Genomic DNA, 57,671 nt, shown 5'->3' on the forward strand with positions numbered 1-57,671 from the left:
GAAGGGGTGGTGGAAAAAAGAGGCCGGGAAATGGCCGACCTGCTCTCCCGGGGGCTTGAATTTCATGGTTTTGTCATGGTTCTGGCTCCGGAGCGTTACGATGGGCGACAGGATGCGGACTGGAAAGGTCTCGGGGTGGATTATGTGATAACCGGGCGCTATGAACCCAGCGGTGAGGGCTTGCTGGTTGAGGCAATGCTCATGGACGTAGCGGAAAACAAGATGCTCACCGGTCGCCGTTATCGGGGTGGTGCGGCCCGGCAAGACGATATGGTGCTGAGGCTTTGCGATGCCCTGGTCGAGGAGTTTACCGGAGAACCCGGTATCAGCCGGACTTCCATTGCTTTTGTCTCAGACGCCACCGGACGCAAGGAAGTTTACGTGGCCGATGTTCTCGGGCGGAAGATCCGCCAGATCACCCGCCATCGGCACCTCACCGTCTCACCCCGTTTTTCCCCGGATGGCCGCTACCTGGCATATTCCTCCTATCACCGTGGCAATCAGAACCTCTATATCACCGATCTGCGCCAGAACAAGGTCACCCGGGCTATTTCCCGCCGCAAGGGTATGAACCTGGCGCCGGCCTTTGCGCCGGACGGCAAAACCATGGTGGTGACCTTGAGCAAGGATGGTACCCCTGATCTGTATCTTATGACTGTCCAGGGCAGGATACTCAAGCGGCTCACTGCCAGGACCGGGATCAATGTCTCGCCCTCCTTTTCACCCGACGGCCGGCACCTGGCCTTTGTCTCTGACCGCAGCGGCCGGCCGCAGATCTACATCATGGACATGAAGACAATGCGGACCAGGCGGCTCACCTTTGACGGGGTTGAGAACAGCGAGCCGGCCTGGTCACCCAGGGGTGACCTGATTGCCTATACGTCCATAAAAGATGGTCGGTACCATATCTTTACCATCTCGCCCAGGGGCGGCGAGACTCCGGTCCAGGTCACGTCCGGTCCGGGAGATTTTGAATCACCCACCTGGTCGCCGGATGGCAAGCAGATTTCTTTTTCCCGTAAACTGGACGGGCGGTCGCGTATATGGGCCGTGTTCAAGAACGGCAAGGGTATGCGGTTGTTGTTTGACCTTAAGGGCAATCAGTCCTATCCCCAGTGGTCCAGCCGGCCCAAATGAGCAGCGTTATCAGTCCCGAGAAACCGAACCTGCAAGGTTCAGGATATTATTGATACCCGAGAGAGGCCCTGATGAAAAAAATACGTTCTCTGGCTGTTGCCGGCAGCTGTCTGTTTCTGCTCTGTCAATGTGCGTCCCAGGATGAGATCCGGGATTTGAGTTATCAGATCCGGGTGGTCAATCAAAAAGTGGAAGAGGTCAAGAGTTCCACTGTCAACCAGTTGCAAAAACGCCAGGCCAGCTCGGTCAGTCGTCTTGACGAGGTGAGTGAAGAGGTTCTGCAGCTCAAATCCCAGTTGGAAGAAAACGCCCACTTGGCCACCAGGTTCCGGGAGCAAACCAAGGAAAACATAGCCAACATCCAGGGGATGATCGGTCAGCTGCGGACGGAAAACAGTGGCAGGATTGCCGAGTTGGAAGCGCGGCTCGATCAGATCGAGGCCCGGGTGAATCAGCTGGCCGCAAGCCTTGAGCAGATGCGCAAGGCTCGGATCCAGGCTGCGGAGGAGAGGGCCCGCGAGGCAGCCAGGCGGGCCGAGGAGGCCAGGAAACGGACAGTAGTGGCAGCTTCGGCCGGTACGGATGGAAGCAGTTTTGTCCGGGTCCTGGCCGATCGCAGAAAACGCAAAATCGGCAGGGACCAGGTGGTGGTGGCTCAGTCGGAAGCCGCACCGCAGCAGAAAAAAACTCCGGCAGTGCAGAAGGCCGGAGGGGGGGGAGCCACGGCGACCACCCGGCCTGCTCCGGCAGGGGATCTTTTCAGCCAGGGTATGGCAGAATTCAAGGCTGGCAAGTACAAGGATGCCTACCGGATTTTCGAGCAGGTGCTGGCTGAAAATCCCGGTGGTAAAAAGATAGCCAGAACTCTCTTTTACATGGCAGAGTGCCTGTTTGCCCAGGGCGAGTATGATCTGGCGATTCTCGATTACCAGAAGGTGATATCCAATCACGCCCGGGATCCCCATACTCCCATGGCACTTTTAAAGCAGGGTATCTCCTTTGAAAAACTGACCGACAACGAAACCGCCAAAATTATCTATAAAAAACTGATCAAGGACTATCCCGATACTCCTGAAGCTGAAAAGGCCCGTAAACGGCTGGAGAAGCTGTAGGATACCCTCCGGTACCCCACCAGGCAAAGGGTATGGTAAAGAAGGCGAAGCACTCTTTGGCCGGAAAAATACGCCTGGATGAACTCCTGGTGGTACGGGGCCTGGCCACGGACCTGGACGAGGCCAGACGACTGATCGGAGCGGGACAGGTGGTGATTCGGGACGGGAGGTCTGGTCTCAAGGCCGGGACCATGGTGCCCGGGGACCTCCGGCTTGGCCTTAAGGAACGCCGCCGCTTTGTCAGTCGTGGCGGGGAAAAGCTGGAAAGTGGTCTGGAGGGACTTGGGGTGGATGTGCGTTCTCTGGTCTGTGCCGATATCGGCTGTTCCACCGGTGGGTTTACGGACTGTCTTTTGCAGCGTGGCGCGGCCAGGGTGTATGCAGTGGATGTGGGCTACGGTGTGCTTGACTGGAAATTGCGCCAGGACCCCCGGGTGGTGGTCCTGGAACGTACCAACGCCCGTTTTCTCAGCCGGCGGCAGATTCCAGAACCATTGGATTTTGCGGTTCTTGACGCTTCGTTTATTTCCCTGGAGCTGTTGCTGAAGCCACTTGGTGAGCTCTTCGGGGAAGTGGTGCGGATCATGGCCCTGGTCAAACCGCAGTTTGAGCTGCCCCGTGACCTGGTAGCCAGCGGTGGCGTCATCCGCGATCCGGATCTGCACAGGCAGGCCCTGTCCAAGGTTCTTCGTTGTGGTCACAGGATGGGTCTGTTCTGTCAGGGTATTGTCGCCTCGGCGATCACCGGGGCCAGGGGCAATCAGGAATTTTTGATGTATTTAACCTCGGAGCAAGGTTCAGCGGGCGACGTTTTATCTGTCCTGAATTGAGCGTTTCATCCATCTGCAAGCAGAAAAAAGATAACTGATTATTTTTGTTTTTTCAAGGTGTTTCAGGTAGTTATGCGGCGAAGACCGCATGACGGGCGAATTTCAGTACTGGCCGGTACTGTCCAGCCACAGCAAATGATGAAAATCATCCTGGTAACACTGCAAACCAGGGTGATTTTCCGCTAAACGATCATGCCCGGGGACCCGGGCATGCCAACAAGGGAAAACCAGGGCGGAACTGCCCGGGATGCCACCATCCGGCAGAGTTCGGACCGGGAATTCGATTCTGACTGCTGGTTTTCCGATACAGGAGAATTCGATGAAGTTGAAACTGCAGTATGGTCTTTTGTTGATTGTTGCCTGTGTGGTGCTGTTTGGTGTTGCCTCCGGTTCTGCCTTGGCTGCCGAGTATGTCAGCGTGGTCAAGGACGGGGTGAACATGCGTTCCGGTCCGGATACCAAGTATGAGGTTCTCTACGAGCTTCCGGCCGGCTATCCTCTCAAAGTGCTCGGGCGAAAGGGCAAGTGGCTCAAGGTGGTGGACTTTGAAGGGGCCAGGGGCTGGATCTACTCCTCCCTGGTTGACAAGACACCCCATGTGATCGTCTCGGTGAAGACAGAGGCCAATGTACGCTCCGGTCCCGGGACCAGGTATAAGAAAATCGGCTCGGTGGCCCGGGAGGTCATTTTGAAAAAGGTCGACCAGAAGGGCGACTGGGTCAAGGTGTCCCATCCGCAACTGACCGGCTGGATTTACAAGAAGCTCATCTGGCCCTGATCGGACGTATTCATTCCGGCCCGATGTTTCCCCCCTGGCCAGGATGCTGGTGGGCGCCGGGCGTTGAGCCGTCGGTCAAGGGGCCGGAATATCCTTGACGAGCCGGTGGATCGTGTTTTCGAATTGTACCGGCAGGCGCACGACCTGGCCACCCTTGTTTCGAAAAAGCAGGTAGCGCTGTTGTAACCCGAACAGAAACAGATTCCTGGTTATTTCCACATCCTTCTGGCAGTACCTGGTCAGGATCTCCATTCTGCCCTGTCTGAACCATTCAAGGGCCTGCAATCCATTTCCGCTCTTTTGGATTCCCAGGGTGTTCTCCGCCAGCCGGTCAAGGCTGAGGCGATAGCCGAGCTGGGCGGAGATCTCTTCCAGGATGTCAAAAGATGGCAGGCTGGACAGCTTTTTTCGGGTGTAGTAGGAGAGCACCCGGTTGTCAAAGCGTTTGTTGTTGAACCCTACCACCAGGTCGAGGGAAAAGAGGTGGTCGATGAGTTCGTCGATCCGTTCCTCGGTAAAATGCAGATAACGATCCTTTCGGCTGTCGTAGAGCACGGCCACCGAGATGCGCATCAGGTGGGCCCGGTGCCAACCTCCTACCTCCTGGGCCGAGAGCCGGGTTTCCACATCGAAAACACCCCATCGTTCCGGCAGGATTTTTTGTATTTTTTGTATATCTTGTGTGTTTTGTGTGTCTGGCCTCTTTTTCTCCGGGTGGTGGCCTGAGGAGACGGCAGGCCGGTTCTGTTTTGCCGAGGCTCTCTCCAGGGTCTGTGCAGGCCGGGGAAGTGTGTCCGGTCGTCGGGTGTTTTGCTCATCCTTCCGTTCCGGACCCAGGAGCAGGTTCAGGAGATGGAGGCAGGCGTGCTTGTCGATGGGTCGGTTGCCGGAACCGCACTTGGGTGAATGCACACATGAGGGACATCCCCGGTCGCAACCGCAGCAACTGACCGTTTTGCAGGCCTGTTCAAGCAGGGTCTGAATGCCGGAAAATCCTTTTTCGCTCAGGCCGATTCCGCCGGCATGGCCGTCATAGATGAAGACGGCCGGTCCACCTGCCTGCTCATGGAAAGGGTGGGCAATGCCGCCGATGTCGTTACGGTCGCAGAGGACCATCAGCGGCATGACTCCTATGACAGCATGTTCCAGGGCATGGATTGCGCCCATGAAGTGCATCTGCTGTTTTTCCAGCCGACGCTGGATCCAGGTCGGGATATCGATCCACAGTCCCCGGGTCTCAAAGATCTGCGGTGGCAGATCCAGGGGATAACGGCCTGTCATCTTCTGGGAACCGACCAGGTACCGGGCGTAGCCGGTGATGGTCTCCGTGACCCGGAGGACGCCGTAGTGGACCCGGGTGGCCCCGCAGGCAGCAGTGTCCAGCACCTTTATTATTTCAGTGATTTTGCTGGTGGTGGGTCTGGTAAAGTAGGATACAGATACCGGCCTGACCAGAACTTCCCTCCCTTCCAGGTCCAGGCTGTCCACGTGCCAGGTTCTGGCCATGTGCAGGTAGATTGCGCCTGGATGGCACTCCTTTAAGGCCCGCAATCCATCCAGTTCTCCCAGGGGTTCACGGTTGTTCTGCCTGAAAATATGAAAACGGGCACCGCTGCCCCGCAGGTCCACTTCCCGTTGCGGATATTTTCTGGCTGCAAACCAGGTTGTCCCGTCGGCAGATCGCAAAAGCGCGCCCTGACCGGTGAGTTTGTCGAGCAGGGCAGAAAAATGTTCCGTATTAAGGTGGGGTTCATAGGTTGTCAGGGGCAGCTCGGCCGCGGCGCAGACCAGGTGTTGTCCGGCTATGATACGGTTGTCCGGATTAAGGGTGACCGGCTCCACTTCACGCTGGAAAAAATCATCGGGATGGCGCATGAAGTGCTGGTCCAGGGCATCTTCCTGGCCGATGAGGACGACCAGGGATTCCTGTCCTGCCCTGCCTACCCGGCCGGCCCTTTGCCAGGTGGCCATTATGGAGCCGGGATAGCCTGCCAGGATACAGATGTCCAGGTTGCCGATATTGATCCCCAGTTCCAGGGCCGAGGTGGAAATCACGCCCAGAAGCTGTCCGCTGGCCAGTTTTTCTTCTATTGCCCGCCGATCTTCAGGGAGAAATCCGGCCCGGTAGGACGCGATTTTCTGCTCCTGTTGCCGTTTTTGGAGACGCCGGGAGGACCACATGGTAATAAGTTCGGTCATCTTTCGGGACTGGGTATAGACAATGGTGCGCAGCTTGCGGTGCAGGGCTGCATCCAGGAGCATGGTTGCGCTGCCGGCGGCCGAGTCGTGCGGTTGCAGGAGGATGACGTGCCGGGTGCCCCGCGGTGCTCCGGAGCGGGTCACTGCCTGAACATGCCGGCCCAGCAGTTTGCGGCCAAGCTCTGTCGGGTTGCCCACCGTGGCCGAGGAGAGAACAAAGACCGGATCTGCACCATAGAGACGGCAGATCCGCTGCAGCCGTCGGAGCACCCAGGCCATGTGCGAGCCGAAGACTCCCCGATAGGTATGGACCTCGTCGATGATCACATGGGTGAGGTTGGCAAAGAGGTGTCCCCATATCTCGTGGTAGGCAAGAAGGGAAAGGTGGAGCATGTCCGGGTTGGTGATCAGAATGGAGGGTAGTGACTCCCTGATTTTTTTGCGTTGATGTGAGGTGGTGTCTCCGTCATAGATGCTGCATATGGCCTGGGGGAACACTGTCTTTACGGACAAATGCTCTGCCAGGGAGGTTATGGTCCGTGCCTGGTCCTGGGCCAGGGCCTTGAGCGGAAAGAGGTAGAGAGCCCTGGCCTGCGAATCTTTCAGCAGAGCGGCAAAGACCGGCAGATTGTATATCAGGCTCTTGCCGCTGGCCGTGGGTGTGGATACGAGGACGTCATTTCCCTGCTGGATCAATTCGATGGCCTCGGCCTGGTGGGAATAGAGGGCGGGTATGCCCATGGCCTCCAGCAGGCTGGTCAGGGGTCCGGGCAAAACTCTGGTATTTTTCGCGGTCCCGGCATCGATGGCTGGAAAAATCCTGTGGGCCACGACCTGGGGACCGAACCGGTCCGAGTTTTTCAGGGCGTTGACATATTCTCCAACTGGAGAAGGTTTTTCAGGCACTGGAATAATTTTTTAAGTTTTATGTTTTTTGTTTTAAATGTTAAGTTTACTTTTCGTTCCCGCATTATGTCCGGTAGCGCTGCCGGCGGAGAGCCTGAACCCTGTGCATCAGGGAGTGGGTGTCCGCGCATCTGTTCTCAGGACAAGTGATAACCAAACATCTTGAAATCTCTGTATCATGCTGACTGTAGCCACTCTCGGACCTGAACACTGCCATGCCTGGCAGGCCGCCAAAATGTATGCTCCCGGTGCCGGGATACGGCTTTATCCCCACACCACCGGGCTGATCGAAGCCTTTGCCGCCGGCGAGGTGCAATTGGCCATCGTGCCCATCTATAATACCAGGGAAGGGGAGAACAAGCAGTATTTCCGTCTGTTTGAAAAAATAAGAGATGGCTACTGGATCGACAATATCCTCCTGCCGGCCCATTTGTCGCTGGGCGTTTTCGATCCGGCCATCTCCAAAGAGGATCTGCAGGTCCTGGTGGGTAAGCGTCCTGTTCTTGGTCAGAGCGAGGAGTATATCACCAGCAATTTCCCCGACATCACCTTGATGAGTGTCACAGACCTGGACCGGGCTGTCCATGAAATCCGGGAACTGGGTCTGCCGGGACGCGGGGTTATTGATACAGAAGAGATGCTTGTCGCCCGCGGGCTGCATATTCTTGAACGGGAAGTGGCGCCCCATAACAGGACCAGGTATGCAGTGCTGGGGCCGGAGTTGGCTGTGCCCACCGGATATGACGCCACCGCCTTTATCACCCGGCCCCTGGAAGACCGGCTCGGTATGCTTGTGGATATTCTTGGTGAGTTTTCCAGGCGTGGGATCAATATCCTGGACATGCGGGCTGAAAACGATGTCAAAACGCAGAAACTGCAGATCTATATCGAGGCTGAAGGGCATATCCAGGATCCGGTAATGGCCGATGCCATTGTCCATGTGGAAAACCGGGTGATTCAGGTGCCGGGTTCCATTCGTCTGCTCGGCTCTTTCCCCCGGCTGGATATGCGGGTGAAATACATCCGTTCGTTTGGCTTCATCGGTACCGGCGACATGAGCAAATGGTTTGCTGACCGGTTGCAGCACGAGGGATATGAGGTGCTTATGAGTGGCCGTTCCACCACCCTGCGGCCCGAGGAGATGATAAACCAGGTGGATGTGGTGGTGGTCTGCGTACCCATCTCCGCCACAGTGGAAACCATCCGCCGGTATGGTCCGCACATCCAGGACGGTAAGGCTCTCATCCTGCTGGCCGGAGAGTCGGAGACCACCCTGGATGCCGCCCTCGAGGTGACCGGGTCCGGGGTCGAGGTCATGCTGGTGCATAACCTCTGGGGTCCGCAGGCCGCAACCATGAAAGATAAGAACGCCATCGTCGTCCGTACGCCGCGCAGTGGACGGCTGTGCACCGAGTTCGAGGCTTTTCTCTACAAACATGGGGCCGATATTTTTCATGATTCACCCGGTAAGCACGATCTGCTGATGGGGGTTGGCCAGAAACTGCCCACCGTCATATCGGTTGCCCTGGCCATGACCCTGGAAGCAAACGCGATAACCAGCGAGGATATCGCCAGTCATTGTACCCTGACTTCGCTCTATCCCATTCTGGCCATGGCCAGGGTCCACTCGCAGAACCCGCGCACCTATGCTGAGATCATGTCCACCAGTGGGGAAAGCCGTAAGATTGTCCATGATTTCATCAACAACCTCGCCCGGGTTTCGGCCATGGCGGATCAAGCCCAAATCAGCGAGCTTTGCAGGCTTATCGACCACAATTCCGCCTATCTCACTCCGGAATTCCTTCAGGCCCGCATGGCCCAGGCCAAGGCTGTGGACCAGGTGCTTGGGCGGATGGTTCAGGGATCCGGGGTCCGGTTGCCAGCGGAAGAAAATGACAAGCAGGGCCCTTGATTTCAGGGTGTTGTGGTACGGATGGCTGAAAAACCGGCCCGTCCGGCGCTGCAACAATCGTATGAGTTGACCCTGTGGATTGGAATGAGTACCATTGCTGGCTGTGAGAAGGCCCCGTCCTTGTCCGTGACAGGGAATCCATCGATGGTCTTTCCTGTACGGGCCTTTGTCGTGTGGTAAGGACAAGTGAAACGAGATTATAAAAAGAAATTTTCCCCCAACACATTTCTGATCATTCTTTTCATTGGCTGGTGTCTGTTCCTCTTTGTCCGTTCCATGGGGGACGGTGGAGGAATGAGCTGACAACCCTTTCCTGTTCCACAGGATGGTGGAACCAACTGTGCACTGCCTCTAAAGAAGGATACTGTCAGATAAAGAAAGGAGACACGAAGTCATGCTGGAACTTGCACTGAAATTTCTTGAAGAAAAACATGCCTGCCCCCATTGCAACGAGGAACTCACCCTCTGCCATGCGCCGCCGATCCATGTCGGAGACGGTCTTGGCTGGGGCTCCGAGTACCTGTTCATCTGCCTGAACAACGATTGCCCTCTGTTTGTGAACGGATGGGAGTATATCGAAACCCAGTTTGGGCACTCGGGTTCCTATCGGTTCATGCGCATACCCAATTCCGATGAAAGCTACAACATGATGGTGGGCGGCAAGGACGCTTTCACCGGCTCCGTGGTCGATATCGAGGCCCTCAAACGGCAGAATGTCCGGTACCAGAAGGAGAAAGAGGCTACCGCCGCCCTGGACACCTGCGTGGCGGAGAAAAATCTTGAACCGGTTCTCTACCTTCTGCTGGACAATGCAGCCACCCTCAGTGTCCGTAAGCGGGCTGCGGAGCTTTTGGCACCGATCAATGACCTGGCCTGTATCGAACCGTTGCGTAACCATAAATTCTCCAACTCCCACCTGGAGCAGGATATCAATATGGCAATCTCCACTATCCTTAAAGCCCATTATCTGAAGGAATGTCCCTACTGCGCCGAGCTGATCAAGGAGAGGGCGAAATACTGTAAACACTGCCACAAGGATCTGGATTGATTGGATCGTTTTCTACTTGCCAAAGCTTTTTCTTACGTGTATAAGAGCGAAGCACATGGTGAGCGTAGCTCAGTTGGTTAGAGCACTTGGTTGTGGCCCAAGAGGCCGTGGGTTCGAGTCCCATCGCTCACCCCACAGAGAATGAAAAAGGTGTTGCGGTCTGAAAGGACGGCAACACCTTTTTTTGTTTCTAGGTTTGCATGGTGCTCCCTGAAGCCGGATTTTTTCAGCGGGACGGCTTTGTCGGTCCGGTGTGATCTGGCCCGGCTGTCAGGCTTCTTTCTTTTCTTGCCCGGTGGCGTTGTCGATATCAATGCCCTGGTTCTGGTATTTTTTCAGTTTGCGCCACAGCGACACCCGGTCGATACCAAGGATGGCGGCAGCCCGGGTTTTGTTGCCATCCACCGATCTGAGTACCTCAAGGATGTAGCGCCGTTCGTTCTCCTCCAGGGTCAGGCTGGGAACTGTTTCAGCAACGGCCGGATCGTTTGTCTCGTCGGAGTTTGACTGGGCGACGTTGATTGTCCCCGAACCGGTGATCTCGCGCGGCAGGTGGTAGATTTTTATCTCCGGTTCGTTGCACATGGCCAGTGAGCGTTCGATGATGTTTTCCAGCTCGCGCACATTGCCCGGGTAGTCATGGCGCTGGAGGGCGGACATGGCTTCTGGCGAGATTGATTTGATATGATCGTTCGGGTCCGGGTATTTGGCGAGAAAATGGTGCACCAGCAAAGGGATGTCGTCCTTGCGCTCGCGCAGCGGCGGGATGTGCAGGGAGACAACATTGAGTCGATAGAAAAGATCCTGGCGGAAACGCCCCGCCATGGCTTCTTCCTGCAGGTTGCGGTTGGTGGCGGCCAGGATTCGGATATCCACCGGAATCTCCCGCGTCCCCCCGACACGGATAATTTTGCGCTCCTGAAGTACTCTGAGCAGCTTTACCTGCATGGTCATTGGCATCTCGCCTATTTCATCAAACAGCACTACCCCGCCATTGGCTGATTCCAGTAATCCTTTTCGCCATTTTGAGGCACCGGTGAAGGCTTCTTTCTCGTGGCCGAAAAGCTCGTTGAGCATCAGTTCCTCGGTGAGCGCACCGCAGTTGATGGGCAGAAACCGGTTGTTGGCCCGCGGACTCAACTCGTAAATGGTCCGGGCGACAAGCTCCTTGCCGGTGCCGGTATCGCCGGTTATCAGCACATTGCAGTCCATCTGTGCCACCTGGGCGATGTCATCCTTGAGCCGCAAAATGGCATGGTTCTGGCCGATGAACTGGGTTACGCCTCCCTTGGTGTTTATCTGCCGACGCAGGTTGAGAACCTCACGGCGGAGCATGGTTTTTTCCAGGGCCCTTGAGACCAGATCACGCAATTTGTCTATGCTGAAAGGTTTGGGCAGGTAGTAAAAGGCTCCCCTGTCCATGGCCTCCACCGCCGAGTTGACAGACGCATAGCCGGTGATGATGATAACCTCGGCGTCCGGGGCCATCTCCTTGACAGCGGTCATCACCTGCAGTCCGTCCACCTGTGCCATCTTCATGTCGGTGATGACGAGGTCGAAACGGTGAGATTTCAGTTTTTGCAACGCCTCTTCACCACTGGCCGCTTTCAGGACTGAATAGCCCTCTTTTTCCAGTACATGGGAGATGTTTTCGCGGTTTACCAGGTCGTCATCGACCACCAGTATGTGTGTGTCAGTCATGGTGTGTAAGGTTTGGGGTGTCCTGAATATACAAGTTTTCCGGTGTGCTCACTATTGATGTCGTACCGGGTCGATGGAGATGGCCGTATCCGCTGCAACGCGTAGATCGGACTTTTTGCGACGCCCTCAACGGTGTGGTCTTTCAAATCGGGGTCTTTTGCTCGGGCAAGGGCAGGATAATGATAAACATGGTCCCCATACCCTCTTCACTTTCCACCGAGATCGAGCCTCCGTGTTTGTTGATAATGCCATAGACCACTGCCAGACCCAGGCCCGAACCCTCTCCTTCGTTCTTGGTGGTGAAAAAAGGGTCGAATATCCTTCCAATATGTTCGGGAGCTATTCCGCAACCGGTGTCACGTACCCGAAGAACAACCCGGCTCCGCTCCGGTTGACTGGCAGCGGAAAAAGAGATGGTTCCCGGGCTGTCGCCAATGGCCTGGATCCCGTTCAAAAGCAGGTTCAAGATAACCTCGGTCATCTTGTGACGATCCAGGCGCAGAACGATGTCCTCGGGAATAGCGATTTCCAGCTGGATCGTTTCGGGAATCTCGTTGGCAGCCAGCTTGACCGCCTGTTCTACCACATCGGTCAGGGCGACCAGGCGGGGAAAAAACGTATGTTCTCTGGAGAAATCGAGCAGGCTGGAGACTATTCTGCCGGCACGCATGGCCTCATTATGGATGGTCTCCAGCATCTGCGAGGTTATTTCCGGGTCTCCGCTCTCCAGCTCGGACAGGCCGATCTGGCTGGATGTGGCGATATTATTGAGCGGATTGTTGAGCTGGTGGGCCGCGCCGGCGGCCAGGGTGCCCAGGGAGGAGAGCTTGTGGAACTCGATGAGTCGTTTCTGATCTTCTTCCAGCTCCCTGACCATGTGATTGAAAGCCTTGAAAACAGCCTGGGTTTCGTTAGCACCCTTCGGATCCGTGACAATGGTCTGGAAGTTGCCGTTGGCGATATCAAGAGCAGCCTGTTCCAGTTTTTTGAGTGGCTGAAATACACCGCGCCAGACGTAAAGAGAGATCAAGATGGAAACAATCGCAGACAGGGCCACAATGATGAGCAACTGTTGTTTGAAACGATCCACCATGTCTCTCTGCCTGGTCTGGCTTTTCAGGAGAAGTTGACGGCTGAAGGATTGCAGCCGGTCTCCACTGTGGCGGATATCTCTTATCAGCGGTTCAGGCCAACCCTGTATGGCCGCGGTTTTTTCCAGTTTGTTCAAGAGCCGCCCATACCTGTTCAGTTCCTGGATGGGGTCTTTCCCGGAAAGATCGGGGTCGTTTGTCAGGGGTAGATTTTTCAGTTCCTGGTTCAGTTGACGGGTCAGGTCCCGGTTTTTTTCAAGGTCATGTTCGCTTTGGTACAGAAGATAGCTTTCTTCGCTCTGCCGGAGCAGCTCCACCAGCACGTTAAGCCGACTGTAGCGTTCCATGGTTTCGAGTCCGGTGTCGAACTGCCTGAAATCGTGGAACGGAATCACGCAGAGGATACCCAGGATAAGAAAATGGGTGATGCAGCTCAAAATGAGCCTGTTTCGCTGGTTAATGCGCATATTTCAATCAGAGGGGTCCGGGTTCCATGATCAAAAAACAGTCTGAACTCAGTCTGCCCTGTGTCATATCGCAACATGTTGCCAATTGCAACACTTCTCTTGTTTGCGGCAGACAGTCTCGGCTGCTCATTCTCGTTCCCTTGTTGCACTTTGTAACACCAGGAGGTCTAGATCTGTTTCAGAGTGCAACGAAAAGGTGCGTTTTAATGGATTGGCTGGATCTGTGTTCTTATTTTTTCTGTATAATATATTGAAATAAATAAAAAATATTCTCTTGGTCTTTTGTGGCATAAAAAGTGCTAAGTATCATGTTTGATACGCAACGTCCATGTGTGAAGGGCTGTTTGCAGGGTATTCCTGAACCTTATTTCTGCTGAAAAGAACCAGCGATGGCTGCACAAAGTGATGTTCCGAAAATTCTTGTTGTCGGCGGAGAGAGATTCTCCGATTCACTGACAGCCTATGCGCTCAAAATGGCACAGAAGCTCGACCTGGAAATCATTGCTCTGAATGTGGATGAAAAGATTCTCGATCTTTCCGCAGACGAGCAGGCTGCCGCAAGGGCGGCCTTTTTCGAGACAGCCGAGCAGAGCGCGGCTGATCTGGCCGAAAAGGCAGAGGCCATGGATATCAATTTTACCTCGATGGTGGTGGTGAACAGGATTCAAACCACCATCGAGAATATCCTGAATCAGGAGTCCGGGGTCCGTTACATCCTGTCGGAACCGGCACCCGACAGATCAGAGCACCACCGTGACCGGGTACAGAACCCGGTTCTTCAGCTGGTTGGTCCTGAAACCCATCATATCAATCCAGTATCTGTTAGAGACGAAAAAGAGAAGTGAGGGAGTATGAAGGCCCGGAGGCCGAGACCATCGGGTTGTTATCCTGTGATCCGGTGGAGAGACCAGGGTATATGCCAAGCCAGGTTAATTGAGATTTTGCAATACAAAGGAGACGTACAAAAATGGCTGTCATAACAATTTTCAGTGCAGATTTTTGTCGGGAAGAAGAGGTGGTACAGGAGCTGGTCACCAAAACCAGTTTCCGACTCAAAACTACGGACGAGATCGTTGCCGAGGCTGCGGTTCTCGCCAAAATGGAAGAGAGCAAGGTGCGCCGGGCCCTTACCTTGAAAACCTCGGTTTTTGAGAAGTTTACCCACGAGAAACAGCACGCCCTGGCCTATATCAAGCTTGTTCTTTCGAAGATACTCATGGTGTCCGCCGGACGCGATCTTATCCTCACCGGTTATGCAAGCCAGATGATTCCCCGGGAGATAACCCATTTTTTCCGGGTCGGCCTCATTGCCGATAAGGAGTTCCGCATCAAGGTTCTGCAGGAAAAGCAGGGCGGTTCAACCCGGGATGCCGAGAAGCTGATCAAGAAGCTTGATGAGGAGCGTGCCCTGTGGCTGAAAAAGTACTGTGGAATCGAAAAACCTTTTGATCCGGCCGATTACGACCTGATCATCCCCATGAACAAGGAAACAGTGACCGAAGCGGCTTCACTGATTATCGGCCATCTCGACGACGAGATCTTCAAACCCACCGCCAGTTCGGAGCAGGCGGTGGAGGATTTCAATCTCCAGGCAAAGGTCGAGGTCGCCCTGGCCAGGAAGGGGCATGGCGTTCAGGTCCAGGTGGTCAACGGGAAGGTTATCCTGACAATCAACAAGAATGTCAGCCGGCTCAACCGTCTCAAGGAAGAGCTCAAAACCATTGCCCAGCAGGTGGATGGCGTGGAATCGGTCGATGTGGTCCTGGGTAAGGACTTCCATCAGACCGATGTCTACCGCAAACATGATTTCAATATGCCGTCAAGGGTTCTTCTGGTGGATGACGAGCAGGAGTTTGTCGAGACCCTCTCTGAACGTCTTGCCCTCAGAAACATGGGATCGGCCGTGGTTCATGACGGTGAATCCGCCTTGAGCCTGATTGAACAGGATAAGCCCGAGGTGATGGTCCTGGACCTGAAAATGCCGGGGGTCGACGGGATCGAGGTCCTGAAAAAGGTCCGGAAGACGAATCCCGAGATTCAGGTCATTATCCTCACCGGTCACGGGTCTGAGGAGGATCGAAAGAAATGCATGGATCTTGGAGCATTTGCCTATCTCAGAAAACCTGTTGATATAAAGGCGCTGAGCAAGGTGATCAAGGAAGCCCACGAAAAGGTTCGGGCCGCGGCCAAATAGAGACCCTGGTTGTCAGCGGAAATGTCACTCTTTGAGTACATAAAACCCGAATTCTGGAGCCATCGGGAGCGCGTTGCCGGTAAAAGCGGCGAGCAGTATATCTTTCGTCGTAAATGGCAGTTCCTGGTGGCGGTAGTGATGCCGCTGATCCTTGTTCCGATTATCTTTGCCACCGGGTATTTCTATCATCTGAGCCGTAACCGCGCCTTGATGCAGGTGGAGGAAGAAACCGCCGTCCTGGCCAAGAATGCCTCTATCGATATCGAGCTGTTCTTCAGCCAGTACAAGTCCACCTTGCGGTTCATTGCCCTGACGTTCGGGATCGATAATCTCCGCGATCCAGGGGTTATGGGCAGGGTATTTGCCAACCTGAAGAAAACATGCGGCGGTTTCCTTGCCCTGGACATGTTCGACCTGGATGGGAATCTGGAGGCCTGCGTAGGGTACGAGGAGCCCTGCAAAAACATTGAATCAATGCAGTGGTTCGATGAGGTTCGTGAGCAGGGGCTCTTGATCGGTGTCACCACGCTTTATCCGGAACAGACGCCGCTGGTCTTTATCGGGATCAAGGTATATGGCGCGGATGGCACTCCGTATATAATCCGGGGGATATTTGACAACCTTGTGCTCAACGAGCTGCTGTCCAAAATCCGCCTCGACGAGATCCAGGACGTCTTTCTGGCCACTGCCTCCGGGAGATTGCTTTCTCCGTCCAAGTATTGTGGTGATCCTGGCGAGTACGCTTGCCTGCCGTTGGAAAAGGAACTTCCCGCTGCCACCCTGATGGAAAATCTCTCGACTTATGGAGGAGTGACCGAGACGATATTTGTTGGTGCCGCACCTGTGAACAATACCGACCTCATTTTGGGGCTGATCGTGCCGGAGGACGTGGTGGAACGGCTCATGGCCACTACCCGGCGTCTTATTCTCGCGGTCCTTGTTCCTGCGCTCTTAGGTTTGGGGGTGGTGGCCCTGTGTTTGGTTACGTACGTGGTTCAGGGGCTTTACCGGGCTGATATGCGGCGGCGTGAATATTTGCAGCAGGTGGAACGGAACGACAAGCTCGCTTCCATCGGGCGGCTGGCTGCCGGGGTGGCCCATGAGGTCAACAATCCCCTGGCCATTATTAACGAAAAGGCAGGCCTGCTCAAAGATCTGTTCACTTATACGGATACGTACAAGGGAGATGACAGGCTCCTCAGTACGGTGGATTCCATCATCAATGCGGTGGAAAGGGCCGGATCCATTACCCATCGACTGCTTGGGTTTGCCCGCAAGCTCGAGGTCTCGGTGGCAAAGATCAATGTGGAGCACTTGATTCGCGAGACCCTGGGTTTTCTCCGAAAAGAGGCAGAGTACAAGAACATCCGCATCAATGTGGATGTGCCTGAAAATGTGCCGGACATTGTGACCGACCGCGGAAAGCTGCAGCAGATTATCCTGAACCTTGTCAACAACGCCTTTGCCGCCATGGACGATGGCGGCCAACTCGACATCATTGTCCGCCGTATTCCCGGACAGAAAGCCATATCCATAGCTGTTCGTGACAATGGATGCGGTATCTCGGAAGAGAATCTGAAGTTGATTTTCGAGCCGTTCTTCTCCACCAGAACCCAAAGTGGTGGAACCGGTCTTGGTCTAGCCATCACCTATGGGCTCATCCGTGATCTCCACGGAACCCTTGAGGTGGAAAGCAAGGTCGGCGAGGGGACGACCTTTACGATTACTCTGCCCTTCAACATAGCGAAAAAATAGGTGGAATCATGCAGGTCTTGCTTGTTGACGATGAAAAGGAACTTATCTCCACCCTGGCGGAGCGCCTGTCGTTTCGCGGGATAGAGGCGGATTGGGTGACCAGTGGAGATGAAGCTCTTGGAAAGATAAATGAGAAGAACTACGATTTAGCAGTACTGGATATCAAGATGCCCGGTCTCTCTGGTATTGATCTGGGTAAAAAAATTCATGAGATCAACCCGAACATCAAGGTGATCTTTGTAACCGGTCATGGCTCGGCCGCTGATTACGAGGCCGGTACCGCCCAGAGTGGCAGGGGGTTTTATCTTGCCAAGCCCATTAATATCGACCTGCTGGTTGAAAAAATGCAGGAAGCGCTGAAAAAGTAATGGGTACCATGAAAACAGACTGGCAACTACTTGGTCCCGAGGGTTTGGCGTTTTTCGGCAAAATAACCGCCTCTCTGTCCCATGAGTTGAAGAATGTGCTGGCAATCATAAACGAGAACAGCGGGTTGATTGAGGATTACATGCTCATGGCCGACAGTGGAACAGAGATCGATCCCGAGCGGCTGTCCGGTCTTGCAGCCAGGATAGACCGACAGGTGGAACGGGCCAATGGACTGGTCAACCGGCTCAATGCCTTTGCCCACAGCGTGGATCATCCGGTTCAGGATGTGGATATCGGCCAGTTGCTCGAACTGGCTGCCAAGCTGTCGCATCGGATCCTTTCGGGATATGGGGTCGAGGTGGAGATCATCAGGGCAGAGACCGTCCAGGTGACGACCTCACCTTTTTTCCTGCTCAACCTTGTCTGTAACTGCCTTTTTGCTTTGGGCTCGGCTTCCGCTTCGGGGACGGTCCTCGGGCTCTGCTGTACTGGTGGTGATGAGGGCAGGGCGGTGATTCAGCTCAGGGGAGCGTCAGTCAGGTCTGGATCCTTTCCCGGTCCGTCGGAGCAGGCCCTGCTCAGAGTCCTGGAAGCCTGTCTGGAAGATGCTCCCGAAGGTGAAGGAATCCTGATCCTGCTGCCCGGGAAGTAAGGAGAGCGGGTGGCGCCAGGCGAAAATCCAGGCATCGGGCGCTGCGCCCTTTCTTTGGAGCGGCAGGGGAACAGAAGACAAAAAACCTGGACTGGCTCCAGGATGAGGGATTTTTTTATTCAGAATGTACCAATAAAGAGGAGGAGCACAATGGAAAAATGGAAACACCGACTATCACTGGCTTTTGCTGTGGTCGTAGGGTGTCTGCTCGTGACCAGTTCGGCAGCCTGGGCCGCCGGAGCCGCGAACAGTGCAGATACCATCGTCTTTACGCCCAAGATGGGCGTTGTCATGGGGGCATTGGGCCTGGCCATTTTGTTGTTTATTTTCGAGTGGGTCCGGGTGGATGTGGTGGGCATCATCATGATGGTTATGTTGCCCATCCTCGGCGTCGTTACCCCTAAGGAGGCCATTAGCGGCCTGTCCAGTAATGCCGTGGTTTCCATTATCGCTGTCATTATAATTGGTGCCGGTCTGGACAAAACCGGGTGTATGAATGTCCTGGCCCGCAATATTCTCAAGATAGCGGGACGTTCAGAGAGCAGGATCATGACGCTGATCGCCGGCACAGTGGCCTTCATATCGAGCTTTATGCAGAATATTGGCGCCGCAGCCTTGTTCATGCCTGCCGCTATCCGCATCGGCCGTCAAACCGGCATTCCGGTTTCCCGTATACTCATGCCAATGGGGTTTTGCGCTATCATCGGTGGCACAATCACCCTCGTCGGCGCCAGCCCGACTATTCTGCTCAACGATCTGATCGAGCAGGCCAACAGCCTGGGTTTTCTTCCGGAAAGAGTGGAGCCTCTTGGCCTGTTTACCCAGACTCCCATCGGTTTAGCCCTGGTGGCCAGTGCCATCCTTTATTTTATCTTTCTGGGCCGCTTTATTCTGCCGGCCAAATCGGATGGAGACGGTGGAGAAGGCAGCCTGGTGCCTGATTCCATTGCCGACACCTACCACATGATTGACACCCTGTACGAACTTGAGGTCCCTGAAAATTTCAGTGATCCACGGACGTTGCAGGAGATGAAGATTCGTGAAAATTATCATATCAATATCATTGCCCTGTTTCATTCCAGGCGAAAGAGCAAGAGTTTGGCTCCACGCAAGACCGAGCGTCTTGAGCCGGGTGACGTCTTTGCCGTCATAGCCCGCTCAAAGGACTCTGTGCTGCGCTTTGCCAAGGATTTCGGCCTCAAGTTCAAAGGAGATCTTGACGTCTTTGCAGAGGACCTGTCCCCCAACAATGCCGGCATGATGGAGGGTATCATCACCGAGCGCTCCGAGCTGGTCGGCAAGACCCTCTCCGAGGTCCACTTCAAGGAGGCGTTTGAGGTGAATCCCATCACCATTTGCAGTGGTGGATATTGCCTCTTTGGGGATATTTCCGAGCACCGGCTTAAAGTTGGTGACGCCATTTTGATGTTTGGCCCCTGGTCGGTTTTTCACTGGCTCAAACAGAAGAATTCCTTTGTTTTCACCACTGAGGTCAAGGGTGAACTGATGCGCGAGGACAAGGCAAAAACCGCTGTGTTCTGGCTGATCGTCGCCCTGAGCATGGTTCTTGGCTATAAACCCTTCATGGCCATGCTCGGTTTTCCAGACATGAAAATGTCTCTTTCGGTTTGCCTGCTTACCGGTGCTCTCGGTATGATCCTGACCAAGGTCATGACTGTGGACGAGGCGTATGAATCCGTAGACTGGATGACCGTTTTTCTTCTTGGCGGCCTGATTCCCCTGGGTCTGGCTTTCCAGAAAACCGGTGCGGCCGAGTTCATCGCCACCACCATCATGAATGCCATCGGATCGGTGCCGACCATTATCTTCCTGCTGGTGGTCGGACTGCTTACATCCTTCTTCACCCTGGTGGTCTCCAATGTGGGTGCCACGGTTCTGCTGGTGCCCCTGTGTATGTCCATGGCGGTCAAGGCTGGTGCCGATCCACGGGTTACGGCCATGGTCGTTGCTCTCGCCGCATCCAACACCTTTGTCCTGCCGACCCATCAGGTCAATGCCCTGATCATGCGTCCCGGCGGATATAGAACAGTTGATTACGCCAAGGCTGGTGCCGGCATGACCATTCTCTTCCTGGTCGTGTTGCTCGCCATGCTCTATCTGTTCTATTGATGGAATTCAAAGCATCGGGCAGCGCGGGCTTATCTTCCGCTCTGTCCGGCAGGTTTCGAAGGAGAAAACAAGATCATGCACACGTTACGAGTACAACCAAATCTTTCCATTCGGGCGCTGTTCTGGCTGCTGACCACTTTGTATGTGTTTTGCGGTGCGCCTGTTTCTGCCAGTGGGCTTGCAGCAACGCATCAGAGTGGTGATAACGGTCCCACCGGCCAGCTTTCGGTCTTTGGCAAGATCGTCAATCCCCATGGTGCCGGTGTCGGTGATGCCGAAGTGAGGGTCTTCCTCAATGATCAGGAACTTATTCCTCCGGCGAACGGTCATGGCGGTCACGGTCCGGCCATGATCAAAACTGAGTCCGACGGTTCATTCCAGGCCGTATTTCAGGTCCCCCAGGCAGACATCGACGCAGCGGTTATCGAGGTGGAAGCCTACAAACCCAGTTACAGCAGGGAAAAGATCAGGATTGACGGGGCCGAGATCAGCCGGGGAGGTGCCGGCACAAGTGTCCGGGTCGATGTCGAGGTTAAGCGGAGCCAGGGCCCTGCCTTCTGGATCGCCACTATCGTCTTTGTCCTTGCCTATATCCTGATCTCTTTTGAGCTGCTGCACCGTACCCTGGCGGCTATGCTCGGGGCCTCGGTCATGCTGGTGATTAGCTACACTGTCGGCACTTTTAATCCCGAGTATCATATCCTGTCTTACGAGAGCGCTATCAGGGCTATTGATATGAATGTCATCTTCCTGCTCATGGGCATGATGATCATTGTCGGTATCCTTAAGCATACAGGCGTTTTTCAGTGGTGTGCCTACAAGTGTTACCAGCTGGCCCGCGGCAACGTGCTGATGCTGGCGGTGATCCTGATGTCTTTCACCGCAGTTTCCTCGGCTTTTCTCGACAACGTCACCACCATGCTGCTGCTGACTCCGGTCTCCATCGAGATCGCCCTGTCCCTTGGTATTTCGCCCCTGGCGCTGCTGATTCCAGAGATACTGGCCTCCAATATCGGTGGTACAGCTACCCTGATCGGTGATCCGCCCAATATCATGATCGGCTCCTACGCCGCTTTGACCTTCACCGATTTTGTCAAGAATCTGGCCCCGGTCTGTCTGGTAGGTATGGTGGTTCTCTTTGGCTACACAAGGATGGTCTATGGGGGACAGTACAAGAAAGCCCATGTGACGGATATCCAGGCTTTTATCGCCAAGCTGCGGGAAGAGTACCAGATCACCGATTCCAACCTGCTGACAGTGGGACTGATAGTTATGAGTATTGTGGTGGGAATGTTCCTTACCCACGGTGTTCTCCATATGGAGGTGTCCATTGCTGCCCTGTTCGGAGCGGCCCTGCTCTTTACCTATGGCATGGTGACCAAGAAGATCGATCTCCTGGAGCTGATCGAAAAGGATATCGAGTGGACCACTTTGCTCTTCTTCATGTTTCTTTTCATTCTGGTCGGGGCGGTGGAGGAAACCGGATTGCTTGATATAGTCGCTGACTGGGTCGTAAATTTCTCCCACGGTAACCTGACCACCTCCATTATCCTCATCCTCTGGGTGTCGGCTATCATGAGCGCCTTTGTCGACAACATACCCTTTACCGCCACCATGTTGCCCATTGTCGCCTACCTGACCCAGGTCATTCCCGGGGCGGAGAGCGGTGTCCTCTGGTGGGCACTGGCCTTTGGCGCCTGTTTCGGCGGTAACGGAACCATGATTGGTGCCAGTGCCAACGTGGTGACCATAGGTATTGCCGAATCGGCCGGGTATCCGATGAAATTTATCGGTTTCATGAAGGTCGCTTTTCCCTACATGATTATCAGTGTGGCCATCGCCAATGTATGGCTTTTGCTGGCTTACTAGAAGACGAGGAGTTGTGATATGAGTACAGTGAACAAGGCGTTAACCAGGTTTTTGCTTCCTCTGGACGTGGCGGGCGACCCTGCCCGGCCAGTGGCCCTGATGCGGTGTCTGGCCGAGACCCTTGGACAGCGTATTGAAAAAATAACCCTTCTCCATGTCATGGCTGGTCGCTATCTCAGTCAGCACATGGCCAATGTGGATATTCGGACCACCCGGATCATATCTTCGGACAGATTTCAGGAACTGCGCCAGGCCTACATTGACAAGGAGATCCGGCCGGTTTTGGAAAATGTCCGCCAGGAACTCGCTGATGCCGGAATAAATGCCCCCATCGATATCGTCATCGAGGATGGCGATCCGGTGGACCGGATCGCCAGGCTGGCCGAGGAGGGGGAGTACTCCTCACTGATTCTCCAGCGCAGTGACAAATCGGCGGTGGAGGAAATGTTCATCGGCAGTGTGACCAGCGGGGTCCTGCACCGTGATATCAAGAGTACCATCTATCTGGCCGGCTCCGGTCCCCTGCACTGTCCGCCCAGAAGCGCTCTGGTGGCGCTGGATGAATCGGAAAACGCCCGGGCCGCCCTGGACCGGGCCGTGGTTCTTGCCGAGGCGGCAGGCCAGGATTTTGAAAAGATGGTTCTGGTCCATGTGATGGATGCAGCCGAGTGCTCCGTGGCCCTTGCCAATGGCAGCGAACCGGAGAAACCGGGCAGCAGTCTGCTTGATGAGGCCGAGGCCATGCTGCGGGAAAAAGGGCTTGCTTCCGGGCAGATTGTCCGCCATCTTACCTTCGGCGACCCGGCCGACGTCCTGGTCCAGGAGGTGGAAGACCAGAAGCCCGAGTTTGTCTTCATGGGCCGCCGTGGCCGCTCAGCCCTCAAGGAGCTCTTCATGGGCAGCGTGTCCAGCAAGGTGATTTCCCGCTGCACCGCCCCGGCCATCACTCTGGTCAGTTCCTCCTGAGCCCTCTAACTTGAAGCATCTCAGCAGGAAAGCAGTATCAAGATGCCTTGCAAACCACATTCCTGATCTTTGATCGGGGCGGCTTTCCTGTACTTCATACCCTCCTTCCGGCGGGAGACGTCCTGTCTCCCGCCATTCTTTTTTTTTCGGTTCGATCTCTGTCGCTGTCCGTGCACAGTTTATTCCTCTTCGTTTCCCTCCCCTGATGGAGCAAGCTATTCCCGGAGCGTGGATTTTTATCGTCTCTCACCCTTTAGCCGCAGTATGCCCTCCAGGGTATAGAGCCCGAGCGCTGTCCAGACCAGGACAAAGCCGATCCCCTTTTCCCGGGGAAAGGGTTCATGGTAGAGAAAGATTCCCAGCAGGAGCTGCAGAGTCGGGGCCAGGTACTGGAGCAGTCCCAGGGCGGTGAGGTGGATTCGCTGGGCTCCATAGACAAAGAGGAGCAGCGGGGCCGAGGTGGCGATGCCGGAACAGATCAGCAGGATCACGGTGGCCGGATCCGCCATGGCGAAGCTGGCGCTGCCCCTGGAATTCGTCAGCAAGAGCAGGGCGGCGGCAGGGAGGGAGAGCAGGCAGGTCTCGCAGAAGAGTCCTTCCAGGGACGGGAGCCGGGCTGTTTTCCTGAGCAGGCCGTAGAGGCTGAAGGTTCCGGCCAGGACCAGGGCGATCCATGGGATACGGCCATGGGAGAGGGCCAGGTAGCCTACCCCGGATGCGGCCAGGGTCAGGGCCAGCCATTGACCGGGTCGCAGCCGTTCCCGCAGGACGACAACTCCGAGCAGTACCGAGACCAGGGGATTGATGAAATATCCAAGGCTGGCCTCAACGATATAGTCATTGTTGACCGCCCAGATATAGGTCAGCCAGTTGACCGCGACCAGCAAAGAGGTTGCCAGAAAGGTCAGTCTGGTGACAGGGATAGCCAGTTCACGCCACAGCTGCCTGAGTCGGCCCTGGGCAGCGAGGATGGCCAGGGTGAAGACCATGGACCAGATGATCCGGTGGCAGATGATTTCCAGGGCAGGGACCCGGGAAAGGGCCTTCCAGTAGACCGGCAGGCAGCCCCAGAGAAGCGATGCCCCGACAGCGGCAGCCAGGCCGGCCCGTTGCGTCCCGGTTCGCCTCCTTTCCTGGCGCCTTTTCAACACCTGCGGGATGGAAGAAGGAGAGATGGATCGGGGAGGAGTGAATCTGGCAACGCAACGTCCCCCAAGGGCTTCCGGCCTTCTTCCGGCCAGCTTTCAGCGCGTCTGGGATGACGGTCCGTTAGCGAGGAGCACCAGGATGCCGGTGACCCTTTCGTCAAAAGGAGAACCATTTTTTCTTCTTTTTCGGCCTGTAAAGCACAACCTGGTTTCGTCCCTTGTTTTTTGCCTCGTACAAAGCTTCGTCAGCCAGGCCGATGAATTCATTTTTTTTGAAGTCGCGGCCCGATGGCTTGGCACTGGCGACGCCAATACTGATGGTGACTCGATAGACATTGGTTCCATCGTCAAAAGGGTAGGCTTCCACAGCCTGGCGCAGTTTCTCGGCTACGGCCACGGCTTCTTCCGGCCCGGTTTCCGGCAGGACTATGATAAATTCTTCACCTCCGTACCGGGCCAGCAGGTCGTACTCGCGGATTTGCTCCTTGATGACTCTGCAAAGTTCCTTGAGAATGAAATCACCGGTCTGGTGTCCGTAGTTATCGTTAAACTGCTTGAAGTGATCGATATCCAGCAGCAAAATGGAAACGACTCCTTCGTTGCGGATGGATCTGTTTATCTCCTGGTCAAGGAAATTTTGAAAATATCGATGGTTGTGCACCTCGGTGAGTCCGTCAATGTTGGCCAGGTTCTCCAACAGTTTGTTTTTGTGCTCCAACTCCCTGGTCAGTTTTTCCAGGGCCATTTTGGAACTGATCAATTCCCGGTTCATCTCCTCGTAGGACATGTTGAGAAGGCTCAGTCTCAGGTTGGCTTCCTGGAGAATCTCTTCCACCGATTTGGTCGGCGGAATTTTGAGGCCAAAGTAATCAGCCGCCTTATCTATATGATTGTGAACTTTTTTCAGGATAGTATTGATGGCCAGGGCCTTCAGGCCCAGCAGCTTCCTGGCCTCGCTGCGAAACTGGCGGTGATAATCCTCCGGAGAGGTGCAGTAGAGTATTTTCACCAGCAGGTCCGATAAATAGACCACTCCGACAGCCTGGCTGATGGCCTTGTCGCCGCCTGTGTATTCCCTGGGGTTGTGATGATAGCGGATGGGCTCGACCAGGCTGTCGGGAAAGCCCCATTTCCGGGCTACATGATGGCCCACCACCTCGTGGCTGGTGCCCAGGTGTTCCTCTTCCAGCTCTCTGATGGACCGTTTTTCCGTGTGATAGGTCTCCATGACCCGGTCATAATCATCCGGGAAGGTGCAGGCAAAGATAAGCTGGCCCAGGTTCTGCAGCAAGCCGGCGACAAAGACGTCTTCCGTGTCCAGATCCGGAACCTGTTCGGCGATCAGCTTGGCAGCAACGGCACCGGCCAGGGAATGCTGCCAGAAAAGCTTGAAATCGAAGTTCCCTTTTCCCTTCATGCTGAGAAAGGAAAAAGAAAGCACCAGACTCCGGACCGCATTGGTTCCGAGGATAGACACTGCCTGGTTGATTGAGGAGATCTGCTGGGGAAAACTGTAGAAAGCCGAGTTGGAGACTTTGAGGATTTTGCTGGACAGGGCCATGTCCTGGGAGATCAGGGTGGCGATGTCCGACAGTGTCGTATCTTCCTGGGATGTGATGGAAATCAATTTCGAGGCCACTGTGGGCAGAGTGGGGAGATCCGGGGAGTTTAGGACCCGGTCGAGAACCTCTTCCTGTGACATGGTCATTGTTTGCCTTTCCTGGCGCTGCTGCGTGAGTGAAAATGAAAAGAGTCGTTTGTGCTTCTGCTTTTGTTTATGAGCTTAAGCCCTGCGGTCGCGCGGTATACAAAGTTGATACAGGTAAAAGATAGATCTGCTGCGTTGAATTCACTTTTTACGTGTTCGACGAATCACAGACACACCAGTGCCGTAACAGCCTGGTAAACGGTACTGTTCCTTCTATTCCTGCGAGGCTCAACGTTTTCGGCACACGAAAAACCTAAGACTTGAATTAAGTATAACAGACCGCCTCTGAACTTCAAGGGCTTGAAAAAATATATCCTTACCCCTTTTCAGCAGGATATTGAAACTCCTGGCCGAGATAATTTGTAAAATCGGTCTCCCCTCTTCCGGGAACATTATATTCCGGGGTCAGGGGGATCTTACCGCCCCCTCCAGGGGCGTCGAGGGCGTAGGTCGGAACAGCCATTCCAGAGACGTGGCCGATGAGCGAGCGCATGATGTTTTGGCCACAGCTGATGGGTGTACGGAAATGTCCGGTGCCCCGGGTGAGATCGGCCTGAAATAGATAATAGGGCTTGACCCGCATGGCGAGAAGGCCCACCATCAGCTCACGAATGGTTTTCGGATCGTTGTTCACGTCCCTGAGAAGTACTGTCTGGCATCCCAGAGGAATGCCCCCGTCAGCGAGTAAGCGGCAGGCCTGGCGAGCCAAAATGGTGAGTTCTGCCGGATGGTTGAAGTGGGTGTTGATGTAGAGGGGGTGGTATTTTTTCAGCATGGAGACCAGATTTTCCGTGATCCGCATGGGCAAAGTGCACGGCACCCGGGTACCGATCCGGATGACCTCGATGGATGGAATGGCCCGCAGACAGCGGAGAATCTCCTCGAGTCGGGCGGTGGAAAGCAGGAGCGGATCGCCGCCCGAGACGAGCACCTCGCGGATGGACGGTTTTTTTTTCAGGTATTCCAGGCCTGCCTGGATGGTTGCATCGGTGATGACCATCTCCGGTCGGCCCACCTTGCGTTTGCGGGTACAGAACCGGCAGTACATGGCGCATTCACTACAGACCAGAAGCAGGGCCCGGTCGGGATATTTGTGGACCAGTCCGGGTACCGGGCTCAATTTCTCCTCGCCCAGGGGATCCACCATCCCCTCGCTGTCCTCCAGCTCACGGATGTCAGGTACCGCCTGTTTCCAGATAGGATCTCCAGTCTTCCGGATCAGGTTCAGATAATAGGGATTGATCCGCATGGGGTATCTTTGGATCGTTTTTTCAACGAGATTCTGATCCACCGGTAAAAGGTCTGCCAGTTGGTCCGGTCGGGTGATTGATTTTTTAAGAAGGTTGCGCCAGTTTGTCATTGCCGGATGCTTATGGGAAGTGCTAAGGGGGAAGGGTAACCTGAAGTGAACCTTCAGGGTCCAGGTACGCTCCTGTATACCGGTCGGGACAGCATCCGTCAACCGGATATATGGGTGGCTGGACAGTGACTTTTTCCAAACCACGCAAGGAGTATGACATGTCTGACAATTCTATCAAGTTTCGGTATGACGAGTACGGCAACACTCGAGAGATTTTTGTCTACAGCAGTGGATCTGATATCCATAACAACAGCTTTGTCAACAAGGGCACGGCCTTTACAGTACCGGAGCGGCGTAAGCTCGGTCTTACCGCCATGCTGCCACCGGCTGTCCGCAGCCTGGAAAAACAGGTGGAAAACAGCCGTGTCAAGGTGGAGGGCAAGGACAGCGACATCGAACGGTTCATCTATATTCGTTCCCTGTTTGACCGCAATGTCACCCTGGCCCATGCCCTGATAAAAAGTGATATTGCCCGCTACATGTCCATCATTTACACTCCCACGGTGGGTCTCGCGTGCCAGCATTATTCGTCCATGTTCCGCTCGGCAAACGGGCTCCATTTCTATCCCGGCAATATCGACGAGGCTGAGAATGTTCTGCGCCGGTTCCAGAATCGCGATATACGGGTGGCGGTGGTCACCGACAACCAGGGAATCCTCGGTATCGGCGATCAGGGTGCCGGTGGCATCGCCATTTGCGTGGGCAAGCTGATGCTCTATACCCAGGGCGCGGGTATTGCCCCCTGGCACTGCCTGCCCATTTCACTGGATGTGGGAACGGATAACGAAGCCCTGCTTGCTGATGACGAGTATCTCGGCTGGCGGCATCGGCGCTTGACCGGAGATGAGTACATAGATTTTGTCCAGCGCTTTGCCAGGGCCTTCCGCAATGTCTTTCCCTCGGCACTCTGTCAGTGGGAAGACTTCTCCAAGCAAAACGCCTTTGCCATTCGCGACGCTTATCTTCATGACCTGGTTTCCTTCAACGACGACATCCAGGGTACCGGGGCCGTGGCCCTGGCCGGTATTTTGACTGCGATGAAGATCAAGCAGGAAAAACTCGGGGATCAGGTCTTTTTGATCCATGGGGCCGGGGCCGGTGGTATCGGCATTGCCGAGCAGATCGAAACCGCTCTGTGCGAGGAAGGACTCAGTGTGGACGAGGCCCGGGCGCGGATATTCACCCTGGATTCCCGGGGGCTGGTCACCACGGACCGTGACCTGCTACCTTACAAGCAAAAATATGCCAAGGATCCTCACTCGCTCCCGTGGCTTAAAGACAGCGATGACCTTCGGCTTGAAAATGTTGTGCAAAAGGGTGGCGTGACCGTGCTTATCGGTACGTCCGGCCAGCCTGGATGTTTTTCCCGCGAGGTAGTGGACGCGGTGCTGGAGCATACCGAGCGGCCGATCATCATGCCGCTCTCCAACCCCACCGACAAGGCCGAAGCCATCCCGGCGGATCTCTATCGATGGACAAACGGCCGGGCCCTGATTGGTACCGGTTCGCCCTTTCCCGACGTGGAGCACGAGGGTAAGATGTACCGGGTGGGACAGTGCAACAACGTCTTTGTCTTCCCCGGGGTCGGTTTGGGAGCCCTGGCCTCCGGTGCCCGCGAGGTTTTGCCGGAGTTCTTCACTGCCGCGGCCCGGGCTGTGTCCGATTACGTGACCCGGGACGAAATGGAACGCGGTGCCCTGGTGCCCGACGTTACCACCCTGGCCGATGTTAGTGTCAAGGTTGCCCAGGCAGTGGGAGAGGCTGCTATCAGTGCAGGCATCAGTCGGCCGTGTGCCTTTGCCTCTTTCCAGCACGAGAATGATCCGACCCGGCTCAAGGAGTTGATCAGAAAAATGCGGTGGGAGCCTGATTATCTGCCACTGGTGGCAATGTAAGAGGCTGTTGAAAAACTACTGCGCTTTTTCGCTCATTTTTCCTTGTCTCATTTTCGCTCGTTACCTTTTTCAACAGCCTGTCTGGTAAGTGGTGGTGCCGGGCCAGGATGCTCCCGCGGGAGTGTCCTGGCCGCGATGGAGCCGGTGGTTGAGAGGGGTGAAATAAGAAGAGAGGTGTTTTACCTGTCATGAATGATACTATGTTTTGAGTTATGCAGGCTGCAACGCGGGTCCGACACGGTTTTTTTCTTTTGTTCGCCGTATCTTTCTTCAGTGCTGTTCTCTGGGGCACCGCTTACCTGACCTACCGTGAGGGGCTGGTCCGTCTGGCTGAGGACGGCACTGCCAGGCTGGAATTGTATGTGGCCTACCTGCGCGGGGTTCTGGAAAAATATGAGGGACTTCCTGAACTTCTTGCCACCAACAAGCGGTTGGTGAATTTTCTCCTCAATCCCGGTGGTCACGAGCGTATTGAGGCTTTGAACCGATACCTGGAAACCATTAATACTATCAGCGACGCATCCGACACCTATCTGATGGATCGGGAAGGACTGACCATCGCCGCCTCCAACTGGCAGGCGTCCCGGCCCTTTGTCGGCCGCAATTTCAGCTATCGGCCCTATTTCAAGGAGGCCATGCAGGGACATCTGGGACGATATTTCGCCCTCGGCATGGCATCGAGCCGGCGGGGTTACTATTTTGCCTATCCCGTGCGGCAGGGCGGCAGGATCCTCGGGGCGGTGGTCATCAAGATCAATATCGACAAGGTAGAGCGTAAATGGGAACATCCCGACACCACCCTCCTGGTCACCGATCCCGACGGGGTGATTTTCATCACCACTAATCCCAACTGGCGTTTTCATACTCTAAAGCCTCTGGACAGTGCGGCCCGGAGGCGGATCGTTGAGAGTCGACGCTATCCCAATGCCTCGTTGGAGCCCCTGGATATACTGGAAATCAGCTCATCTCCGGCCGGACCGATGATCCGCCTGAAGAACTCCGACGGCCGGGGAGACAAAACATATCTGCTCCAGAGTCGACATATGAGCCAGGCCGGCTGGGAGGTGCAGATTCTTTCCGACATATCCGGGGTCCAGCGTCTGGTCCTGCGGTCTCTTCTCATGGCAGGGGCAGTGATCATGCTCAGTTTTCTACTGGGAATAGTCCTGTGGCAGCGGCGTCAGCGCCTGGACGAACGGCACCGGTATGAACGGCGGGCCCGGGAAGTGCTGGAGCAGGCCAACGAGGCCCTGGAGGACCGGGTCAGGGAGCGAACCTGCGAGCTGGTCGAGATTAATCGCCGGTTGCGTCGGGAGATCGAGGAGCGCCGCCAGGCTGAAGAAGAGCTGAATCGTACCCGCAGCGAACTTATTCACGCGGCCAAGCTGGCCGCTCTTGGCCAGATGTCGGCCGGTATAAATCATGAACTCAATCAGCCTCTGGCCGCTATCCGTACCTATACCGACAACACCAGGCAGCTACTGGTCAAGGGGAGGGAGGAGGATGCGCTGTGGAACCTGGAGCAGATCGGCGAACTGACACAGCGCATGGCCCGGATCGGGGCTCAGCTCAAGATATTTGCCGGAAAAACCAGTGGCCGGATTGAGCCCGTACCCCTGCATGGGGTGGTGGACGGGGCACTGGAGATCGTCAACCCGGCCTTGCGACGTGCCGATACCAGGATTCGGATACAAATCGATCCGGAAGACCTCCAGGTTCAGGCTAACAATGTCCTTTTGCAACAGGTGCTGGTCAATCTGATCGGCAATGCCATTCAGGCCGTGGAGGGTCGGGAGACGCGGGATATCTGGGTGTGCTGCCGTCGGGAACAGGGGAGGGTGCGGATAACTGTCCAGGACAGTGGTCCTGGCATTGCGCCCGAGCACCTGCCCCATATTTTTGAAGCTTTTTACACCACCAAGGACCCCGGACAGGGGTTGGGCCTGGGGTTGACCATCACCGCCCGGATCCTTGAGGAGATGGGTGGTGATATCATGGCCTCGGACGGCGAGACCGGAGCCCGGTTCGAAATATATCTGAACGAAGTGCAGGGAAATGGCGTCCATGGACAAGACAGCGATTCGAGGATCGATGAACAAGGTTCTGTTTATCGATGATGAAAAACATATCCGTCAGGCCAATCGGCAGACCCTGGAACTGGCAGATCTTGAGGTCTCGTGCCTGGACTGCGCCGAGAAAGCCATACCGGTTTTGTCTCAAGAGTGGCCCGGTGTAGTGGTTTGTGATATTCGCCTGCCACAGATGGACGGCCTGGAGTTCCTGCGCCGGGCCAGAGAGATCGATCCTGACCTGCCCGTCATTTTGATCACCGGTCATGGTGATGTTTCCACTGCTGTGCAGGCCATGCGGGATGGGGCCTACGATTTCATCGAAAAACCCTATTCGGCCGAGCGGCTGGTCAAGACCGTTCGGCGGGGCCTGGAAAAACGGATGTTGACCCTGGAAAACAGGCAGTTGCGCTGGGAGCTTGAGGCTCACTCCGCTCCCGGGCCGCGGATTATTGGCCGTACCCCGTCCATGCAGCGTTTGCGGGCCACTATCGCCCAGATTGCTGACACCGGTGCTGATGTGCTGGTGGTGGGGGAGACCGGGACCGGCAAGGAACTGGTCGCCAGGTCCCTGCACGAGCACAGTCGGCGCCGGACCAGAAATTTCGTTGCGGTCAATTGCGGGGCTGTATCTGAAAACATGATTGAATCCGAGCTCTTTGGCCATGAGGCCGGGGCCTTTACCGATGCCAGGTCGCGGCGGATCGGGAAGTTCGAACACGCCAACGGCGGAACCTTGCTGCTCGACGAGATCGAGAGCATGCCGATGCATGTTCAGGTCCATCTGCTGCGGGTTCTCCAGGAGCGCGCCCTTGAGCGTCTTGGATCCAATACCCTTATTCCCCTCGATCTGCGAGTGGTGGCTGCGGCCAAGGTTGACCTCAGGCAGGCGGTGGACCAGGGCGGGTTCAGAGAGGATCTCTATTACCGTCTCAACGTGGTCTGTCTGCATATCCCCCCTCTGCGCACACGACGCGAAGATATTCCACTGTTGTTTCACCATTTCCTCCTGGTGGCCGGCCATCGGTACCAGCGGGAGGTACCCACGCCGGATACGGCCCAGCTCAATGCACTCATGGCCTACGACTGGCCCGGAAACGTGCGTGAACTGCGCAACCTGGCCGAACGCTATGTTCTCCTTGGTAACCAGTTTGACTGGTCGCTTGAACAGCTGCTGGCCTCCTCGACCCCGGAACAGGTCAATAGCCTCCCCCGATTGGTGGAATGTTTCGAACGCGGCCTGATCGAACAGGCTCTGGCTGCCCACAAGGGCAGCATCAAGGACGTTATGGCTTCACTTGCCGTTCCACGCAAGACCCTGTATGACAAGATGCGAAAATACGGACTGGACAAGAGCGATTACAAGTAAACATTTTCTGTTCAGGAAAATTTTGCCTCCAGGATCTGAAGATTTTACAACGCACCCCACCATCGTGCCGGCCTCAGCCATCCCTGCCGGATAGCGTGACTCTTTCAGGAAAAAGTATCATCTCGTCAAGTTCTGATGACGGCTTCCTGTCCTGGTCAGGATTGCGGAACAGGTTTTTGGGTCAAAATTCCTCCATTTGGCTGGTGAAATGGATGGATTCTTGCCGGTTCCCTTTTGTCTTTCCTCCTCTGTAATCGTGTGAAATCGGGCAGATGTCGCTGATCGTTCGGACTGGCCTGTGGATTGCTTTTGATAAAGCAAATGGGTGCCTGGCTCTCTCTGGAGATTGGTTACCTGAGGAATTATTTCGGTTCGATGAATTATTATGCAAAGGAGGAAAGAATGTTTGTGAAAAAAATAGCCATGTCCGTGGCAGCGCTGGCCCTGTCAGCAGCACTGTTTGCAGGTCCTGCCCTGGCGCAGAAACCCATTGTGATCAAGTTTTCCCATGTTGTGGCTGAAAACACCCCCAAGGGACAGATGGCCAACAAGTTCCGTGATCTGGTGGCCGAGCGGCTGCAGGGCAAGGTCGAGGTAGAGGTCTATCCCAATTCCCAGCTGTTTGGTGATAATAAGGTACTGGAAGCCATGCTCCTTGGTGATGTACAGATGGCCGCTCCCAGCCTTTCTAAGTTCAGCCGCTACACCAAAAAGCTGCAGCTTTACGATCTGCCGTTCCTGTTTGAAGATATAGATGCGGTAGACCGTTTTCAGCATGGTCCTGCTGGTCAGAAACTTCTTCAGTCGGTCAGCAAAAAAGGACTCATCGGTCTTGGTTACCTGCATAACGGCATGAAGCAGCTTACCGCCTCCAGGCCTCTTCGGGTACCTGAGGATGCCCGTGGCCTCAAGTTCCGGATCATGTCCTCCGATGTGCTGGCTGCCCAGTTCAAGGCTCTTGGTGCCATCCCCCTGAAAAAACCTTTTTCAGAGGTTTTCACCCTGTTGCAGACCAAGGCTATCGATGGTCAGGAGAACACCTGGTCAAACATCTATTCCAAGAAATTTTTCGAGGTACAGCCCTATATCACCGAATCCAATCATGGTGTACTCGACTACATGGTCGTTACCTCACAGGAGTTCTGGAATGGACTGCCCTCCGACATCCGGGCCGAAGTCAAGAGTGCGCTGGACGAGGCCATCGCCTATGGCAACCAGGTGGCAAGGGAAAAGGCCAAGAGCGACAAGCAGAAAATCATCGACTCCAATCGGTGTACCATTATCGAGTTGACCCCGGCAGAGAGGACTCAATGGGTTGAGGTTATGCGGCCGGTATGGAAGAAGTTTGAGCGTCAGATCGGCAGGGACCTGATCGACGCGGCTTATGCTTCCAATCAGGCCAGGTAGTGTGTGGATGGCCACTGACCGAGGTTGATTCGGTTTCATCCGGCTGGCCCGGTTCCCCGGGCCAGCCGGATTTCCGGGAAACAGAGGCGTGGAGAGGCGGGGGCACGGATTTGTGGTATGCCGAGTCCCCTCGTCGCCATGTTTGCCAGCTCATTTCAGCAGTCATGTAAAGAAGGGGTTTTTTTGTATGTTTTGGCGCATTCTCAACCGCACCGAGGAGGCAGTAATCTGTCTTTTGCTTGTGCTGACGACCCTGTTGGTTTTTGCTGACGTGGTCATGCGTTTTGGTTTCAACTCCGGCTTCATGTGGACCCAGGAGCTGACGCTGCATATGTCGGCCTGGTTTGTCCTTTTCGGCGCATCGTATGGCATAAAGGTCGGTTCCCATATCGGCGTGGATGCCTTTGTCAAGCTGTTCCCTCCCATGGGACGCCGTATCCTTACGGCCATCGGCTGCCTGCTGGGTCTTCTGTATTGCGGTCTGGTCCTGTACGGCAGCTGGATATATCTGGCCAAGGTCAAGATGATAGGTATTGAGCTGGAAGATTTGCCTGTCCCCGCCTGGATAGCGCATGGCATGCTTATTGTCGGCTTCACTTTTCTCAGTATCCGTATCCTGCTTCTGCTCCGAGATGTGATAATCGGCCGGGCCGATGGCTTCCGTCATGCCGATGAGGCAAAGGAAAGTATGGAGATTGTAGAAGAACTCTCGAAAGAGGAGGGCCTGAGATGACCACTGTCGGCCTGTTTGCGCTCCTTTTCATCTGTATGCTCATGGGCATGCCCATTGCCCTGGCTCTTGGTTTGTCCAGTATCACTACCATTCTTCTTTTTTCCAGTGATTCCCTGGCGTCCATAGCTCTGAAGCTGTTTGAGTCCCTGTCCGAACACTACACCCTGCTGGCTATACCGTTTTTTATCCTTTCCTCCGCCTTTCTTTCCACAGGAGGCGTGGCCAAACGAATCATTCGTTTTGCCTTGAGTGTGGTGGGTCATATCCGGGGTGGAATCGCGATGGCCTCTGTCATGGCCTGCATGATATTTGCAGCGGTTTCCGGCTCTTCTCCTGCCACTGTGGCCGCCATCGGTACCATTGTCATCACCGGAATGGTCCGGGCCGGCTATCCGGAAAGTTTCGCCGCCGGAGTTATCACCAATGCCGGCACCCTGGGGATTCTCATCCCGCCCTCCATTGTCATGCTTGTCTATGCGGCGGCCACCGAGGTCTCGGCTGCGAGGATGTTCATGGCCGGGTTTATCCCCGGGTTGATGATGGGGCTCATACTGATGGTCGCCATCTATATCGCCGCCTCGATCAAAAAAATTCCGACACAACCCTGGGCAGGGTTTCGCGAGGTTCTAGATTCCGGTGCCAGTGCTTTTGGCGGTCTGATGTTGATTATCATCGTCCTTGGGTCCATCTATGGCGGCGTGGCAAGCCCCACCGAGGCGGCCGCTGTTTCGGCCGTGTATGCGTTTGCGATTGCCGTTTTCGGATACCGTGATATAGGACCTTTGAAAAATGTTCCCTGGCGTCTGGAATCCGAGAGTGTTGGGGCTGCGGTTCTCCGTAATACCGGGCAGATGATGCAGGCCCTGCCAAGATGCGTGACCGATAGAGACGTCAACAAGGTTCTGCTCGATGCTTCAAAGGTCAGCATCATGCTGCTTTTTATCATTGCCAATGCCATGCTTTTTGCCCATGTGCTGACTTCGGAGCGCATACCACATCACCTGGCTGAACTTATCGTCGGCTGGGGCCTGTCTCCGTGGATGTTTCTGGTGGTGGTCAATCTGCTTCTGCTGGCTGCCGGAAACTTCATGGAACCATCCGCCATCCTGCTTATCATGGCTCCTATTCTCTTTCCCATTGCCATGCAACTGGGGATCGATCCGATTCATCTGGGCATTATCATGGTGGTCAATATGGAGATCGGCATGCTGACACCGCCGGTGGGTCTGAATCTTTTTGTGACAGCCGGAATAACCGGGCACAGTATCGGCTGGGTTATCCGTGCGGCCGCCCCCTGGCTTATTCTGCTGCTGATTTTTCTTGTTATCATCACCTACGTGCCGCAGGTATCTCTTTTTCTGCCGGAGTTTCTTGATAAACTTCATGGCTATTAAAGTGTGTTCCCTGTGCTTGTTCTGCAGATCGGGTCTGTTCCGATCTGCAGGATTTTCAAAGTTTTTGTTGAACGCAGGCCCTTCCGGTGTCAGCTATCGGAACCCTGCTGGTATTTTATAACCTGGAACTACCATCCCGGGCCGTTCTTGCTTACCCGGTATGGGGGCGGGATACTTGTCCCTGAGTGTTGCTGAGCCGGAGGCGCTGCCATGAGTACCTTTCCTGAAGTCCGCACAATCTTATACCTTACCGATCTTGGCGATCATACCCGTCCGGTCTTTCGTCAGGCTGTGGTGGAGGCCAGAAAACATGGAGCACGTATTCTCATGCTCCATGTGGTGGAACCCCTTGGGCCCACCGGCACCATGGTTCTGGACATGTATCTTTCGGCTGAAAAGGCGGAAAATCTCAAGAAAGGCGGCATGCAGGAAATCCTTGAAAAAATGAAGCAACGTCTGGAGATTTTCTGTCAGGAAGAGTTGGGAGCCTGTGGTATGGAGCCTGCGCTGGTCAGAGAAATTCTCGTGGCCAGCGGCCAGGTGAGCGAAGAGATTCTCAGGGTTGCCGACAAACATGGGGCCGACCTGATCGTCATGGGCAGGTCCGCTTCAAAGCGGTTTGCCACCGCGGCCATGGGAAGCACTGTGCGGAGGGTGATTCGCTCAAGCAAAATACCTGTCCTGGTGGTGCCCAATACCTGAACCGTTGCCGTGCATGATACTTTTATTTTATCCTGTCACGGTTCAAAGAATTCCTTATACCCGGCCACTGACTGGTACGGTGTAAGGGATACCTGCCATCCCTGCCCTGTGTTTTGCCCGGTCCTCTCTCCCTCCCGGGGCAGGGGTGCAGTTTTTTGCCACTCCCTTGTCCATCCAGTCCGTGCTCCCGGGGCCACAACCAGTTCTGAATGAACCTTTTGTTTCAGAGTCATCTCCATCCACTCTGCCAAAACCTGATCCACGTGCTGGCATGGATACGGTAGTTTTCTGCCACTCCTTCTTGTCGAGGTCCTGAATTTTCAGGAAGCTCTGCCGTGTGCCGAGGAGTATGTCCGGTCAGGGGCAGGCAGCTTCGAATATCAGAAAAACTCTTCCTTGATGACGTTGCAATAAGTTCGATCAACTGCGTTGTAGCAGGTACGGCCAGTGCTCGACGTACCATATGTATGCCTCCGATTGGCCGACACCGCTCCGTCCCGCAGTCTCTTTTCAAGGTGTGATGGTCTTGCAGGATGAGCCTGCATGAAAAAGCATCTTGTCTTCGGGCAGGAGATGTATTAATATATGATCAATTGTTCATATGTTAATGCAGGGAGTGAAGTGATGAACACAAGGGATACCAAAGAGATGAGCGGCACCGATCGGTGTGTGTGCCGCTGTATCCATCAGGACCGCATCGATGCGGCCAGGAAAAAGAGTCTTGGTGAGCATCCGCTCCGCCAGATGGTACTTCTTTTCAAGGCCATGGGGGATCCGAGCCGGTTGAAGATCCTCTGGGCCCTGCAACAAGGTGAGATGTGTGTTTGTGATCTGGCCGCATTTCTTGGCATCAGCGAGTCCGCGGTCAGCCATCAGCTTCGTCAGCTTCGCCAGCTGCACCTGGTGGCCAATCGGCGTGAGGGGCCAGTCCTGTACTATCGCCTTGACGACGACCATGTAAACCAGCTTATGGCAGTAGCCTTCACCCACGTACAGGAGTAGTCCGTCATGCAGGTCCTGTCTGTTTTTATCACCGATCTGTTCAGGGCCTCTTGGGGGATGCTCCAGGATGCCTCACTCTATATCATTTTTGGCCTCCTGGTGGGTGGACTCCTGAGGGTTTTTCTTTCTCCGTCCTATGTGGCAGCACACCTTGGCAGTGGCCGGTTTGTCACTGTTTTCAAGGCAGCCCTGCTGGGTATCCCCATTCCTCTTTGTTCATGCGGGGTCCTTCCAGCCGCGGCTTCCCTCAAAAAACAGGGTGCCAATAACGGAGCGGTCACCGCCTTTCTTATATCCACTCCGGAGTCAGGAGTTGATTCCATCTCCATTACCTGGGCCCTGCTCGACCCTGTTATGACCATTGCCCGACCGGTGGCTGCCTTTTTTTCAGCCTTTTTCGCCGGGATTACGGAAAACCTGCTCAATCCTCCCATGTCCGGAAAAACAATTCAACCAGACCTCAGCTGCACCATCGACAACTGTTGCGACGGTATTGACTGTCCCCCGGAAGAGCACAGGAACCACCACTCTTTTTTTGAGAAAATCACTGCAGGTGTCCGTTTTTCGGTTACGGATCTCTGGGGTGATCTGGCAGGATGGTTTTTTGTCGGAATCATCCTTGCCGGCGTTGTAACAGTTCTGGTGCCGGACGATGCCATCAGTCGCTATATGGGTGGAGGTATCGGTTCCATGCTCCTGATGCTCGGTTTTGGTATTCCCCTCTATATTTGTGCCACCGCATCCACTCCCATTGCCGCGGCCCTTATTCTCAAGGGGGTGAGTCCCGGGACAGCGCTGGTCTTTCTTCTGGTCGGCCCGGCAACCAACATTACCTCGCTTTCGGTCCTGTTCGGTATCCTTGGCAAAAGAGCTACAGCAATCTACCTGGTCTCTATTGCAGTTGTCAGTGTGCTCTGTGGTCTTGTCGTGGATGCAATATATCTTGCGCTGGGGATATCTGCCACTGCCGTGGTCGGTCAGGCCGGGGCTCTGCTGCCTGCATGGTTGGAGACAGGTGCGGCGTTTTTTCTCCTTCTCATCTCCATTCGTCCCCTTGGAAGTATGCTTACAGCCCGCTTTTCCAGGGATAAACACACCTGTGGTTGCAGCGAGGCATCTTGTGAAGCATCCCGGGCCCATTCATACTCCCAAGTCCATACGCACGATCATGGCGGTGAATGTGGTTGCAGCGCTGATCATCAAAGCGGGCTGGTGCAGCTGCAGACGGACCGGTCCGGAACCGATAAAACGCAGAAGTGAGATTAATCCACTATCCCAGGGCCACATCCAGAGTCATCATGATGGCAAAGCCGATCATCACACCGATGGTGGCCACATCGGAATGTTTTTCCGCCTGGGACTCCGGGATCAACTCCTCGGCAACCACATAGATCATGGCTCCGGCGGCAAAAGCCAGGGCATATGGGAGCAGCGGGCGCATAAACAGCACCGCCGCTGCTCCCACCAGGCCGGCCACCGGTTCGACAGCCCCTGAAAGCTGGCCATACCAGAAACTTTTCAGTCTCGACATTCCTTCCCGTCGCAGTGGAACCGCCACTGCAGCTCCCTCGGGAAAATTCTGGATGCCGATACCCAGGGCCAGTGCTAGGGCTCCACTAAGGGATGCCGATGGGTAACCTGCATGTGCCGCGCCGAAAGCAACCCCCACCGCAAGTCCCTCTGGTATGTTATGCAGGGTGATGGCCAGTACCAGAAGAATCGAGCGATGCCAGCCGGTTTTGACGCCTTCGGCTTCGCTGAGGGGAAATCCGGGATGAAGGTGGGGTAAAATCTTGTCCACGGACCAGAGAAAAAGACCGCCGGATAGAAAGCCGATCAGCGGTGGAAGCCAGCTTATGCCACCAGCCTCTTCGACCATGGCGATGGATGGGGCCAGAAGAGACCAGAACGAAGCGGCTATCATTACGCCGGCGGCACAGCCGAGCATGCCATCCATTACCCGTCGGCTGATCTTTTTGAAAAAAAAGACCAGGGCTGCGCCAAGGGCAGTAACAAACCAGGTGAAACAGGTGGCCAGCAGAGTCTGCTGGACTGCCGAGAGATGAAGAAACCAGGAAGTCATGGAAAAAGGATATCTGACCGGGTTCAGGACACCTGTTAATCTGTTGCAAGATGGATGGTGTCCGGGAAATGCATATCTGTCAATTGTGATTATAGGAGGTTCCTTTTCTTTTTGTAAAGTAAACCTCGAGCAGTGAAGAGGGGCCTCTGTCAGGAGTTTTCTTCCCTGGCACGCGATTGCGCGACCAGGCACATTGTGGTGTCAGGCTGTTTTTGTTTTAATGTGACCAGCTTTGTTTTCGAGCGTATATATTGCAGGAGTCCTGTAGGCCCACGTACCTGTTTTGGAAAGGAAATAATTGTTTTTTAGAACCTTAATAGCTATTTTCAGGAGTTTTTTATGAAGATTCAGAATGTGTTCCTTGTCGGCCTGGTACTGGCTGTGCTGTCTGGTTGTGTCGGGGTCGATGTCGGCAGTAATTTCATAGGGAATAGATACCTCTCTTCAGGGGATTACGATGGCGGAGCAGCACGTTTCCGCAAGGTTGTCCGGGAGAAACCCGACTCGGCCCAGGCCAATTATTTCCTCGGTCGGTTTCTGCTGGCTCAACAAAAGGCCTCCGAATCCTTGCCGTATTTTGAAAAAGCTGTCCAGCTGTCTCCAGACACTGTGGACTACAGGTTCTGGCTGGGCGTTACTCTCGGTGAGCTCGGCCAAATCGACAGTGAAAGGGCCCAGTATGAACAGATTCTGGCCCTTAATGAAAACTATGTGCCAGCCTGGGTATATCTCGGACATAACCTCCTGAAAAACAGGAAGTACGAGGAGGCCCTTGCCAGCTACACCAGAGCCCTGGAAATGGCGCCGACCATTCAGACCGCGCTCTATAACCGGGCCCTCATTATGCATATCCTGGATCGGACACCCGAGGAAAAGATCGCCTGGATGATTTATCTCAAACGATATCCTGCCGGGGCCCGGGCCCTGCGGGCCACCGACCACCTGAACCGGCTCGGTGATTTTTCCTATCGCAATTATCAGCTCGGCGCCCGGCGGGTCACCCTCAGAAAGATTTATTTCCAGCCATTTTCGTCTGAGTTACGCCGCAACTCGTTTCCCTCCCTTGATTTGGTGGGCGAGATCGTCAGCAATCTTGAGAAACCAACACTGCAGATTGTTGTCTATCAGAAAAATAATAAAAAGTTGGCCCGGGACCGGGCGATAAGCATTAGAAAATACCTGCTGGAAAAGTATTCCGAGCTTGAAGGACGGGTAGGGATCAGCTGGTTTGATGTGGAGGAGAGATTCACCGTTAAGGGGCAAGAGGTCCGCACAGGTGAATCAGTCCGGTTCTTTCTGACCCGGTAAGGACATGGCCCGGTAGAGATATGTTGAAAAATTGTTCAGGCGAAGAGCGGTCTCATCCGCTCTTCGCCTTTTTTTTATGAAAAAAGGCCGGTGAATTGTGACCAGGAACAAGATCCTTCGTATAACAGGGTAAAGAGCAGGACAACAGCAGGGCCTTCCGGTTCGGAGAAGATGGAAAAACCAGATGACGAGATAGTTCAGGAGGTCCTGGACGGAAACAGGGAACAGTACCGTATCCTGGTGATTCGGTACCAGCGGCAGATATACAACCTGATGTATCGCTATTGCCGTAACGACGATGACGCCGCGGACCTGACTCAGGAGGCCTTTGTCAGGGCCTTCACCAGGCTCCATCAGTATTGCACCGGGCAGCGTTTTTTTTCCTGGCTCTACAGTCTGGCTGTCAACCTGGCCCGGGACTGGTACCGGAAGAGCCGGAATCGGCAGGCTTTGCGGCGTGACCTGATGACAAACAGCGCCCCTCTGGATACCGGTTCTTCCCAGCAGGAAAAGATGGAACAGGATCAGGAAATGGAGCAGCTGGTAGCGGCCCTGGACCTGCTGCCGGAAAAGACGCGGGAAATCGTGATTCTGCGCTATCACCACGAGCTGCCCATAAAGGAAGTGGCGAAAATTTTTGGTCTTGGCGAGAGCGCGGTGAAAATGAGGCTTTCCCGGGCCATGCAGCAGTTGAGAAATATTATGCAGGAAGATGGACGACATGGAGCACAAGAGACGCGACAGGGATAACAAAGGGATCGAGGAACTGCTGCGCCACCTGCCGCAGCGCGAGGTGCCCGACGATCTGACCCGAAATATCATGGCTCGGATCAGGGAAAAGAAACCTGGTCTCCTGAAACGACTGCGGCGGTTTTTTGCCGGATCTTTTGCCATTACTGTCCAGCCGGCCCGGGTTGCTCTGCTCGGGGCCGGTCTGGCCGCAGCATTTTATCTTGGCACCCTGGTGGGAACCGGACCTGGCGAATCAAGGATCCAACTGCCTGAAGTCACGACCCTGAGCAGTGAGGCAAGCTACTACATTGGCAGGGGGCTGGTTACTGCCGGCTATCCAGAAGAGGCCCTTGCATATCTGAATCAGGCCGCATTGCTCAATCCTGACCAGCCGGAGTATGGATTGTGGCAGGCCGTGGCCTGGCAGGCCGCGGGCAAGCCCGAGCGTGAGCGTGAGCAGTATCACCGGCTGGTCAGCAATCATCCTGATTTTCTTCCGGCCCTGGTCAATCTTGGTCATAACCAGCTGGAAACTGGCGACCTGGATGGAGCTTTGAAGAGTTATCAGCAGGTTCTGGCCATGATACCGGATGAGCAGGACGCCCTGTATAATATTGGACTGGTGTATCGTCTCAAAGGTGACCTGGAGAAGGAGCGGCAGGCATGGCAGCAATATCTGGCCCGCCACAGAAGCGGGGAAAACAGTTACCGGGCCGTACGGTATCTCAACGAGCTGGGTGATTTCAGTTACCGGACCGCCATGCTTGGTTACCGGCGGGTCATTATCAATCAGGATGCATTGCTGGGCAATGATTCTGAGGCCAGGGAACGGGAGGTCTCCTGGCTGGCCGCGCAGTTTGCCAGGGTGCCGGCAACCACTTTGAACCTGGTGGTTTTTGATGCCCGGGGCAGGGAGCCGGCCATGCAAAAGGCGAGAAGACTGAAAGAACAGCTGGCCATATATCTGCAGGATGATAAGCAGGTCCGCATCAGCTGGTTTGGTCAGCCGGAGTCTGTACGTACAGGAAAGATGGAAGCAGTGCTGAAACAGGGTGTCCTTGTGTTCAGCCAACCTGAAAAGAAAAGCAAGTCAAAGGAGCGCCGGATATGAAAACCAAAAAATACTTGAAAGTGTACGCTATTGCTCTTCTTATGGGTGGGATGATCTGTGCCCGGCCCTTGCTGGCGGCCACGGTTGCAGCCGATACCGAAATCGAGGCCGCGGACGATAGCGTGTCGGTGGATGTGGCGGTGGAAGCAGATGCCCTGGAAGAGGATGAACCGGCCTTTACTTCTGTTGAGGAAGTCGTAGCGGCCATCCAGGAAGCTGAAGAAGAGGCCAGCCAGGCCCCGGCAGAACTTGAGGATGCTCTCCAGGATGTTGAGGAGGCTGCCACTGCCCTGGAGGAAGCCCAGGCAACCGCGGATCCGGAAGCAATTGAAGAGGCCCGCGAACATCTCAGCCAGGCCGAAGAAGCCTTTGCCGAAGCCATCTCGGAGCTTGCCGGTGTGGATACGGAGGCGGTGGAGTCCATGCGTGAGGAAGGCATGGGCTGGGGAAAGATTGCCAACGAACTCGGTGTTCAGCCGGGTCTCCTTGGCTTGGGCAATACCATTGGCCGGCAGAATCATGGCGAGGTAACCCATCAGGACAAGCGGGAGATGCACGGTGTTGATCCCGAGGAATTGGCCGAGGCTACTGCCCGCGACCTTGAAGGAACCGACTCGATCGATGGCAGAGATGAGGATGACCGAGGCGGCAGGTCCATGTCTGGTCGGGCTGGTGGCAGGCATGGAGGTGTTGGTCTGGACAGTGAAATGGATAGTTCGGATGAGGGGCACGGCTACGGCGATGGTGACATGGACGATGATGGTCACGATGGCCTGGGTGAAAGTGATGATGGAGACGGTGTCGGCGAGGGTCATGGCGGCTCTGACAATGGCGGCGGTGGTCATGGCGGCGGTGATAGCGGTGGTGACGACGGCGAGAGTGATGGTGGAGAAGGTCATGGTGGTGGAGAAAGTGAGGGCCACGGCGGCGGTGGAGGCTGGCGTTGATCGTTTTCCCTTGCAAGCTGCCGACAGGAGATAAAGGGGCAGGTCAACAATAGAACAGGCCACCTGATATGGAATCAGGTGGCCTGTTTTTTTCTGCGAGCGAGAGCTCGCTTACAGGCTTGAAACAGGCCATTTTTCCCGCGAGAAGCGACATCGGTACTCTCCAGGGAGGAGAGAGGTATACTTGACAAAAAGTTTGCGAAAAAAACCTGTGTCCCTGTATCCCACCTGATAACTGATTTCATCAAAACTCATGTTGGTGGATTCCAGCATTTGCTTGGCCCTTTCCACCCGGACTCGCTGGAGATAGACCAGCGGAGTCTCTCCGGTTGCGTGCTTGAAGTGCCGCTCCATGGTCCGTCTGCCCATGCCGTGTCTCCTGGCCAGCTGATCGAGATCGAAATCGCGGCGGTAATCTTTTTCCATTTCCTGCTGGATGTTCCGTACGGTCGTGTCGCCATGATCGTGGCGGCCGAGAAAGATGGTGTAGGGAGACTGGGAGTGGCGGCCAAGATCATGAAGAAAGACCTTGGCGCACTGGATGGCAACTTCCAGGCCACAGAGTTTCTCGATCAGGTAGACAGATAGGTCGAGAAAGGAGTTGAAGGCTCCGGAGCAATAAAGATTGCCATCTTCGGTAATCAGTTCGTTTGGTTCCAGGTTTACCCTGGGATATCTGTTCCGGAATTCCGGGACCATGGCCCAGTGTGTGGTGGCTCGGCGCCCATCGAGCAGGCCGGTTGCAGCCAGTAAAATGGAGCCGGAGCAGATGGCTGCCAGCATGCTGCCCCGATCGCATTGCTGTCGCAGCCAGGCAAGGACAGTGGTAGAATTTTTGAGGGTCTGGTCAATTTCCATGATTCCAGGAATGATAACAATATCAGGGCTGATATCCTCCAGGGTCCCTTGGGGGACCAGAGTGATTCCGTTATAACAGCAAACAGTCCGTCCGCCCGGGGAAACGATACGGACCTCGAATCTGGGAATTGGTTTTTTTCCCTGTATCATCTCCCACAGTACCCCGGTCAGGGAAAAGACATCAGCCGGACCGGTCACCGTGGTCGCCACCATGTTGTCCAGGGCCAGGATAGCGACCCGGTATGGCTGTTCTGGTTGTGCAGGCATGACGTTATCACCCTCTTTATTGTCGTTACAGACACTGTTCGCCGGAATTTCTGCTTTCTATAATAGCATGGAAGTTGATGGAACAGGTAGTAATGATTACTGGGACGCAAACTGGAGGTGTGTATGAAACAGGGATTTGTACTTGTGATAGCAACTACGCTGGTTTTTGCCTGGACGGTGTCTGTCTCCCAGGCAAGGCCCCGCAAGCGTTATGATGAACGGACAAGGATGTGCCGGTTGATCGCTGACGGCAAACTGGACTGGAACAGTGAGCCCTGGGGGGTTGGCGGCAAGAAGTTTCGCGAGGTGTGCAAGAGCTGCCATACCAGGGATAACGATAAGGGAGCCCCGTTTCTGCATGCGGAGTCCCATACTTCGGATGGATGGAACCGGATTTTTGCCCGCCGCCGGGCGGCGTGTGCCCGGGACGGCTCCTGGAATGTCCTGACAGAGGAAGAGCTGCTTATGGTCAATGATTATTTATACCGAAACGGCGACTGGACTTACGATCCCAATGATGCCGACTCCTGCGGCTGATGATTTTTTCTCTCCCGGTCGGGAGAAATCTTTTTTTGTTACTTCTCTCCCTCTTCTTCCGGGCCAGTTTGTTTCGGCCCGGAAGAAGAGTTTTTCAACTCCGCCATTCACCTCTGTCTAGCTAAACGACTCTTTTCGCCCTTAATGTTGTCTGTGTCCTGATATTGGACAGTAAATCTGCACGGGCACCTTACCAGTGTACATTTTTGAGGCACCTGAGGGTGGGCTCTTTTTTTATCTTGTATTGAGGCTATGGATGGACAGGTACACTAATCTGTATCTGGAGCAGTTTTTGCAAGGATGGCACAGGTGATGCTGTAGTTTCTGTTGCCGGAATACAGCTGTTGAAGCCGCTTTTGGTCCAGAGTCATGGAATTTCAAGGTAGAAGAGGTGCGTTATGAAAACATACGTTGTGGAAAAACGATGCAAGGTCCTGATCATCGTGGCAATGGTGGCCAGTATCACTCTTCTCCATCTCTCCTTTTCCCACGACAGTACACGCAGTCATGTTGTCGCCAGGGAACTCTATTTTCTGCCCGTGATTTTGAGCGGGTTCTGGTTCGGCCTCCGCGGAGGCCTGCTGACAGCCCTGGCGGTGGCCGCTTTCTACCTGCCTTATTCGTTATTTCACTGGCATGGGTTGACCGCCGATGATCTTGATCGTATCCTGGAGATTCTTCTTTTCTTTGTGGTTGGGATCATTGTCGGTGTCCTGCAGGACAGGCAGAGAACAAGGGCCCGGGAAAAAATAGAGGCACTCCAGGCCATGGCCGGTTCCGTGGCCCATGAAATGAACAGTCCGCTTTTTGTGGCCATGGGCACCCTGGAGCTGCTCCAGGACGATTTTGACAAGGATTCGGAACCATACCTGGAGCTGCAGAATACACTGAAGAATCTGCAGGAGCTCAAAGACCTGATCCGGAAGATAAGCCGGATAGATCGGTTTAACCCCAAAGATTATGACGGAAGTTCAGTTATTCTGGATCTCACCGATTCAGGGCCGGTGAACTCTGGCTCCACGGTACGAAGACGAGAGGTCGGTTGATGTCTTCATGCAGGAGGCTTGAAAGTCCGGACCTGTATTTCGGTGTATGATTTTTGGACAGTTGATTCAGCAGAAAAAACTCACGGATAACGATATCGTCTGAAAAAAACATATAACTCCAGGTGGTTGGGTGATGCGGTTGAAGATAATACATTGTGGCACAGATAGTGCTTTCTGTAAGATATGATAATCAACCGGCAAGGTGTTCCCTGAGAACAGAGGAGGGAGAATCGGCGCCGACAGGCAGGGAGGTACATGCCATGACCACCACAATACATCAAAATCACACCCATCATCACCATGACCACAATCTTGAATACATCGATCCGGTCTGCGGTATGAGCACCGTGGATGCCGATGCGTTCATTGCCTACACTCAGGATGACACTACTTGGTATTTTTGCAGCGAACACTGTTTGGCAGAGTTCAGGGACCATCAGGAAAAATATCCTGTTGAACAGGAAAACCATGTTGTCCAGCAGAGGGATGGGCTCTTTACCTGTCCCATGCACCCGGAAGTGGAGCAGAAGGACCCTGGCAGCTGTCCGAAATGTGGTATGGCGCTGGAACAAAAGGTCCAGACTCCTGCGACGGGACACATCCAGTACACCTGTCCCATGCACCCGGAAATCGTCCAGGAAAATCCAGGTACCTGTCCGAAATGCGGCATGGCTCTTGAACCTGTCAGTTTTTCCGCTGACCAGGAAGAGTACGATCCTGAATTTGAAGACATGAGGAACCGTTTCCAGATCTCGGCTGTGCTGGCTCTTCCCCTGGTGGTGATTGCCATGCGGGACTTGATCCCCGGCGGCGGGGTCCTCGAAGAACTGGCTTCTGATAAGATTCTGGGTTGGCTTGAGCTGTTGCTGGCCACACCGGTTGTACTCTGGGGGGGATGGTCTTTTTATGTCAGGGCCGTACAGTCCGTTAAGCATCGCAGTCTCAACATGTTCACCCTTATTGGGCTTGGCGTGTCGGTTGCCTTTATTTACAGCCTGGTCGGTGTCCTGTTCCCGGACCTGTTCCCGGCCGCCATGCGTGGACCGGACGGATCGGTTGGGGTGTATTTCGAGGCGTCGGCAGTGATCGTCACTTTGATTCTGTTAGGCCAGGTTCTTGAACTCAGGGCCCGCAGGCATACAGGAGCGGCAATCAGGTCCCTTCTTGATCTGTCACCCAAAACGGCCCGCAAGATAAAACCAGATGGTACGGAGCAGGATATCTCCCTGGAAATGGTCCATCCCGGAGACCTGTTACGGGTTCGTCCGGGAGAAAAAATTCCTGTGGACGGGGTAGTGGTGGAAGGCAGTTCCTTTGTTGATGAATCCATGATATCCGGAGAGCCTCTACCGGTGGACAAAAAAACGGGCGACCAGGTCATCGGCGCCACGATCAATGGAAAGGGAAGCCTTATTATGAAGGCGGAAAAGGTTGGCAGTGATATGCTTTTGTCAAGGATTGTTCATCTGGTGTCCGAAGCCCAGCGCAGCAAAGCGCCTATTCAGAAACTTGCGGACCTGGTGGCTGGATGGTTTGTGCCGTTGGTTATTGTCATTGCTCTTGTTGCTGTTGTTGTCTGGTATTTCTTCGGGCCGGAGCCCCGGTTGGCTTATGCGCTTGTTGTGGCGGTATCCGTATTGATTATAGCCTGTCCCTGCGCACTTGGTCTGGCGACCCCAATGTCCATTATGGTTGCAACCGGTAAGGGCGCGACCCTGGGTGTTCTCTTTAAAAATGCCGAGGCCATTGAAACTCTGTGCAAAATTGACACCCTGGTTGTGGACAAGACCGGTACTTTGACCGAAGGAAAACCTCGGTTGACCCATGTGATTGCTGAGCAGGAGGTTGATGAAAACGACCTGCTCAGGCTTGCGGCCAGCCTGGAAAAATCAAGTGAACATCCTCTTGCTGCCGCCATTGTGGCTGGAGCGAAAGACAGGCAAATAAGCCTGACAGAGCCGACGGATTTTCTGTCGCTGACCGGAAAAGGGGTTGCAGGAACGGTCGAGAAACACAGGGTCCTTCTCGGTAACGATAAATTGCTTGATCACTATGCGGTTGAGCCGGGAAATCTGGCGAAAAAGGCTGAGTCCATGCGTAAAGACGGGCAGACAGTGATGTTTGTTGCGGTGGACGGTCAGGTTTCCGGACTCATTGCCGTGGCTGATCCAATCAAGGAATCGACTCCGGATGCTATTCGCCGGCTCCATGCCGAGGGGATTTTCATTGTCATGTTGACCGGAGACAACAGGAGTACCGCCGAGACTGTGGCTGCAAAACTGGATATTGACCAGGTGATGGCTGACGTTTTGCCTGAAGAAAAGGCCCGGGTTGTCAAATCGCTCCAGGATGACGGCCGGATGGTGGCTATGGCGGGTGACGGTATCAACGATGCCCCGGCCCTTGCCCAGGCCCATGTGGGGATTGCTATGGGGACAGGCACGGATGTGGCCATGGAGAGTGCTGACCTGACCCTTGTCAGGGGTGATCTGACCGGTATTTTCCTGGCCAGGAAGCTTAGCCGGGCGACCATGGCAAACATCAGGCAGAATCTGTTTTTTGCCTTTGTCTATAACGCGCTCGGGGTTCCGGTGGCAGCAGGGGTTCTCTATCCTGTCTTCGGCATACTTCTTTCACCGGTTATTGCGGCGGCGGCCATGAGTTTAAGCTCTGTTTCTGTGGTTCTCAATGCGCTGCGCCTGAGAGCTGTACGGATAGTACAGTAGCCAGACAGCACCATAACGGGATGACGTTTTTTAGCCTCCGAGGGCCATTAAGCGCTATAGAGGACGTATGTATTAAAAAAACGTTATCTCGTTTTTCCTGTATTGACGGCATGATTTTTTCGGTACAATACACCTGTCACGGTCACGAAAGATTATCTGTTCAGAGGGCCGCCTGTCCATCCCTGCTGTGACGACCATGCTCCTGGAAAAATAGATTCGCCCCGATCCTTTCAGCTTGGTTCAACTGCTGCTTTCGGCCTGTTCAGGAAAGAACGGTGCCTGTTCCCTGAATGGCAGGGAAGGGAGCTCAATTTTATAGAACTTCAGGCCTGTTCCATGCAGATACCATCCACCCGAGTGTCTTTCAAACTGTCCTGGTCCGCCCTGGCCATAGTCGTTGCCGCACTGATTCTTGGCACATTGCTTGCCATTTCCACGGTGCGCAATCTGGCACGGGAACAGAAAATCATGAAGAGTTTTCTTCTTGACGAGGGGCTGGTCCTGATTCGAAGTTTCCAGGCTGGAGCGAGAACCACCATGATGCATCACATGATGAATACTTCTTCGCCGCTGGAGACGCTGGTTACCGAAACGGCCAAAACAGATCGTATCGCCTACATTCATGTTGTCACCGAAGACGGGGTGGTTCTGGCTACTGCCGGCAAGCTTCCTCCCCGGGACAGTCACCCGGAAAGTTCCAGGGTCCTGGCTGCTGAGGGACCGGTCACCACTATCATTAATCTGGCAGACAGCGGCAGTCCCATATTTGAGGTTGCCACGGAATTTCATATGGTTGATGGGGACCAGAGTGGCAATTCCATGGCATCCATAATGTTTCGTCGCAGGCAACAGTGGATGCAGGCCCAATTCGGAGAAAACCTCAACAAGCGCAAGGTGATTTATATCGGCCTGTATACCGATGAATTTATCCAGGCCCAGGAGCAGGATCTTCGTCATACCCTGTTTATGGGCGGTCTGCTGTTGCTGCTCGGCAGTGCAGGTTTTTATTTTTTGTTTCTGTACCAGGGGGCCCGGATTACACGGGCGACTCTTGATACCATGCGTCTTTATACCAGGAGTGTTATTGAGTCCATGCCGGATGGCTTGATGACCCTGGATTGCGGTCAACGGATTGTATCAGTGAATGCGCGGGCAGCGCGGTTGACCGGTTTTCCTGCCGGAAAACTGTCCGGCATACCGGTGGACCGGGTCTTTGCCAACTGGCCCGGTGAACAGATCTGTACCAAACAGGGAGTGGTTGCCCTGGAGTATGAAATACAGCGGACAGATAACCTGTCCATCCCTGTCCGGCTCAGCTCTTCTCCCCTGAAGGACCAGGAGGGAAATAGACTTGGTACCGTGGTGATCATTCGTGACATCCGTGATCTGCGGGCCATGGAGGAACAACTGGAGCGTTCCCGGCGACTCGCCGCCCTTGGGCGAATGGCAGCCGGTATTGCCCATGAAATCAGAAATCCCCTGGGGACATTACGGGGATTTGCCCAGTATTTCGGCAATCAGGCAACGGACAAGAATTCCCTGGAATATGCTCAGCTGATGGTGGATGAGGTAGATCGTCTGAACGCGGCGATTTCAGCCCTGCTGCAGTTCTCCAGGCCAAGAGATCCAGAGTTTCAAAAGTTGTCTCCCGCTCGGGTGCTCGAAAAGACAGCCAGGTTGCTCGAGCATGATTTCAAGGCTGGAAATATCCATTTTTCCATGAAGATACAGTGTACAGGGACTGTTGTCGCAGATGAAGATCTTCTGCTCCAGGTTGTTCTCAATTTGCTCAAAAACAGTCTGCATGCCACCCCGGCAGGTGGTCACATAAGCCTGTTCTGCTCTGAAGAAAAAGACACGATCCGGATTACGGTTTCCGATTCGGGCAAGGGTATGTCCGGGGAAGAGCAGGAGAAAATGTTCGATCCGTTTTTTACAACCCGTCGGGCAGGTACCGGCCTGGGTCTGGCTGTCAGTCACCAGATTGTCGAGCAGCATCACGGGCATTTCGAGGTAGTATCAGCCCCGGGCAGGGGAACAGAAATCACGATAGTGCTCCCGGTGACCCAGAAAAAACAAACTGGAAATGGATGATATGCAGGGAAAAACAATTCTGCTTGTAGATGATGATGTGGCTCACCGTACCATGCTCAAGGTCAACCTTGAGGGGGCAGGCTACACCATACTTGAAACCGACGATGGGGATCAGGTTTTGCCGCTGCTGTGGGACCATGATGTGGATTTGATTCTGCTGGATCTGAAAATGCAGCGAATGGATGGCCTGGAGACCTTGTCGCTGCTCAGGGAAAAGGGGCGTATCGAGCCGGTTATCGTTATCACGGCCTTTTCTTCGGTGGAAAGTGCTGTGGCGGCCATGAAAAAGGGGGCCGTCGATTATGTCACCAAGCCTGTTGATATCGAGGCCCTGAATCTGGCCGTGGAAAAGGCGCTTCATATAGAGGCGCTTCGGGAAGAGAATGCACAGCTTCGGGAACGGCTTGGAGAAAAATTTGACTTTGGCAACATTATCGGCCGCAGCAGTGGTATGCAGAGGGTGTTTGAAACTCTCTCGCTGGTTGCTCCCAGCGATGCAACGGTGCTTATAACCGGAGAATCGGGTACCGGCAAGGAATTGATTGCCGGGGCGCTTCATCAAAACAGTCTGCGTAAAGACGGCCCGTTTATCAAGGTCAACTGCGCGGCTCTGCATGAAAGCTTGCTGGAAAGCGAACTTTTTGGCCATGAACGGGGTGCTTTTACCGGTGCGGAGCGGCAGCGTAAGGGTCGCTTTGAACAGGCCCATCGCGGCACTTTGTTTCTTGATGAAATCGGCGATATGTCGTTGCAGACCCAGGCCAAGATACTCAGGGTAATCCAGGAAGGAGAGTTCGAACGTCTTGGCTCCAGCCAGTCTGTGAAGGTGGATGTCCGCCTTGTGGCGGCAACCCACAAGAATCTTCAGCAAATGGTTGAGGAAGGCACTTTTCGGCAGGATCTCTTTTTCCGGCTTTCCGTGGTGCCTATTGAATTGCCACCTCTCAGGGAGAGGCCGGAGGATATACCAGCCCTGGCTGATTATTTTCTGAAAAAATATGCGAAAAAAAACCGGAAAGATATTCGGAGATTTCATCCCCAGGTTCTGATGCTCCTTGGGCGACATGACTGGCCCGGTAATATCAGGGAGCTGGAAAACACCGTGGAGCGGGCAGTGATTCTCTGCCTTGGAGAACAGATTACTCCCCGGGAACTGTCGCCTCACCTGTTGCCGGAAGATATGGCGCCGAACCTGGAGAAGAACGGCAGGCAGGGTTTCACCCTTCGCGACATGGAGCGTGAGGCAATCAAAACCATCCTGGCTCAGACAGATGGTAACCGCTCGAAAACAGCACGTATTCTTGGAATTGCCCGGCAGACCCTGTTGAACAAGATTAAGGAATACGGTCTGGACAAAGATTGAATTGTCTTGTCCTTTTTTCTAATTTCTGGCATATGTGGACACCATAGATCAGTCTGGTGCCGTCGGTGTGGTTGCCGGCGGAGAATAGGGAATACGGTGCGAATCCGTAACGCTCAGGGCCGGCGCTGTAAGCGGGGACTACGGCCGCATGATGCCACTGTCCACATCTTCGGGGATGGGAAGGCGCGGTCGGAGATTGATCCGTGAGTCAGAAGACCTGCCAGGCTGGATACAAGATAACGGATATTGCTGTCCTGCAAGTCCGCGTCAAGGAACAATTCCCTGGCGCGGATTTTTTTTTTGCCGGCCGGGACGGTCTGAGGAGGAAGAGAGCATGAAGACCCAACTTGAATTGGCCCGCGAGGGGCTCGTTACACCACAGATGGAACAGGTAGCTAGCGATGAGGGCAAGGATGTCGAGCTGATCAGGGAGTTAGTCGCTTTGGGAGAAATCGTTATTCCGGTCAACCATAATCGTCCGAATCAGAAGGTGGTCGGTATTGGCACCGGGTTGCGGACCAAGGTCAATGCCTCTATCGGCACTTCTTCGGACATCAAGGACATCGAGCTGGAAAAAAGAAAGGCGCGGATCGCTGAAGAGGAGCAGGCCGATACCCTGATGGAATTGTCCACCGGAGGCGATCTGGACCTGGTGCGGCGCGAAGTGCTGGCCGCCGTTGATCTGCCGGTGGGCAATGTGCCTCTGTATCAGGCCTTTTCAGAGGCCATCCGCAAGTACCGTAACCCAAACAAACTTGACCCGGAATATCTTTTCGAGCTTATCGAGCGGCAGCTGGAGGATGGAATATCGTTCATGGCAATTCACTGCGGGATCAATCGGTACTCCATTGAACGGCTGCGTCGTCAGGGATATCGTTATGGGGGGCTGGTTTCCAAAGGCGGCACCTTCATGGTGTCCTGGATGGAGTATCATGACCGGGAAAATCCACTTTATGAGCAGTTTGACCGGGTTTGCGATTTGATGAAAAAATATGACGCTGTTCTTTCACTGGGTAACGGTATCCGGGCTGGAGCTATTCATGACAGTCACGACCGGGCCCAGATGGCGGAGATGATCACCAACTGCGAACTGGCCGAGATAGGTCGGGAAATGGGGTGTCAGATGATGGTGGAGGGTCCGGGCCATGTGCCTCTTGACGAGATCGAAGGCAATATAATGCTGGAGAAAAGGATGAGCGGCAATGCGCCCTATTACGTCCTGGGCCCGTTGCCTGCAGACTCCGGGGCCGGATATGACCATATTACCGCTGCCATAGGAGCTGCCAATTCAGCCCGTTACGGAGCGGACTTGATTTGTTACATCACCCCGGCGGAGCATCTCGCCCTGCCCGGAGAACAGGACGTACGTGAAGGTATCCGGGCCACCAGGCTGGCGGCAAGGATAGGTGACATCGCGCGTGATCCTTCCATGCGCGAGCGGGAAAAGCAGGTGGCTATCGCCCGGCGTGATACCCGGTGGGAAAGGCAGATGGAGCTTTTGATGTTTCCAGAAGAGGCTCGCAGGATCCGCAGGGACCGTTCACCGGAAAATAAGCGTACCTGCACCATGTGCGGCGATTTTTGCGCCATGGAGCGGGGAATATCGCTATTTGCCCGAGACATACGCGGTGACAAGCGGGGCTGCGAAGAGGAACAGGCCCGGAAAAAAGCGGTAGTATCCGCGCAGAAAGAAAAATAGAGTCTCAGCAGATATGGCCCGGCTGCTTATTGAACAGCAGGCGGGCCTTGTTTGCCCGGAAGGTGAAGGGCAGCCATTTCAGCGGGTGCGAAACGTGACGATCAGTTTTGAGAGCTCATCGGCCATTTTTGCCAGTTTGCCGGCACTGTTTTTGACAGTTGAGCTGAGCGCAGTTATTTCACCGGCCACCTGGCTTACTTCGGCAATCTCCCGGGCAATGTCACCTGACACTGCCGAGCTCTGGGCCACATTCTCGTTGACCTCGGATATGCCCAGAGCGGCCTGCTGAATATTCTCCGCTATCTCTGTTGTGCTTGCGGTCTGTTCTTCCACGGCTGTGGCGATTGAGGACACTATTTTGTTGACCTTGGTAATGACCCCGGTGACCTGTTTTATCTCGTTCACGGTCAGATTGGTCGAGTTCTGAATGGCTTCGATTTTGGTTTTGATTTCCCGGGTGGCATCGGCTGTCTGGTTGGCCAGTTCCTTGATCTCGTTTGCAACCACCGCAAACCCCTTGCCTGCTTCTCCGGCCCGGGCCGCTTCGATAGTGGCATTGAGGGCCAGCAGATTGGTCTGTTCGGAAATTTCGGTGATCACCTCGGTAACCTTGCTGATCTCACCGGCTGCCTGGCCCAGGGCGTCGACCTTTTCAGAGGAGCCTGAAGCAAGGGTCACTGCTTCCATGGTCACATCCCGTGCTTCCGCGGTGTCCGTGGCTATCCTCTGAACAGTTGCCGACAGCTCTCCCACCGCATCGGCGACGATATTGACATTGGTGGCCGCTTCTTCGCAGGCTGCGGCCACGGAGTTCATGTTGGAACTCATCTCTTCGGTCGCCGCTGCAACATTGTTCGCCTTTTCCGATGACTGATCCGCTCCCTGTGACATAGCTTCAGATGATTCGGAAAGATGGGTTGCTGAATCCTGCAAAACTTCGGTACTGTTTCCGACCTTTTTGAAAACCGTGTTCAGTTTCCTGACCATTTGGTTGAGAGACTCGACCAGTTGACCGATTTCATCCCGACCTTTGTTGTCAAGGGTGGTGGTGAAATCTCCGTCTCCCACAAGGCCTGCAAAAGAGACAGCCTCTCTGATGGAACTGACAATTGAGCGGATCGTCAGAAAAACTATCAGCATGCCTGCAGAAGTGGCCAGGATCGCCATGGACAGGATTATGATCGTGGTTCTGCGATTGTTCTGTTCAATCAGCATGCGCTGGTTCAGTTCGTACTTGTGAGAAGTGTCGACGATGTTTTCCACCATACTTTCAACTTTTGATCCAGTTTGTTCCAATGTCCCGGTGATGGTGTTGATTGCCTGGTTGTTTTTATGAAGAGCAAGCAATGCGCGTTTGTAGGAGTTCGTCTTTTCTTCAACCATTGTCAGGTATTTTTCATCCACCATTCCGTTGTCAAAGGCGTCGACCAGGTTGTCGAGCGCATCGATGGTTTCCTGCAGCTCCTGTGGATCCTGGTGGAGAAGATACTGGCTCTCGTGGAGGCTGATATCGAGGGCCAGCCCTCTGGCTCCCTGAACATAAATGGCGCCTATGGATTTTTCCATGTGCACTGCATGCTCAATAACATCCATGTACGCATCATCCTCACCGGCAACCAGCCTGTTCAGTGCTTCTTTGTATTCAGCCAGATTTTTATTGAGTTCCTCCCGGAAACCGGGAACAAAGGACCCTTCGGTGAGTATTTCGTCGAGCATGTCGAGTGCTGAACGTAATTTTTCAAGGATTCGTTCAGATTTTGTCCGGATGTATTCCTTTTCCAGCTTTCTGGTGCTCAGCAGGGTCAGGTAGAGTTCGTCCACCTGGTGTTGCCTGACAAAACTCTGCAGGTCCCGGGCGGTTTTTTTGAGCTGACCACGCAGCCCTGAGTCCTGGTCGAGCCCAATCTTGCGGGAGGTGTCTACCAGGGCTTCAAAGTTTCTCAAGTAGAGTTCAGCGTTCTTTTCGATGGTGTGAGCCATTTTTTTGATGTCTCCGTATCGGGGCCCGGCTATTTTTATGATCTCATCAAGGTTTTTGTCGAGCAGCTGGATTTCGTTTTTCATCTGGTCCAGGTAGTCGATTTTCTTCTTGAGCATAAAGTTTTTTTCGTTGGTCCGGGTCTGGAGCATGTGAATCCTGACATCCTTGGCAAGCTCGACGATTGCCAGGTCGTTATTGAGCAACTCATTGAAATTTCGTTCTGTTCTGCTCGTGTTGTAGAAGCTTGCTCCGAGAAACATGATAAAAAGAGCCAGGAGGCCGTTGAACAGGAAGGCGAATTTTGTTCGCAGGTTGATATTGTTCCAAAATGATTTCATGGAGATCCTCTCTTGGCAGTGACGCTGGATGTTGCCGGCAAGTTGCGGGCCTCACAGGATTATTGGTCTGGTGCAACCGGCAATACGAAAAAATTGCTGACAAAGACGTGATGTCGATATATGTGCTATTTTATGAGCGAGTACCATGAGAGTCAAAAAAATTCAGTTTTTATTAGAATAAGGCTTGATATTAATTATTTTTCTCTTGTCGGCCGTTGGCATAATTATTCTATGATTACGAGATGTTGTATAGCGGCATAAGGAAGTGTGGAGTGTCTGTCTCTGTCTGCTTTAATGTTTGTCTTTAGGTCACGATGTGGGAGTGAAAACGTTGAAATCCATGGATGACCAGGGACTACGTTGTGCTCTCTTTCAGGTTGTGGCAACGCGAATATGTATTGGGTGCCGGGTGGTATGATGAACAGGATGATATGTTATTGTTTCAGATATCGGGAAGATGACTTGCGAACAGATGTAAAACGGCATGGTCGGTCCTTGATCCTGGACCGGATTATTGCTGAAAAACGGAGAGGAGGGTGTCGCTGCCAGGAAACCAATCCGGCTGGAGTCTGATGTCTGCCCCTGGTCCGCCAGGTGGTGGATGATGAGTTGAAGCGAGGGCGAAGCAAAAAATGGAGCAAGTGAATGTGTTTCGGGAGAAAAGGAGAAAGGCTTTGA

Annotated in this window: 42 protein-coding genes, 1 tRNA gene and 1 riboswitch; of the genes, 34 read left to right on the plus strand and 9 right to left on the minus strand. The window is 54.4% G+C overall.

The genetic code is table 11. The features are described 5' to 3' along the window. The 4 genes from ACXJJY_RS02870 to ACXJJY_RS02885 all read left to right on the plus strand — a co-directional run. Window positions 1-1,137, plus strand: a 1,137-nt coding sequence (locus tag ACXJJY_RS02870; RefSeq protein ID WP_456385203.1) for a protein TolB, incomplete at its 5' end; no start/stop codon positions are given. A gap of 71 nt (window positions 1,138-1,208) precedes the next feature. Then, window positions 1,209-2,249: a tetratricopeptide repeat protein gene (locus ACXJJY_RS02875; RefSeq protein ID WP_456385204.1), complete on the plus strand. Its 1,041-nt coding sequence runs from the start codon at window positions 1,209-1,211 to the stop codon at window positions 2,247-2,249. Window positions 2,250-2,281: 32 nt separating this feature from the next. After that, a complete protein-coding gene (locus ACXJJY_RS02880; protein ID WP_456385205.1) occupies window positions 2,282-3,079 on the plus strand; it encodes a TlyA family RNA methyltransferase in 798 nt (265 codons plus the stop codon). Between the two features lie 319 nt (window positions 3,080-3,398). Continuing rightward, window positions 3,399-3,857 (plus strand): SH3 domain-containing protein, encoded by a 459-nt coding sequence (locus tag ACXJJY_RS02885; protein ID WP_456385206.1) that lies wholly within the window; start codon window positions 3,399-3,401, stop codon window positions 3,855-3,857. A 75-nt stretch (window positions 3,858-3,932) separates the two neighbouring features. Here the strand turns inward: ACXJJY_RS02885 and ACXJJY_RS02890 are convergent, their stop codons facing one another. Beyond that, a complete protein-coding gene (locus ACXJJY_RS02890) occupies window positions 3,933-6,962 on the minus strand; it encodes a DEAD/DEAH box helicase (RefSeq protein ID WP_456385207.1) in 3,030 nt (1,009 codons plus the stop codon). A gap of 178 nt (window positions 6,963-7,140) precedes the next feature. On the opposite strand from ACXJJY_RS02890, the gene ACXJJY_RS02895 reads away from it, so the two are divergent. The 3 genes from ACXJJY_RS02895 to ACXJJY_RS02905 all read left to right on the plus strand — a co-directional run bounded on the left by ACXJJY_RS02895 (window position 7,141) and on the right by ACXJJY_RS02905 (window position 10,057). Beyond that, window positions 7,141-8,874, plus strand: a complete 1,734-nt coding sequence (locus tag ACXJJY_RS02895) for a prephenate dehydratase domain-containing protein (protein WP_456385208.1) — start codon at window positions 7,141-7,143, stop codon at window positions 8,872-8,874. Window positions 8,875-9,268: 394 nt separating this feature from the next. Beyond that, window positions 9,269-9,922 carry a zinc ribbon domain-containing protein gene (locus ACXJJY_RS02900; RefSeq protein ID WP_456385209.1) on the plus strand — a complete coding sequence of 218 codons (654 nt, stop codon included), beginning with the start codon at window positions 9,269-9,271 and terminating at the stop codon, window positions 9,920-9,922. Between the two features lie 58 nt (window positions 9,923-9,980). Next, window positions 9,981-10,057, plus strand: a tRNA-His gene (locus ACXJJY_RS02905). A 135-nt stretch (window positions 10,058-10,192) separates the two neighbouring features. Here the strand turns inward: ACXJJY_RS02905 and ACXJJY_RS02910 are convergent. Together ACXJJY_RS02910 and ACXJJY_RS02915 are read right to left on the minus strand one after the other, a co-directional pair. Continuing rightward, entirely contained in the window at window positions 10,193-11,623 is a 1,431-nt protein-coding gene (locus tag ACXJJY_RS02910; RefSeq protein WP_456385210.1) for a sigma-54-dependent transcriptional regulator, read from the minus strand. Between the two features lie 142 nt (window positions 11,624-11,765). After that, window positions 11,766-13,181: a sensor histidine kinase gene (locus tag ACXJJY_RS02915; protein WP_456385211.1), complete on the minus strand. Its 1,416-nt coding sequence runs from the start codon at window positions 13,179-13,181 to the stop codon at window positions 11,766-11,768. A gap of 389 nt (window positions 13,182-13,570) precedes the next feature. On the opposite strand from ACXJJY_RS02915, the gene ACXJJY_RS02920 reads away from it, so the two are divergent. The 8 genes from ACXJJY_RS02920 to ACXJJY_RS02955 all read left to right on the plus strand — a co-directional run bounded on the left by ACXJJY_RS02920 (window position 13,571) and on the right by ACXJJY_RS02955 (window position 23,116). Further along, entirely contained in the window at window positions 13,571-14,026 is a 456-nt protein-coding gene (locus tag ACXJJY_RS02920; protein ID WP_456385212.1) for a hypothetical protein, read from the plus strand. A 122-nt stretch (window positions 14,027-14,148) separates the two neighbouring features. After that, window positions 14,149-15,375, plus strand: a complete 1,227-nt coding sequence (locus ACXJJY_RS02925; protein ID WP_456385213.1) for a response regulator — start codon at window positions 14,149-14,151, stop codon at window positions 15,373-15,375. Window positions 15,376-15,396: 21 nt separating this feature from the next. After that, window positions 15,397-17,130, plus strand: coding sequence for a sensor histidine kinase (locus ACXJJY_RS02930; RefSeq protein WP_456385214.1), 1,734 nt, complete (start codon window positions 15,397-15,399; stop codon window positions 17,128-17,130). Between the two features lie 8 nt (window positions 17,131-17,138). After that, a complete protein-coding gene (locus tag ACXJJY_RS02935; RefSeq protein WP_456385215.1) occupies window positions 17,139-17,498 on the plus strand; it encodes a response regulator in 360 nt (119 codons plus the stop codon). Beyond that, window positions 17,498-18,151: a sensor histidine kinase gene (locus tag ACXJJY_RS02940; RefSeq protein WP_456385216.1), complete on the plus strand. Its 654-nt coding sequence runs from the start codon at window positions 17,498-17,500 to the stop codon at window positions 18,149-18,151. Before ACXJJY_RS02935 ends, ACXJJY_RS02940 begins: the two co-directional genes overlap by 1 nt. A 150-nt stretch (window positions 18,152-18,301) precedes the next feature. Further along, window positions 18,302-20,281, plus strand: a complete 1,980-nt coding sequence (locus tag ACXJJY_RS02945) for an SLC13 family permease (protein WP_456385217.1) — start codon at window positions 18,302-18,304, stop codon at window positions 20,279-20,281. Window positions 20,282-20,356: 75 nt separating this feature from the next. After that, window positions 20,357-22,150 (plus strand): ArsB/NhaD family transporter, encoded by a 1,794-nt coding sequence (locus tag ACXJJY_RS02950; protein WP_456385218.1) that lies wholly within the window; start codon window positions 20,357-20,359, stop codon window positions 22,148-22,150. 18 nt (window positions 22,151-22,168) lie between these two features. After that, entirely contained in the window at window positions 22,169-23,116 is a 948-nt protein-coding gene (locus ACXJJY_RS02955; RefSeq protein ID WP_456385219.1) for a universal stress protein, read from the plus strand. A 236-nt stretch (window positions 23,117-23,352) separates the two neighbouring features. On the opposite strand, the gene rarD is transcribed toward ACXJJY_RS02955, so the two are convergent. From rarD to ACXJJY_RS02970, 3 genes are all read right to left on the minus strand, one after another. Continuing rightward, a complete protein-coding gene (rarD, locus tag ACXJJY_RS02960; protein ID WP_456385220.1) occupies window positions 23,353-24,264 on the minus strand; it encodes an EamA family transporter RarD in 912 nt (303 codons plus the stop codon). Between the two features lie 157 nt (window positions 24,265-24,421). Further along, the gene (locus ACXJJY_RS02965) at window positions 24,422-25,972 is read right to left on the minus strand and encodes a sensor domain-containing diguanylate cyclase (RefSeq protein ID WP_456385221.1); all 1,551 of its coding nucleotides are present in this window, start codon (window positions 25,970-25,972) and stop codon (window positions 24,422-24,424) included. A 316-nt stretch (window positions 25,973-26,288) separates the two neighbouring features. Then, window positions 26,289-27,332: a KamA family radical SAM protein gene (locus ACXJJY_RS02970; RefSeq protein WP_456385222.1), complete on the minus strand. Its 1,044-nt coding sequence runs from the start codon at window positions 27,330-27,332 to the stop codon at window positions 26,289-26,291. Between the two features lie 158 nt (window positions 27,333-27,490). Here ACXJJY_RS02970 and ACXJJY_RS02975 point away from each other — a divergent pair, with 158 nt between their 5' ends. From ACXJJY_RS02975 to ACXJJY_RS03015, 9 genes are all read left to right on the plus strand, one after another. After that, the gene (locus ACXJJY_RS02975; RefSeq protein ID WP_456385223.1) at window positions 27,491-29,227 is read left to right on the plus strand and encodes an NAD-dependent malic enzyme; all 1,737 of its coding nucleotides are present in this window, start codon (window positions 27,491-27,493) and stop codon (window positions 29,225-29,227) included. A 212-nt stretch (window positions 29,228-29,439) separates the two neighbouring features. Then, window positions 29,440-31,344 carry a sensor histidine kinase gene (locus tag ACXJJY_RS02980; RefSeq protein WP_456385224.1) on the plus strand — a complete coding sequence of 635 codons (1,905 nt, stop codon included), beginning with the start codon at window positions 29,440-29,442 and terminating at the stop codon, window positions 31,342-31,344. Next, window positions 31,292-32,665 carry a sigma-54-dependent transcriptional regulator gene (locus ACXJJY_RS02985; RefSeq protein WP_456385225.1) on the plus strand — a complete coding sequence of 458 codons (1,374 nt, stop codon included), beginning with the start codon at window positions 31,292-31,294 and terminating at the stop codon, window positions 32,663-32,665. The genes ACXJJY_RS02980 and ACXJJY_RS02985 overlap by 53 nt, the downstream gene beginning before the upstream one ends. A gap of 402 nt (window positions 32,666-33,067) precedes the next feature. Further along, complete coding sequence (locus ACXJJY_RS02990) at window positions 33,068-34,072, plus strand: TRAP transporter substrate-binding protein (protein WP_456385226.1); 1,005 nt, start codon at window positions 33,068-33,070, stop codon at window positions 34,070-34,072. A 187-nt stretch (window positions 34,073-34,259) separates the two neighbouring features. Next, window positions 34,260-34,805 carry a TRAP transporter small permease gene (locus ACXJJY_RS02995; RefSeq protein WP_456385227.1) on the plus strand — a complete coding sequence of 182 codons (546 nt, stop codon included), beginning with the start codon at window positions 34,260-34,262 and terminating at the stop codon, window positions 34,803-34,805. Beyond that, window positions 34,802-36,199, plus strand: a complete 1,398-nt coding sequence (locus ACXJJY_RS03000) for a TRAP transporter large permease (RefSeq protein ID WP_456385228.1) — start codon at window positions 34,802-34,804, stop codon at window positions 36,197-36,199. The genes ACXJJY_RS02995 and ACXJJY_RS03000 overlap by 4 nt, the downstream gene beginning before the upstream one ends. A 210-nt stretch (window positions 36,200-36,409) precedes the next feature. Next, complete coding sequence (locus tag ACXJJY_RS03005; RefSeq protein ID WP_456385229.1) at window positions 36,410-36,901, plus strand: universal stress protein; 492 nt, start codon at window positions 36,410-36,412, stop codon at window positions 36,899-36,901. A gap of 624 nt (window positions 36,902-37,525) precedes the next feature. After that, complete coding sequence (locus ACXJJY_RS03010) at window positions 37,526-37,903, plus strand: ArsR/SmtB family transcription factor (protein ID WP_456385230.1); 378 nt, start codon at window positions 37,526-37,528, stop codon at window positions 37,901-37,903. A 6-nt stretch (window positions 37,904-37,909) separates the two neighbouring features. Next, complete coding sequence (locus ACXJJY_RS03015) at window positions 37,910-39,163, plus strand: SO_0444 family Cu/Zn efflux transporter (protein ID WP_456385231.1); 1,254 nt, start codon at window positions 37,910-37,912, stop codon at window positions 39,161-39,163. Between the two features lie 10 nt (window positions 39,164-39,173). Here the strand turns inward: ACXJJY_RS03015 and ACXJJY_RS03020 are convergent, their stop codons facing one another. Then, window positions 39,174-39,986 (minus strand): ZIP family metal transporter, encoded by an 813-nt coding sequence (locus tag ACXJJY_RS03020; protein ID WP_456385232.1) that lies wholly within the window; start codon window positions 39,984-39,986, stop codon window positions 39,174-39,176. 339 nt (window positions 39,987-40,325) lie between these two features. On the opposite strand from ACXJJY_RS03020, the gene ACXJJY_RS03025 reads away from it, so the two are divergent. The 4 genes from ACXJJY_RS03025 to ACXJJY_RS03040 all read left to right on the plus strand — a co-directional run bounded on the left by ACXJJY_RS03025 (window position 40,326) and on the right by ACXJJY_RS03040 (window position 44,084). After that, a complete protein-coding gene (locus tag ACXJJY_RS03025) occupies window positions 40,326-41,294 on the plus strand; it encodes a tetratricopeptide repeat protein (protein ID WP_456385233.1) in 969 nt (322 codons plus the stop codon). Window positions 41,295-41,465: 171 nt separating this feature from the next. Continuing rightward, entirely contained in the window at window positions 41,466-42,044 is a 579-nt protein-coding gene (locus tag ACXJJY_RS03030) for an RNA polymerase sigma factor (protein WP_456385234.1), read from the plus strand. Next, the gene (locus ACXJJY_RS03035) at window positions 42,016-43,137 is read left to right on the plus strand and encodes a tetratricopeptide repeat protein (protein ID WP_456385235.1); all 1,122 of its coding nucleotides are present in this window, start codon (window positions 42,016-42,018) and stop codon (window positions 43,135-43,137) included. The genes ACXJJY_RS03030 and ACXJJY_RS03035 overlap by 29 nt, the downstream gene beginning before the upstream one ends. Further along, window positions 43,134-44,084 carry a hypothetical protein gene (locus tag ACXJJY_RS03040; RefSeq protein WP_456385236.1) on the plus strand — a complete coding sequence of 317 codons (951 nt, stop codon included), beginning with the start codon at window positions 43,134-43,136 and terminating at the stop codon, window positions 44,082-44,084. The genes ACXJJY_RS03035 and ACXJJY_RS03040 overlap by 4 nt, the downstream gene beginning before the upstream one ends. 111 nt (window positions 44,085-44,195) lie before the next feature. Here the strand turns inward: ACXJJY_RS03040 and ACXJJY_RS03045 are convergent, their stop codons facing one another. Further along, a complete protein-coding gene (locus tag ACXJJY_RS03045; protein ID WP_456385237.1) occupies window positions 44,196-45,209 on the minus strand; it encodes a GlxA family transcriptional regulator in 1,014 nt (337 codons plus the stop codon). Window positions 45,210-45,332: 123 nt separating this feature from the next. Between ACXJJY_RS03045 and ACXJJY_RS03050 the strand changes: the two genes are divergently transcribed. The 6 genes from ACXJJY_RS03050 to thiC all read left to right on the plus strand — a co-directional run bounded on the left by ACXJJY_RS03050 (window position 45,333) and on the right by thiC (window position 54,674). After that, entirely contained in the window at window positions 45,333-45,746 is a 414-nt protein-coding gene (locus ACXJJY_RS03050; RefSeq protein ID WP_456385238.1) for a hypothetical protein, read from the plus strand. 398 nt (window positions 45,747-46,144) lie between these two features. Further along, window positions 46,145-46,792: a DUF4118 domain-containing protein gene (locus ACXJJY_RS03055; protein WP_456385239.1), complete on the plus strand. Its 648-nt coding sequence runs from the start codon at window positions 46,145-46,147 to the stop codon at window positions 46,790-46,792. Window positions 46,793-47,052: 260 nt separating this feature from the next. After that, the gene (locus tag ACXJJY_RS03060; protein ID WP_456385240.1) at window positions 47,053-49,518 is read left to right on the plus strand and encodes a heavy metal translocating P-type ATPase; all 2,466 of its coding nucleotides are present in this window, start codon (window positions 47,053-47,055) and stop codon (window positions 49,516-49,518) included. A 336-nt stretch (window positions 49,519-49,854) separates the two neighbouring features. After that, window positions 49,855-51,612, plus strand: a complete 1,758-nt coding sequence (locus tag ACXJJY_RS03065) for a two-component system sensor histidine kinase NtrB (RefSeq protein WP_456385241.1) — start codon at window positions 49,855-49,857, stop codon at window positions 51,610-51,612. Window position 51,613: 1 nt separating this feature from the next. After that, entirely contained in the window at window positions 51,614-52,975 is a 1,362-nt protein-coding gene (locus ACXJJY_RS03070; protein ID WP_456385242.1) for a sigma-54-dependent transcriptional regulator, read from the plus strand. Between the two features lie 37 nt (window positions 52,976-53,012). Next, window positions 53,013-53,214: riboswitch (cobalamin riboswitch) on the plus strand. A gap of 95 nt (window positions 53,215-53,309) precedes the next feature. Further along, window positions 53,310-54,674, plus strand: coding sequence for a phosphomethylpyrimidine synthase ThiC (gene thiC, locus ACXJJY_RS03075; RefSeq protein WP_456385243.1), 1,365 nt, complete (start codon window positions 53,310-53,312; stop codon window positions 54,672-54,674). Between the two features lie 78 nt (window positions 54,675-54,752). Here the strand turns inward: thiC and ACXJJY_RS03080 are convergent, their stop codons facing one another. Beyond that, window positions 54,753-56,993 carry a HAMP domain-containing methyl-accepting chemotaxis protein gene (locus ACXJJY_RS03080; protein WP_456385244.1) on the minus strand — a complete coding sequence of 747 codons (2,241 nt, stop codon included), beginning with the start codon at window positions 56,991-56,993 and terminating at the stop codon, window positions 54,753-54,755. Window positions 56,994-57,671: the final 678 nt, after the last annotated feature.

This window comes from Desulfolithobacter sp. (assembly GCF_054025815.1).

Bases quoted from the DNA above. Each gene is read 5' to 3' on its own strand.
- ACXJJY_RS02875 (WP_456385204.1), top strand. From the start codon at position 1,209: ATGAAAAAAATACGTTCTCTGGCTGTTGCCGGCAGCTGTCTGTTTCTG.
- ACXJJY_RS02880 (WP_456385205.1), top strand. From the start codon at position 2,282: ATGGTAAAGAAGGCGAAGCACTCTTTGGCCGGAAAAATACGCCTGGAT.
- ACXJJY_RS02885 (WP_456385206.1), top strand. From the start codon at position 3,399: ATGAAGTTGAAACTGCAGTATGGTCTTTTGTTGATTGTTGCCTGTGTG.
- ACXJJY_RS02895 (WP_456385208.1), top strand. From the start codon at position 7,141: ATGCTGACTGTAGCCACTCTCGGACCTGAACACTGCCATGCCTGGCAG.
- ACXJJY_RS02900 (WP_456385209.1), top strand. From the start codon at position 9,269: ATGCTGGAACTTGCACTGAAATTTCTTGAAGAAAAACATGCCTGCCCC.
- ACXJJY_RS02910 (WP_456385210.1), bottom strand. From the start codon at position 11,623: ATGACTGACACACACATACTGGTGGTCGATGACGACCTGGTAAACCGC.
- ACXJJY_RS02915 (WP_456385211.1), bottom strand. From the start codon at position 13,181: ATGCGCATTAACCAGCGAAACAGGCTCATTTTGAGCTGCATCACCCAT.
- ACXJJY_RS02920 (WP_456385212.1), top strand. From the start codon at position 13,571: ATGGCTGCACAAAGTGATGTTCCGAAAATTCTTGTTGTCGGCGGAGAG.
- ACXJJY_RS02925 (WP_456385213.1), top strand. From the start codon at position 14,149: ATGGCTGTCATAACAATTTTCAGTGCAGATTTTTGTCGGGAAGAAGAG.
- ACXJJY_RS02930 (WP_456385214.1), top strand. From the start codon at position 15,397: ATGTCACTCTTTGAGTACATAAAACCCGAATTCTGGAGCCATCGGGAG.
- ACXJJY_RS02935 (WP_456385215.1), top strand. From the start codon at position 17,139: ATGCAGGTCTTGCTTGTTGACGATGAAAAGGAACTTATCTCCACCCTG.
- ACXJJY_RS02940 (WP_456385216.1), top strand. From the start codon at position 17,498: ATGGGTACCATGAAAACAGACTGGCAACTACTTGGTCCCGAGGGTTTG.
- ACXJJY_RS02945 (WP_456385217.1), top strand. From the start codon at position 18,302: ATGGAAAAATGGAAACACCGACTATCACTGGCTTTTGCTGTGGTCGTA.
- ACXJJY_RS02950 (WP_456385218.1), top strand. From the start codon at position 20,357: ATGCACACGTTACGAGTACAACCAAATCTTTCCATTCGGGCGCTGTTC.
- ACXJJY_RS02955 (WP_456385219.1), top strand. From the start codon at position 22,169: ATGAGTACAGTGAACAAGGCGTTAACCAGGTTTTTGCTTCCTCTGGAC.
- ACXJJY_RS02965 (WP_456385221.1), bottom strand. From the start codon at position 25,972: ATGACCATGTCACAGGAAGAGGTTCTCGACCGGGTCCTAAACTCCCCG.
- ACXJJY_RS02970 (WP_456385222.1), bottom strand. From the start codon at position 27,332: ATGACAAACTGGCGCAACCTTCTTAAAAAATCAATCACCCGACCGGAC.
- ACXJJY_RS02975 (WP_456385223.1), top strand. From the start codon at position 27,491: ATGTCTGACAATTCTATCAAGTTTCGGTATGACGAGTACGGCAACACT.
- ACXJJY_RS02980 (WP_456385224.1), top strand. From the start codon at position 29,440: ATGCAGGCTGCAACGCGGGTCCGACACGGTTTTTTTCTTTTGTTCGCC.
- ACXJJY_RS02985 (WP_456385225.1), top strand. From the start codon at position 31,292: ATGGACAAGACAGCGATTCGAGGATCGATGAACAAGGTTCTGTTTATC.
- ACXJJY_RS02990 (WP_456385226.1), top strand. From the start codon at position 33,068: ATGTTTGTGAAAAAAATAGCCATGTCCGTGGCAGCGCTGGCCCTGTCA.
- ACXJJY_RS02995 (WP_456385227.1), top strand. From the start codon at position 34,260: ATGTTTTGGCGCATTCTCAACCGCACCGAGGAGGCAGTAATCTGTCTT.
- ACXJJY_RS03000 (WP_456385228.1), top strand. From the start codon at position 34,802: ATGACCACTGTCGGCCTGTTTGCGCTCCTTTTCATCTGTATGCTCATG.
- ACXJJY_RS03005 (WP_456385229.1), top strand. From the start codon at position 36,410: ATGAGTACCTTTCCTGAAGTCCGCACAATCTTATACCTTACCGATCTT.
- ACXJJY_RS03010 (WP_456385230.1), top strand. From the start codon at position 37,526: ATGAACACAAGGGATACCAAAGAGATGAGCGGCACCGATCGGTGTGTG.
- ACXJJY_RS03015 (WP_456385231.1), top strand. From the start codon at position 37,910: ATGCAGGTCCTGTCTGTTTTTATCACCGATCTGTTCAGGGCCTCTTGG.
- ACXJJY_RS03020 (WP_456385232.1), bottom strand. From the start codon at position 39,986: ATGACTTCCTGGTTTCTTCATCTCTCGGCAGTCCAGCAGACTCTGCTG.
- ACXJJY_RS03025 (WP_456385233.1), top strand. From the start codon at position 40,326: ATGAAGATTCAGAATGTGTTCCTTGTCGGCCTGGTACTGGCTGTGCTG.
- ACXJJY_RS03030 (WP_456385234.1), top strand. From the start codon at position 41,466: ATGGAAAAACCAGATGACGAGATAGTTCAGGAGGTCCTGGACGGAAAC.
- ACXJJY_RS03035 (WP_456385235.1), top strand. From the start codon at position 42,016: ATGGAGCACAAGAGACGCGACAGGGATAACAAAGGGATCGAGGAACTG.
- ACXJJY_RS03040 (WP_456385236.1), top strand. From the start codon at position 43,134: ATGAAAACCAAAAAATACTTGAAAGTGTACGCTATTGCTCTTCTTATG.
- ACXJJY_RS03045 (WP_456385237.1), bottom strand. From the start codon at position 45,209: ATGCCTGCACAACCAGAACAGCCATACCGGGTCGCTATCCTGGCCCTG.
- ACXJJY_RS03050 (WP_456385238.1), top strand. From the start codon at position 45,333: ATGAAACAGGGATTTGTACTTGTGATAGCAACTACGCTGGTTTTTGCC.
- ACXJJY_RS03055 (WP_456385239.1), top strand. From the start codon at position 46,145: ATGAAAACATACGTTGTGGAAAAACGATGCAAGGTCCTGATCATCGTG.
- ACXJJY_RS03060 (WP_456385240.1), top strand. From the start codon at position 47,053: ATGACCACCACAATACATCAAAATCACACCCATCATCACCATGACCAC.
- ACXJJY_RS03065 (WP_456385241.1), top strand. From the start codon at position 49,855: ATGCAGATACCATCCACCCGAGTGTCTTTCAAACTGTCCTGGTCCGCC.
- ACXJJY_RS03070 (WP_456385242.1), top strand. From the start codon at position 51,614: ATGCAGGGAAAAACAATTCTGCTTGTAGATGATGATGTGGCTCACCGT.
- thiC (WP_456385243.1), top strand. From the start codon at position 53,310: ATGAAGACCCAACTTGAATTGGCCCGCGAGGGGCTCGTTACACCACAG.
- ACXJJY_RS03080 (WP_456385244.1), bottom strand. From the start codon at position 56,993: ATGAAATCATTTTGGAACAATATCAACCTGCGAACAAAATTCGCCTTC.